A 57,671-nucleotide genomic window follows, 5' to 3' on the forward strand; every position below is an offset into this window, starting at 1 on the left:
CCGCCATTAATGACACTGTGCAGGGTAAACAGCCGATCACTCGGCATCGTCCCGGTCAGCGTCGCCTTCCCAGTGATGGTCGTCGAATCGCTCGGCGCCATGCTGACGGTCGCGCTCGAGGTCAGGTCAAGCGCCATGGTGCCGGTCGTTTGCACAATGCTAAAGCTAGGCAGGTCGGCCGTGGCAATTGCATTACTGCCCCGGAAGGTACTGGAGCTAGCATCAACGGCCGCATTCACGTTGTCGGCCTGACCATTCAACGTGATGGTCGCGGTTTTTCCGCCACCGCCATCGCTGGTGTCCTGGTTTAACGTCTTGGCCAACGTATAAGCCAACTCACGACCATTTAAGCCGTCAATGGGAATGATTGCCGAAGACCCATCTGCATAGGCAATATTTGCCGTGCGTAACGTTACGTTCGCGGGAACGTTCATCACGGCCTGAATGTTCTTCCAGGCGGCCCGTCCGTCATTATAAGTTAGCTTGTATGTCATCCTCAGCCGGTCGCCACCGGTGATTGCCGTACCCGTCGTCAACTGTTGACCAGCCGTCACGTCCGTCATCGTTGCTGAGGCGGTCGCATCGACCAATCCAGGAATTTGTTCAAAGACGACCAGATTATTTTCATATTTATCACCGGTGGACCCCGTAAAGCCCCACATCGCTGAGGTGGCCGTGGGGTCACCCGTGGGCGTCAACTTAGCCGGATCAACTTCATACGAATTGCTTTGCCCAGTTTGGGTGGCGCCGGTCAGCGGGTTCTTGTCGTTAATCGTATAGGTCATAAGGCCCTTGGCATCGCTGCCGGTTGGGGCCGTATAGGCTAAGGTCACATGGTGCCATGAGCCATTAGTCAGCGTGGGTAGATTGGGCACTAAGCCTTGGTGCTTGAGGACGGTAAAGTAGGCATCCGTGGTCCCATTATTCATCGAGGCGTACCGCTTGGCATAGGTCCCACTGACGGCCGGATAACCCGCAGCGATATGCTGCTTGGTCGTACCGGCGTCCAGCCCGGCATTGGCGGTGTAGTAATCAAAGTCGGTTGCGTTGGCTTGGTTCGTATTGATGCCTTGATTATTGATAAACGTATCAAATTCGAGCGCCCAACTGTCCTGAATGGCCAGCGCAGAAATCTTACTCGTGTTTCCTTGTGTCAGATAGTCGTACGGATAGCCCCAAGTTCCGAGCGTTTCGCCTCGGGCCGTCGCGCCGGTATCGGTGGTCGCCGTGGCCTTGGTCCCCCGCGGATCATTTTGCATGACAAAGGCCATCCCATCACCCATTTGATTATTCGCCGGGTTGTTGCCAAAATACATCCACATCGACGCCTTTTGGTTCTTAGTCAAATCAATGTCATAATCATCCTTCGCCCAAATGGTTCCCAGTTGGTTGTGATCATAGGTCAACCGCACCGCCTGAGTCGGGTCGGTCGGACTCTTGGGGGCCGTCACCGAGGCCGAGTTTGTGCCAGTAAAATTTCCCGGCGTGAAATACTGATCGATGTTCAGCCCTTCTGGCATCGTGGACAACGCACTGTCGTAGTCCGCATCCGTGGTATCAGCCCGAACCGTATCCGTTTGCCAGGCGACTAACCCCCAAGTCAGTAGTAACGTTAGCATACTAGCAATTCTAACTTTTAGCCGCATAAGCTTACTCCTTCCCCAACTTTATCCCCAAAGTTATGAAGTCCGTTTTACCGCTGTAACATGTTGTTACGTTTCTACAGTTTCGTGGCAATCAACGTATTGAAGACTGTCAGCCAAATTGATTACCGGTTTCAATATCTAATCCCATTATACGATGTTCCTGGTACACATTGCGGGTTCCACGTGTTTTCAGGGCAGGGGCGTCCGGATAATTTAACCTTGCTCAGTTAAGTAAACTTACCTACGCTTCGGTCATCAGGTTAGGAAATACCCTGTTTGACTATCACGCAAAAAAAACGCCATCGACCCAACAGCACAGGCTGTCAGTTCGATGGCGTTTCATCTGATTTATTTATTTTGTGGTATCCGTCTTGTCAGTAACGGCATCGTCGTCATCATGACGGCGGTTCTTCATTAACAAGTAGATGATGATGATCAACAACAACACGATTAAGACCCCGCCGGCCACGAACCACCAGAGGTAGCTCTTTTGTTGTGGCGTGTTGATCTTATTCTTTAATTGGTTGATCTGGGCCTGGGTGACTTTAAAGTTCTTCACGAAGTGCCAGTGGTAACCACCCTTAGCGTAAGCATCGAGGGTCAACGTGTATTCGCCGGCCTTTAACTGCGTGCTGCCCCAAGGAATGGAGTAGTTGAAGTTAGAGTTAGGCGCCATGGACATGTTGCTCTTCTCGTTGCTCAAAACCGTCTTGGTTTCATTAGCCTTGGTGACCTTGGACTTCACCTTTAACTCGCTCATCAGACCCGGACGCGGGTTTTGTAAGTTTGCTTGGATTTGGTTGTAGGAGTTGATTTGACCAGCCTTGACCGCGTTAAGCTTCATGTCGGGGGCAACGTCAACGCTGCTTTCCCGTAACCGAACCCCAATGACATAGGCGAAGGCGTTCTTGATGGTGACACCCTTCTTCGCGCTAGAACTGTCATCATTGTTCAGTTGCTTAACGTAAACGCCCCCTAAGATCATCCCGTCAATCGTCTTGGCAGGCATGGTGTAGGATACGGAGACCTTCTTGGTGCTCTTGGCAGGAACGTTGACCTTTTGGGTGCTGTCCTTGCTGAAGACGTCCTTGATACCGACCTTCAGTGAGCTATCCAGCGTTGGATTGGCCTTACTGTAGTCGATGACCCCGTTATCGTTGGTAATCGCTTGATTGACCCCAACTTGGAATCGTTTCATGGACTTACTCGTGTTGCGAATCACAATCGTCAACTTTTGCTGTTGCTTAGGCTTGACCCGCAAGGCAAAGTAAGTGACCTTCTTGTCATCCTGGTTCTTTGGCAAAATGGCGCTTACCGAATAGCCCACGCTTTCGGCCTGAGCAGTCTGTTGATACCAGCCAAACGCCATCAGTAACGCCCCTAATGTTACTAAAATCTTTAGCCAACGTTTCATGTTTCTCCCAACCTCCATAAAAACTCAACTTTATGTTCATTGTAACAAAGAATGCGGTAGCTGTCGCCACCGCATTCTTAATCTTTACCATTTTTAATGTAGTGAATCAGTCAGCGTCCACGTTAACTCACCTGTATAGGTCTGCGTCTCCGAGACGTGACTGCCGTTTACTAACAATTTTGTTGGTGCAGTGGTGTCGTAGTTCAAGCGATAAATCCAGGTTCCGAGCCCAGTACCGGCATCGGCCTGCCCGACCTTGGCCATCTCACCCAGGGGTAACCGGGTGGTGCTGGCCGTCGTGACGTGCGGATACTGACTGACTGTGGCACCGGAAGCCAAGAATCGGGTAACGCCCATCTCAATTGAGGCGCCGTCACCATAGATTTTTTGGTTGTCCGATTGCCCCGTCAATACACTCGGTGTCAGCATCAATTGCCAACCATCACCGGTGTACCGCCGATCACTGACCTGAACAAAGGCCCGATTATTGGTAGCCGTGGCGGTAATTAAACCGTCCGCATAACTATTTTCATCAAACACCAGGTTCGACGCATAATCAATGGTCAAATCTCCGGTCGACCCGGTCCCTTTATTGTCAGGATCAAGGTTATCGCCCGGAAACTCACCGCCAGACCCGTCTGGATCTTTGGGGCTAACCGGCTTGGAGGTATCGCCACCCACTAAAGTGACTTTAGCAGTTGTCGTTTGATCTCCGCCGCCGCTTTTAGCGTTAGCTTGAGCTGTCGCTGTTGCACTCATGGTGAACGTTGCGAGGGCTAACGAAGCCACTACAACCGATGTCCATCTAGTCACTGCGCAGCCCCCCTTTTCATTCTAGACTGCTGAGCGATTAAGCTTGAGGGGTGTTGTTCAAAGTCCAAGTTAAGGTTGACGTGTATGAACCCTTAACGTTACCAGCAGGTACAGTTAAGTTAGACTTGGAGAAAGTATCAGTCCAAGTACCAACACCACTACCCTTAGCCGCGTTGTAAACAGGAACATTGTCGGTACCTTCGGTGTTCAGGGAAACCGCGTTGGCATCGCCGTTACCTTGTAACGTAACACCAGCATCAGCCCCACTGTCCTCAGAAGCCAGTGCCGCATTAGAGAAGTTAATCTTCCCACCTTGGATTAAGGAAGCGATACCAGTTTGGGTTGAGTCTGTATTAGCCATCTTGGTGTTAGAAACTTGGACCGTCCAACCACTGGCAGTACCAGGATCAACAACGGTAACGGCACCGGCCTTAGCATCTTTATTATGTGACTCAGTACCATTAGTCAAGGTCCCATTCAAATCAAGTGCCGTCTTACCATCTAAAGTCCCACCATCAAAGGAAACATCGGGAGCAGAAGTGATTGCTAATGAACCAGCAACGTTACCGCCATCGCCATCACCATTGTCGCCAGCGCCCTTGCTATCCAAGGTAACCTTAGCAGTCGTTGAAACAGAACCAGTACCAGAAGTAGCATCGGCATTAGCCGTTACAGTAGTAAATCCAAGGCCCGCAACCAATGCGGCAGAAGCTAATAATTGTAAAGTTTTTTTAGTCATAATATATGATCTCCCTCAACTAATTTTGTTGTTTTCTTCTTTTAAGTAAAATTCCAATCCAAGCGATCAGTAACAGGATGATTCCTGCTAATGTGCTAAAGCCGAACCACACTTCAGATGTTTGTGGTAACCGACCCGCTAAAACATGATGTGATACCTGTGAAGCCTGCGTAACCTTACCATTCGTAGGACTAACGGTCGCCCCTTGACCACCGTTAGTATTCGTGGCGGGTGATGTTGATGAGCTCCCGGAATTGTCGTTTCCAGTCGCTGTATCGCCATCATTACCATCGATAGTGGCTCCCGCACCGCCGCCAGTCACATCAGATGTGCCTGTTGCCGGCGGCTTGGTTAACGCTACCGAATAGTGTGATTGCTGAACATCATCCGCACGAGCAGTTGTTGGTATTCCCCAACCGACGATCAGCAGGCTCAGTACCAGCAAACCTAAATCTCGTAATCGCATCGCTGTCCCATCCTCACGTCCTTGTTCCTTGTCACAACCGCAACACTTACCTAAATTATGAAACTTATATGAAGCTATCTGATGAATTCATCTGATTACATAAGTTATAATAGCACCGTTTTTGACTTTTGTCCACAATTAATCATCTGTGGTAACAAATGTTTTTATAACAAGTATTGTCAGGGGTGTATAAACGATTAGTTAGCTTACCAACAGCCTATTCTGTTCCTGCTTAATCGGCCCATATCGGGTTAGCTGGTTCGTTAATTAATTCGCAGTTTGTATCCCATTTTTTTGCAATTGGTTAATTTGTTTTAGCCAATTGTTATTGTTTTACACCCATCAACTAAAGGCATATGTAAAATGGCTGCAGTTTTCTCTATTTCAGCGATCTTTTACAGTCAATTTTCAGCAAAAACCTTTCGAATGATATAACTTCATTGATCCAAGTCCTCTTCTCAATCCGACTTCAGAGACAACGATTAACTATAATCCCAGAAATCACGCAACTTCATTTGAAAACAAGAGCAAACAAAAAAGACGGCTTCTCAGCCGTCTCCTAAAACAAATTCATTTAAATTAAGCAAGTGGTGTGTTGTTCAAAGTCCAAGTCAAGGTTGATTCGTACTTACCAGCAATTGCTGAAGCAGGGATGTTCAAAGCTGAATCCTTACCAAAGTTTGCACTGAAAGTCCCAATCCCTTGATTAGCAAGAGCATTCATAACAGGTTGTGCACTAGTATCAACACCAGTGTCAACGGCTACCCCATTGAAGGTGTCACCGGTAACCGAGTCAGTTGCAGAACTAACTGTCGCCGTCGTCTTGTTGCTGGTATCTTCCGTAGTGAAATCTGACTGAACTGGAAGCGCCTGATCTGAAGCACTCTTCAAGTCATAAGAACCACCACTAAGCTTGTTAGTACCAGCAGTCATTGCAGTTCCATTAACAGTAACGGACCAGCCAGTAGCGGCCCCGGCGTTCTTAACAACCAAGTTGTTAGCAACGCCCAGAGTAGTCGTATCCTTGGACCCAGTCAAAACCTTGTCAGCAAAGCTTAATGTTGGTACTTGAACCAAGCTAACACCACCGGCACCGTTAGGATCAGCAGTTAAATTAACATTAGCAGCGGTAGTCCCAGTAGTTGCGCCATCGGCAACATCCGCGTTGGCAGTCGTCGTTGAAGCTAAACCCAAACCAGTCAGTGCAGCAGCAACAGCAACGAAACCTAAAGTCTTCTTAAACATATTTATTATCCCCTTTAAGCCTTTTTGGCTAAATATAAATTTCTGTCAACATTGGCTGATCTTCGTTTAACTACCTCGCGGGATTACCCTAGTTAATCATGTACCCCCAACGTTTGGTGGTTTTCTCTGTATCAACCTTACAAGGATATAGTACATCATTTTCGATTCTTTGTCCACTCTTAATCATCTGTGGGGAGAACAACTAATTCGATAACCCATTCATGGACGATTAATTGATTTATAACGTGTTCGTTATTACAATTATAATGCCTACGTGTCAGCATTTGTAGGCACATCTATCAATGAAAACAGTTTACATTTTATGGCAATTTTTCCGATTTTACTGATTATTTTGATTTTGCTTTACAGTATGCGATACTTTCAACTAACATTGGGCACCCTATATACTATATGTCCTAAACCCTTGGTACAACTGGATTTCACGTTAATCACTCGTCTAACGCGATTCTTCTAAAAATATTTTTAAAAAATTTCAAAAAAAATAAAAAAAATCAGCGTTCCCTGCTTTTTGGACAGAAATCACTGATTTTTTAACCTTATTTGTTGTTAAAGCCACCATGGAAACCTTTTTGCACGGAACTTGGGGCATCCTTGTAGGCCATCTGCTTCACGTATTTCCCACGAATCATCAAACGGTTCGCGCCAGTCGCGTCACAGGTGATCAGAGTGACTAGCTTTTGTTTCGTCTGTGCAACCACGCCGACATCCGTAGCCGGAATGAACCTGCGGACGCTGACCTTGTAGACGAAGACGGTCTTGGCATTAGTTAGGTAGATCATCTGGCCAACCCGTGTCTTCCAATACAGCGGGCTAAATAGAATCGATTGCGAAGACATGTGGTGTCCCGCCAATGGGTAGTTCCCTTGACCCATCTTCTGGTCCGGCCGCATGGTCCCCGCCGTCAGCGCCAGGACCTCATTGCTAACGCCCTTGGCAATCGGCAAATGAATCTTCGACTGCGGCATCAGGATTTCCCCCACCACATGAATATTTGCCGTGTTCCAACGGGCATTGGCCACCGTTGAGAAGTCCAGCGACTTCACCTTGCTGAAATCATACGAGGCTTTCTTCTTCTCGTTGTTCTGAACGGCCTTACGCGTGATCTTAGGTTGATAGGAAGAAATCAACCAGTTTTTTATTTGTTCGTTAAAGATTAAGCCTAGCGAAATGACAATCAGGAGGACAAACAGCGTACTCCATAACCATCGCCAACGACGTTTTGGCTGCTGTTTCTTTTTGTCTGCCATAATTAGTTACTCCAATCCCCAAATAATTCGGTCTCTACGACTTTGAATTCTACCCTTTTTACTAACAAAAACAAAGTCTGAGGCTCGACGGTGTCATAAAATTAACAAATTTATTTGAAAAATGACGACAGTGCGCAGATCCACAGGCTGTTCTGAGCGTCACTACGCAGTTTTACTAGCACTTTATAAGATTATTCATGGGAGACCACAGAACGTTGTGCTGAGCTTGTGGGCGGGTTTCAACGCATTATTAAGGATGCTGGTCAGTTTGGCTAAGTTACTCAGCCATTTTCTTCCTATAGAGAACACCCGATTTTGACTAGTATTTGTTCCGTTTTGACACGCTGCCTGGTTCTGTGATGATACTTGTTCAACCCGCTAGTCTGGTTCTCCACGGAACTATCCTGGTCCTGGCGGCTTCCGAAACGTGCTCCACGAGCCAGGTCCCTGCGCTTAACCCCGACTAAGCAATGACCCAAGCCCGGGGTCATCACTTAGTCGACGTTAATGCTCAGGACCTAAGCGGCTCGCTCCGCACTCTTTTTTCTACAAAAAACCGGCCACGGGGATAACCCCGTAACCGGTAAGACAAATCATAAATTTTATAATTAGTCGTTGGATAAACCGTACTTCTTGTTGAAACGGTCCACAGCACCATCGGCTTGAGTAAACTTTTGCTTACCCGTGTAGAATGGGTGGGAATCAGAAGTAATTTCGACACGGATCAATGGGTAGGTGTTGCCGTCTTCCCATTCAACCGTTTCGTCAGAAGTTGCCGTTGAACCAGATAAGAACTGGAAACCAGTACTTGAGTCTTGGAACACAACTTCGTGGTAATCTGGGTGAATTCCTTGCTTCATAATGTAATACGCTCCTTTGCCCTGATCCATTGACTGAATCAGAGATTGATTTTAATCGTCAACCGTTGAATTATAACATGAAAACGACATAGCGGCAATGGCTAATCTTGGCCGTTTTCCACTAAACTGTCATCAACGATTTCTACATCGGCGTTTAATGCCGTTAATTTTTCAACAATTCGGTCATAGCCCCGCAAAATATTATCTGCCTGACTAATCTCCGTGTCACCATCGGCCATAAGCCCAGCAATCACCAGGGAGGCGCCGGCGCGGATTTCTCCGGCTTGAACGTCACTCCCAATCAGGTCATCACTTGGGTCAACCACGATGGTGCCCTCTTCAGAACGAATGTGGGCGCCCATCTTCCGCAGCTCAGCGATGTGCTTGATGCGTTTGGGATAAATGGTATCGATGACCACGCTACTGCCGTCCGCCTTAAAGAGTAACGGCGTAATCGGCTGTTGCAGGTCGGTCGCAAAACCTGGGAATGGCATCGTCTTGACCTGAATGGGCTTCAAGTCCTCAGACCGTGGCACGTAAATGCTGTCTTCGTTGATTTCCAATGGGACGCCCATTTCAATCATCTTGGCCGTGAAGGCTTCCAAATGTTCTGGAATCACGTTCTTGACCACGACACCGTCACCAACGGCCGCAGCCATCGACAGGTACGTCCCGGCTTCGATGCGGTCGGGAATAATTGTGTGCGTGTTCATGGCCCGCAACGTTGGGACCCCTTCGATCCGAATGACATCGGTCCCGGCCCCACGGACATGGGCGCCCATGTTGTTCAGGAAGGTCGCAATATCAATGATTTCTGGTTCCTTCGCCGCGTTTTCAATCACCGTCGTCCCCACAGCCTTGACCGCCGCGAGAATCGAGTTGATCGTTGCCCCAACTGAGACCATGTCCAAGAAAATCCGTGCGCCGTGTAGCCCCTCGGGACCGGTAGTGATACGCACCGTGCCATCATGCTCGTCAACCGCCGCACCCAGCGCCTTAAACGCTTTGATGTGTTGGTCGATTGGCCGTGGCCCAATGTTATCGCCGCCCGGGAAGCTCAGCGTGGCCCGTTGGAACCGCCCCAACAAGGACCCCATAAAATAATAAGACGCGCGCAAGCTCTTGATAGCCTTGCTCGGAAGTGGTGCTTCAACGATTTCCGTTGGGTCAATGGTGAGAACCCCATCTTCAAACGTGGAGTGTACGTTCATCGATTTCAAAATTAACATTAAGTTGTGCACATCAAGGATATCCGGTACCATGTCAAAACGGACCGGTGTATCAGCTAAAATCGCTGCCGGAATCAATGCCACTGTGCTATTTTTAGCGCCGCCGATCGTCACTTCTCCAGAGAGTGGTCGGCCGCCGTGAATAATCATTTTCTTCATTGTGATGTGTTCCTCACTTAATTTATCTTCCATTGTAATTCCATACAGTCAGATACCATGATAAATAATACCGGGCAAAAAGACAACTGTTTCCCGGTATTTCGGGCAAATTGTAATATTTGGCAGCTACAAAACTGCATCCCGAATCTCTGACAGGTTCTTGGCTAGTATGGTGTTGATAATAATTTGCGTTAATTGCTGTGGGGTCTCAGGCATGCCGTCCTTGACCCACTTTTTAAGGATACTTTGCAAACCAGCGCCAATATAGGCCCCCTGGTAGTCATCGATCAACGGTGGCTCCGGGCCCGTGCGCCGCATTAATTCCTGCATGCGTTCAAGCAACTTGGTTTTGCCCTCAACGAAGACGAGATTACTGAGTTTCTTGTCTTCGTAAAAGGCCGTTAACAGGTGCTCCAAAGCTGCGGTCGGTGTCGACTCTTCAAACGGCTGTAACCCCGTCACAAAGGCTTTTTCGATACTGGCCACGCAGTCATAGATGTCGGTGTAATACCGGTAGAACGTGGTTCGATTGACATCGGCCTCGGCGCAGACCTCCGTCACAGAAATGGCGTTGATCGGTTTATTTTCCAACAACCCCAGCACAGTTTCTTGAATGATCTGCTGGGTGTATTGGGCCCGCCGATTGTTTTTCACACCAGCCATGAATTCTCACTCCTATTGCACAACGCGTTACTGCCGCAACGACTCACCCCATCCCCAGTCACCACAATTTCAAGGAGACATTACGTGCCGAAAGTAGGCACTTTATGGTATGGTAAAAGCCAGCTAATTGCTGTCGTCATGTATACAACATTTCCATAGATTTTGTTGTGTTCACGACAAATCCGTCGACATTGACGGTTGTCACGACCACAATTTATTTTTATGATATTAGACACGGTGTTGCATTAATGTTTATTTTATCAGAAAAATAGCCTGAGCAACAGCCGAAAGCCAAAATATGGAAGGATTATTTTAAAATGCTGGAACTAAAACATATTAAGAAATATTACTACGTGGGTGATTCCGTCACGAAGGCCCTCGACGATGTTTCCGTGGCGTTCCGTTCACAGGAGTTTGTCGCCATCCTCGGTCCCAGTGGTTCCGGGAAGACGACCATGCTGAACGGCATTGGTGGCCTGGATATTTACGACTCCGGGGACCTTGCCATTGAAGGAAAATCCACCAAGGACTTCTCTGAAGCAGATTGGGACGCCTACCGGAACAATTCCGTCGGGTTCATTTTCCAAAGCTACAACATCATCAGTCACCTGAGCATCCTGGACAACGTGGAGATGGGGATGACGCTGAGTGGTGTCTCCAACGCCGAGAAAAAGGAAAAGGCGCTGAAGGCCCTCGACCGCGTCGGCCTGTCCGACCACATCAACAAGAAGCCTAACCAACTGTCTGGTGGGCAATTACAACGGGTCGCCATTGCGCGGGCCATTGCGAACGAGCCCGAAATTCTGTTGTGTGACGAACCAACCGGTGCCCTGGATACCGAGACCAGTGAAGAAATCATGCAGCTGATCAAGGAACTCTCTGCGGAACGGTTGGTCATCATGGTGACGCATAACCCTGACCTGGCCCGCCAATACGCCGACCGGATCATCGAATTTGCCGATGGGAAGATTCAACACGATTCCAACCCCTACGACGAGCACACTGACGCCCAACAATTTGAATTGAAGAAGACCCGGATGACATTCTGGACGGCCTTGAAGCTGTCATTTAACAACATTCGGACCAAGAAAGGCCGGACCGCGCTGACCGCCTTTGCATCTAGTATCGGGATCATCGGGATTGCCATCGTCTTGGCCCTCTCCAATGGATTCCAAGCGCAAATCAACAAGACCCAGGCGAACACGCTGGCCCAGTTCCCCGTCACCATTTCACAGACGGCCACGAGTGCCACGGGACAGTCCAACGATACGGTCAAGGCGAACAACAAAAAGGTCGTCACGGCTAAGGTCAGCCAGCAAGACAAGGCGACCCACACCAATAAGCTTACCAAGAGTTACTTAAATTATGTTAAAAATCTGGATACCAAGTTGAGTAAGAACGTCACATACACCTACTCGACCGGGATGAACCTCCTGCGCCAAGTCAACGGGAAGACGAAAACGGTCTCCTTCTCTAATGTTGACAACAGTGGCTCCAGCAGTGCCAGCGCCATGCAAACGGCGATGAGTGCCTCGACCGGAGTCGGCGGTTCCGTTTACCCTAGTGCAAACGATGGCGGGACCAACTTCCTGAAGAAGCACTACAAGCTGGTGTCCGGGACCTATCCGAAGAGCGCCAACGACGTCATCTTAATCGTTGACCGTGATGGCTCCACTAACATCAACGCGTTGAAGAACCTGGGGTACACCGTGAAGAACAACCAGACCTTCAACTACAACAAGATTGTTGGCACCAAGATGAAGATCGTGAACAACAACGATTACTACCAAAGCTTGCCAACCGGGAACTACCTGCCAAACAAGGCCACCAACTCCCTGTACAACAACAGCCATAACACGACCATCAAGATTGCGGGTATTGTGAAAGTTAAGGCGAAGTCTTCCGAAAACGTCTTGGCTTCCGGGATTGCTTACAGCGATAAGTTGACCCAAAACATCATTAAAGACAACAAGGATTCCAAAATCGTTAAGGCTCAAAAGAAGGCTAGCGATAACGTGATGACGGGCCAAACCGTGGATAGCACGACCAAGAAGTCCTTGATCAGCTACCTCGGGGGCTCCACCACCCCAGCCAGCATTCTGATCTACCCCAACACGTTCAAGAACAAGGATAAGGTGTTAACGTACTTGGACAAGTACAACAAGGGGAAGAGCAAGTCCGATAAGGTGATCTACACCGACATGGCTGGGACGGTTTCCAGCTTGACGGGTGGGCTGATGGATGCCATCACCTACGTACTGGTCGCCTTTGCCGGAATTTCGCTGGTAACCAGTATGATCATGATTGCCATCATCACCTACACCTCCGTATTGGAACGGACCAAGGAAATCGGGATTCTGAAGGCCTTAGGGGCCCGGAAGAAAGATATCACTCGTGTCTTTGATGCCGAAACGTTCATTCTCGGTGTCGGTTCCGGTGCTCTGGGTGTCGTCATCGCTTGGCTGTTGACGTTCCCAATCAATATTGTGTTGAAGAGCATCACCGACCTGAGCAACGTGGCACACCTCAATCCCGTTCACGGTATCGTGCTGATTATCATCAGTACCGTCCTGACAATGTTAGGTGGGCACATCCCAGCTCGAATGGCGGCTAAGAAAGATGCCGCTACGGCTTTACGTTCTGAATAAAAATAGTGATGAATTGAAAACTGCGTCACTCCCGGAATTGGGGGTGGCGCAGTTTTTTGTTGCGGTTATGTGCGTTTGTGGATAGGCTTGGGGATAAGTGTTTAAGCCAAGCTGCTTGAATTAAGTTATTCACAGGTGATTGTTTATAACTTGCTGGTGACACTGGCGTAAAACGTTAACTTTGCTCTCGCCACGTTATCCGGAAACTTGCGGCCTCTGAAACGCGTTACTATCGGGCAACTGGTTCCGCTTAACCCCTTTAAGCAAACGACCCAGACCCGGGGTCATTCACTTAAAGCCGTTAATGCTCGCCAGCTAACCGCCCTTCGTATCGCTCTTGTCTGAAACGTGCTACACAGGGCAGGTCCCTGCGCTTAGAAAAATAAGGTGCCCTGCTCGGCTCTGCTGTTATTGGTAATACTGGCGTAAACCGCTAACTTTTCTCTCGCCATTATTTCCGGAAACTTGCGGCCTCTGAAACGTGCTACGCGAGCCAGACTCCTGCGCTTAGAAAAATAAGGCGCCCTGCTCGGCTTTGCCGAACAGAACGCCTTATTCCTCTAATGCTCAGAGTCTAAACGGCTCGCTCCGCACTCTAATCCTTAACTTCCTTACTAGCTGCCGCGATGAAGTCCCGGAATAACCCTTCTGGACGTTCTGGTCGTGACAAGAATTCTGGGTGGTATTGAGCAGCCACGAAGAATTTCTTCTTTGGTAATTCAATGACTTCTACCAGGTGGTCGTCAGGTGAGGTTCCTGAGAAGACCAGGCCCTTGGCTGCCATTTCTTCACGGTATTGGTTGTTAAATTCGTACCGGTGACGGTGACGTTCCTCAACCATTGGCTGATTGTCGTAAGCTGCGGCAGCGACACTGCCTGGCTTCAGCTTGCAAGGGTACAGGCCCAACCGTTGGGTTCCACCCATTTCGTGGACGTCAGCTTGGTCGGCCATCAGATCAATGATCTTGTGCGTCGTGCTGGGGTCCATTTCAGTGGAGTTGGCATCCTTGTAGCCCAGAATATCGCGGGCAAATTCGATGCTGGCCACTTGCATCCCCAGGCAAATTCCCAAGAATGGCACGTCTTGTTCCCGAGCATACTTGATGGACGTGATCATGCCTTCGATTCCTCGGTCACCGAAACCACCAGGAACGATGATGCCGTCAGCGTCGCCCAACATGTCTTGAACGTTGTCGTCGGTAATTTCTTCAGCGTCAATCATCTTCAAGTCAATGTTGGCATCCACTGGGTAACCAGCGTGTTGTAAGGCTTCGTCAACGGAAATGTAGGCATCATGCAACGCCACATATTTCCCGACCAAAGCAATCTTGATAGTCCGCGTTAAGTTTTGCATGTGGTCCACCATTGCGGCCCACTGGGTCATATCTGCCTTAGGGGCCTTAACCTGGAAATGATCCAAGACAATCTGGTCTAACCCTTGGTCTTGTAACCGCAAAGGAATCGAGTAGATGGTTGACACATCCATGGATTCGATGACGGATGATGGCTTCACGTCACAGAATAACGCAATCTTCCGCCGCATCTCGTCGGTGATTGGGGCTTCGGTCCGGACAACCAAAATGTTTGGTTGAATCCCGATGCTCCGTAATTCCCGAACAGAATGTTGCGTTGGCTTGGTCTTCATTTCGTGAGCCGCGTGCAGCGTTGGGACCAGCGTCGTGTGAATGTAAACCACGTTCTCGTCGCCAACTTCTGCCTTCATTTGCCGAATGGCTTCCAGGAAGGGTTGTGATTCGATATCCCCAACGGTCCCACCGATTTCGGTAATGACAAAGTCTGCGCCTAGCGTCTTACCAGCGCGCATAATCTTTTCCTTGATCATCCCAGTGATGTGTGGAATGACTTGAACCGTCGCGCCTAAGTAATCGCCGCGCCGTTCTTTTTCCAAAACTTCCGAATAAATCTTACCAGTCGTGACGTTCGAATATTTGTTCAAGTTGTTATCGATGAACCGTTCGTAATGGCCTAAGTCCAAATCTGTTTCGGTCCCATCGTCGGTGACGAAGACTTCCCCGTGTTGGTAGGGGTTCATCGTGCCGGGATCCACGTTAATGTAAGGATCGAATTTTTGAATGGTCACGTTTAAACCACGGTTTTTTAACAACCGTCCTAGGGAAGCGGCCACAATCCCCTTACCTAGTGATGAAACCACGCCGCCAGTCACAAAAATATATTTGGTCATGTGCAAACTCCTCGTAAGATTATTTAGGGTCGGAAAACTATAAAAAAAGCTCCCTATCCATAGCGAATAGGGAGCTTACCGTCCAGTTGTCCTCGCTACAAGTAGCAAGGAGCCCAAAAAATATAATACCTGCTTTTGGGCAGGAGGTCAAGCGAAGTTCAGAAATTATTTCTGTTCTTCGTCGTCTTCATCATCATCGTCTTCATCGTCATCGGCGGAGAAGTCGAGATTCTCGTCATCGTCGTCCGGTGCTTCCATTTGGGAAAGCTGGTCTTCGATACCGTCCGGAATATCTTCCGTGTCATCTTCTTCATCATCGTCGTCGATGCCTAAGCCGGTCTGGAGCTTGCCCAGATCTGGCGCCGTTGAACCGGTGGTGTCATCGTCATCATCGTCACTGTAAGTGCTGGTGGTGTCGTCATCTTCCGGATCATCATCGTCGTAATCGATCACGTCATCGTCATCGGTCGTATCAGCCAAGAAGGCGTTAACCTTCTTCCGCTTCTTACGCTTAGGTTGATCTTCATCTTCCTCGGCGTGTACGGTGGCTTCATCGATGGATTCAAACGGATACCAAGTTCGCAGTCCCCAAAGGTTATCACCCAGAGAAATGAAACTACCATCGACATTTAAATCCGTATAGAATTGGGACAGCCGGTCACGAATTTCTTCGTCGCTGTCGCCCAAATATGATTGGACGGCGTTAGCCAAATCGGCAAACCCCATCACGTCGCCGTGCTGAGACAAAATGGCGTGAGCAACTTCGATCATTGATAATTCCTTTTTATTCTGGCCCTCAAAGACTTTTAATTCCAAACTGGTGCACGTCCTTTCCACAGTCTACGAAATATGATACTCGTTTATGCCGTAAATTGCAATCGAATCTTGTAGTTTCCGACCAGATCATCATTTGCGTAGAGTAAATAATCAATTTTAACGTTGCCACTAAACGGTTTCTCCTTGAAACTCGTTTCCAAGTAAGGGGTGACCGTTTCAATCGGCATCATGCCATAGGGCGTGTTATACCGGGCCGTGACCCGCTTGCCACTCACAAAGTGCAGGCGTAATTCTGCCTCGGCGTTCCGCGTCAAATGCACGTCACCTTCCGGGGTGAATTTCATGGTCACGGGTGTTTGTTCACCGGTCTCTTTGTTGGGCTCTAAGTACCGTAAATACAGGTTGTGCCCCATCTGGACTAACTGACCATCCACATCCAAGCGGTAGTCGGAAACGTCCTGGTCTTGCTTGATGTGCGTCTCCAAGTGAATCATGACGGGCACGCCCGTAGATAATTGATCCATTTGCACACTTCCTTTCCGCGAATTGTCTAGGTTAATTATAGTTCATTTTCAGCGGAAAGCCTACCAATTATCTTGATTTCCTGTTCCGGACAGTTTTCCGCCATCCGCCCCGAGATTAAGCCCCGGGTAAGAACTGGTCCGGACCATGACGGCGCAAGCGTTTTCTAGTATAATGAGAGGTTGAAGATACTGAACGAAAGAAGGCGGGCGCCATGTTTCCCTTTGACCTCCCCACAGATACGATTCAAACCGTGACCACACCGATCCCGGCTGATAATAAAAATCAAGCTTTTGGTTACACCAATGCGCTCCTAGACCTCGTTGTTGACCTTCAGGAGCCCATACTGCACTTCTGGACCATGCAACCGACCGTTATCATGGGACTGAAGGATAAACGGCTTCCCGACCTGACAGCGGCTGTCAGCGCCGTTCAGGCTCACGACTACGATTACGTTCTTCGTAATTCTGGCGGCTTGGCCGTCGTCAGCGATGCTGGGGTGTTAAACGTCTCACTGTTTGCCCCACTGACCACCCCACCGATTAGTGTGGAAGCCGCCTACGCGCAAATGACCACGTTGGTTGACGCCGCCTGGCCAGAACTGACCTTGAAGCACTATGAAATTACCCGGTCTTACTGCCCCGGTGACTACGACCTAAGCGTCGACGGTCATAAGATTGCGGGAATCGCCCAGCGGCGGAGTCCGCACGCGCTGGTCACCATGCTGTACCTGGGGGTGAACGGCGATCAGCCCGCCCGGGGTCAACTGATTCGAGACTTTTATCAGGCCGGTCTCGGGGATGCCGAGAATACATGGGGCTTCCCCGACGTCGACCCTGACGTCATGACCACGACTTCAGCATTACTGCACCAAGACTTAACAGTTGCCGACGCGGAACAACGCTTTATCACCGCGGCAGAATCGGCTGGCCTGCACGTCGGTCGTGAAAAGCTCGCTACCTTGATGGCCACGCCTAAATTCACGACAGCGCTCGACCACGCCACGGCCCAAATGGCCCGCCGCCAACCACGGCTCACTTCAAACTAGCAAGGAGGAATCAGTGTGACTTATGCCCAACAACGGCTCCCCCGGGAGAAAGTTTTCCGGGATCCCGTGCACAACTACATTTACGTGCAACACCAAATTATTCTTGACCTGATCAATACCCGCGAGTTCCAGCGGCTACGTCGTATCAAGCAATTGGGAACCGCCTCACTGATCTTCCACGGGGCGGAACATTCTCGCTTCACCCACTCGTTGGGGGTTTACGAAATCACCCGGCAGATCTGTGATAATTTTCAACGAAATTACCCGACCAAGACACCGGGAGATGGCGGCTGGGATGACAACGAGCGGCTGACCGCGCTATGTGCCGCGCTACTCCATGACATTGGCCATGGCCCGTACTCCCACACCTTTGAACATATTTTCCACACAAACCATGAAGCCATCACCGTTGAAATCCTGACCTCACCAGAAACCGAGGTCAATCAGGTACTCCGCCGGGTCAGTCCAACCTTCCCCGCCGAAGTGGCTAGCGTGATTCAAAAGACTTATCCGAATCCCCAGGTCGTCCAAATGATTTCCAGTCAGATTGATGCTGACCGAATGGACTACCTTCTGCGGGACGCCTACTACACGGGCACCCAATACGGAACGTTTGATTTGACCCGAATTCTGCGGGTGATGCGACCTTACAAGGATGGGATTGCCTTTGCCATGAACGGGATGCACGCGGTTGAGGACTACATCGTCAGTCGTTTCCAAATGTATCAACAAGTCTACTTCCACCCGGTCTCTCGGTCCATGGAAGTCATCTTAGACCACCTCTTAGGCCGGGCCAACGAACTGTACCAAGCAAACGAAACGGATGAGAGTTTCATCCCCCATTTGCTCCTACCGTTCTTCAATCATGAATTCGACCTCCAAGATTATTTAAACCTGGATGATGGTGTCTTGACGACCTACTTCATTCACTGGCGCCAATCCCCAGATGAGATTCTGGCTGACTTGGCCCATCGCTTCCTCGACCGCAAGCCACTAAAGAGTGCTGAATACTCAGAAGCCACCAAGGCCCTGTTACCACAGCTCCGCCAAATGATTCGTTCCGTGGGCTTTAACACGGACTACTATACGGCCACCGACAACAGTTACGACCTGCCTTACGATGACGCCTACGATCCGAAGATGACCTACCCGTTGACCCAGATTGAGCTGCAAGAACCCGATGGGACCCTCCTGGAATTGTCCACGGTTTCCGACTTAGTCAACGCCATTCGTGGCAAATTCTCGGGTGACCAACGGTTCTTCTTCCCTAAGGAAATGTTGAACCCTGGTAACGATGCCCCCGAGCTCTTCCAGCCCATCTACGATGAATTCGGCACTTACATTCAGAACAACCAATTGATTCAACCCAAGGAGTCCTAAGCATGACGGTTAAACTCATTTCACTCGATATTGACGGTACTTTACTCACACCCAATAACAAACTAGCACTCTCCACCATCGACGCCATTAAAGCAGCGACCGCTTCCGGTATCAAGGTCGTTCTCTGTAGCGGTCGCCCCCTCGCTGGGGTGCAACCCTACTTAGATATGCTCGATTTAACCGGTGACGACCAATACGTCATCACCCACGATGGTGCGTCGATTCAAACCACCAGTGGGCACCCGCTGATCACCCATTCACTTAGCTTAAATGACGCCGAACGTCTGGCCGACCTGGCTGACCACTCAGAGGTGCACTACCATTTGATTACCCCCCAAGCCATTTACACGCCCAATCGGCCGGCCAGTGCTTACTCGATTCGTGAGAGTCGGTTGGTCCATTTGCCATTAAACTATCAGCCGGCCGATAAGATTCCAGCCGGAGAGGACCTCCTGACCTTCGTCTACATTGACGAGAAGGACATCATTGACCACTTCGAGCAGACCCTACCACCCGCACTTCACCATCAGTTCTACGTGGTTCGGACGGACCCACATTTCATCGAGGTCCTTAACCACCACGTTAGCAAGGCCGCGGCCCTCACGGAACTCGCCGACCGGCTGCACATTACCGCTGACGAGACCATGGCTATCGGGGATGGCAAAAATGATTTGCCAATGCTCCAGGCCGCCGGCTTAGGCGTCGCCATGGGTAACGCCACGGCAACGGTGCAAGCCGCGGCCGATGCCGTTACCAGCAGTAATGCTGAAGACGGTGTGGCAAACGCCATTTTGAAATACGCACTATCACTTTAATCATCTGAAGGAGACGCATCCATGACCATCAAATTAATTGCGATTGACATCGACGGCACACTACTCAACGAAAAGAACGAGTTAGCCCAAGAAACGATTGACGCCGTACAAGCAGCCAAAGCCCAAGGCATCAAGGTCGTTCTGTGTACCGGTCGGCCTCTGACCGGGGTCCAACCTTACCTCGACGCCATGGGAATCAGCGGTGATGACCAATACGCCATCACCTTTAATGGTTCTGTCGCCCAAACGATTTCGGGTAAGGTCCTCACCAATCATTCATTGACCTATGACGACTATATTGACTTGGAAAGTTTGTCCCGCAAACTCCAATCACATTTTCAAATCGAAACGCCCGACTACATTTACACGGCCAATAAAAACATCAGTGCCTACACCATCGCGGAAAGTTACCTGGTCCGGATGTTGATTCGGTACCGTGAAGTTAGCGAAACCCCTCGCGACCTGACGATTTCTAAGGCCATGTTTGTTGACGACCCTGCTGTGATTGACCGGGTTAAGGCCAACATGCCACAGAGTTTTAAGGAGCGCTTCAGCGTGGTCCAAAGTGCGCCCTACTTTATCGAAGTCATGAACAATCATGCCAGCAAGGGGGGCACCCTGGGCGAATTGGTTACCCAGTTGGGGCTGACCGCTGATGACGTGATGACCTTAGGTGACCAAGGCAACGACCTGACCATGATCAAGTACGCCGGTTTAGGGGTCGCCATGGGCAATGCCATCGACGAGGTCAAGGAAGCGGCCCAAGCGGTCACCCTGACGAACGCCGAAAATGGGGTTGCTGCCGCCATTCGGAAGTATGCCCTACAGTAAAACTAATCTGACCCGTTATCGACTTACCCGCTAAGCGGATAAGTCGATTTTTTAATTAACTCACCGAACCTCGGTTAAAATTCCAACCTGGATAGCATTTCTTAACCCTATCATTGGCTCACGTGGTAATCTTGTCGCAATCAGAGGAGATGAATGGCTTATGAATATAAAAGAATTCGCTGAAAAGGTGGACTGTCATCCAGACACCCTGCGTTTCTACGAGAAAATGGGCATTCTTGTGCCAGGTCGTACCGACGGCAATTACCGCCAATACACGGTCGAAGACCTCACCACCTACCGCATCATCCATAGTCTCAAACGCGCGGGCCTGCCTTTGGATGAAATCCAAGACATCCTCCACCTACGCTCGGCCAATGTCTGTGCCACCTGCTGTGCCGATACTCTCCGGTTCATCACGGGAAAACACGCGCAGTTCATTGATAACCAACATTTTTACGCCGAACTTGCCGTTTTGACCGATCAAATGGCCGAGGCCCTCACAACCTCCACCCTATCCAAGAGTGAACTAGATACCATGATTGAGGAAATTGGTGAGTTGGACGATCAAGTCGTTTAACCGGAGACCGTGGCCCGTGCCGCGCGGAGATAGCCGCTATGCTGCAACCCTGATATCGGAGTGTCCATCGGGAAGCTCCGATTTTTTGTTGGCCTATTTTTTCAAATGGGGTGGCATTTCACGGCCATGCTGCCTGAAATACTGGTAATTCTTATCCAGTCGCAGCCAAAATGCGGGCTTCATCTCTATGATGCCCGCCAGATTTTCTGCAAACGCCACCGTTATCTGTGCATCCCCGCGCAGAACCGCCGCAACGTAATCGGGCGATGTGGCGGTTCGATGGGCCAATTCGCCTGGTGAAATTCCTAAAGCCGCTAATGATTCCGCCAATATCTCTCCCGGTTTTGACACATAATCCCGATTCAAGGGAAAACCTTTTCTGACCAATGTAACAACCTCCTTCAACCTACCTATAAACCCTGTAATATCGCCAGTTTGTTCTGGTGTATGGCCTACTATATCAGAACAAACGTTCGCTGAATAGGGGAATCGTATTGGCTATCAGGCTAGTTAATCCCCTAGACGACCACGCAAAAAGGACACCCCTAACTGGAAGTGTCCCATATAGCTGATCTATTTAACTCGCCTATTCGGCTGGAACTAACCGGTGTGCTTGAATAAACTGCTGGAACGTTTCAAAACACGTCGTCAAAAATTTCAGTGTCCGGTCATCGGTTAACTGACCGGCTTCGTTGAATTGTTGTTTTGCGAAGCCCATCATAAATTGATTTCCTGACAGAACGTGCGCATTCAACCCAGGGGAGTTTAAGATTTCTCGTAACTGCGTTTGGGCGAATGACGTCCCCTGTTGACCGAGTGATGCACCGACCACCATCACGGGCTTATCCGCAAAGGGGTGTGCCGCGTAGGACAGCCATTCCAAACAATTCTTGAGGCTGGCTGGAATCGAGTGGTCATATTCTGGTGTCGCAATGACCACGCCGTCTGCCGCCGCAATCTTATCTGCCATGGCAACGACACACGCCGGCGTTGGTTGGGCCGTTGATTCGTTGAATAAAGGCAGCTCTTTAATTTCCTGTACCTCAATCGTCACGTCCGTCGTAAAATGCTGGGCCATGAACTGTAGCAATAAGCGATTGTAAGAGAAGTCGGCGTTATTGCCAACTAAACCAATAATTTTCATTAGGCCGTCTCCTCTGCCACTTTTAAATAGCTGGCAATGCTTTGGCCGGCATTCCGCCCTGAATAGAAGGCGTAACCCACACACGTCCCTGGCATGTTCGGACCATAGGTGTCCCCAACCAAACCAGAAGAATCATTTCCGGCCGCGTACAGCCCAGGAATCACTTGGCCATCGTTATCCAGAACTTCATTTTCTGGCGTCACTTGTAGACCACCCATCGTACAGAAGGCCCCCGTGTTCAGCTTGAAGCCGTAGTAAGGTCCTTGGTTGACCGGCACCATGTAGGCCGCATCCTTCCCAAACAAGTCATCTTCACCTTTTTCGGCTGATTGATTGTATTGGTGAATTGTCTGGCTAAGTTGGGCGACAGGCAGTTCCATCTTCTCAGCCAACTCTTCTAACGTGTCCGCCTTGAAAATAAATGGCTTGTCAGCAGCAACGGCGGCATCAATTTCGTCTTGGAGCTTCGTCATCTTTTCACCACGCTTAACGTAAACGCCTAAGCCCATGAAGTTTCCTTCAGTGGCCATCCGGTCGATGACGCCTTGATCCAGAATACTGTAGACGGCGTTTTGGGTGTACATAGCGTTACCCGCGTAGGAGAAGTTGTAAACGACACTTTCATCAACGAAACGTTCACCCTTTTCGTTGACCCACAGCAAAGGTTGTTGGCCGGCTGCTGCGTTCATTTGTGATCCCATGAACTTGAATGAAGGTTCGTCTGGATCTTTCAAGTAACCGCCAAAAAGCATTGCAGTCCCCGTACCAGAAGGCTTAGCGCCCGCATCCCAGGCCATTTGTAACCCATCGCCAGTCCCTTTACCAGAACTAACGGGAATCAACCGGTCCGTGTCGTAGGCCGTTAACTCTGACATCATCTTAGGGTTGTTGAGGTAACCACCCGTGGCCATGACAACTGCAGGTGTTTGAATCTCAACGACTTTACCAGAATCTTCATCCTTCACATCAACGGCCACGATTTCACCGTTGTCATTGCGATGCAGACCTTGGGCTGAGGTTGACGTTAAAATTTCGACACCAGCTTCTTCGGCTTTAGGCTGCAGGGCACCGTGAATGACTTGGTTCCCCATCCCCTTGTAAATGTGCCAGGTGGCTTCACCGTCGCCCATTGCTTGAACGCCTTCGTACTCAACGCCTTGGTCGGCTAACCATTGCACGTTATCGGCACTAGCATCGACATACTTCCGCCAAATTCTGGAATCAGCCTTGTACTTGGAGTAGGCGACTTCTTCCTTTAAGACTTCCGTCCCAGAAACGTGAATGCCAGCGTCCTTTTGTAAGTAAGAATCAACGGCGAACAAGCCTTCCGTATAGTTACTGCTTCCACCAGTCGTGTGACCCTTTTCCAGCAATAAAACCTTTAGGCCTTGTTGTGCAGCGGTCAAAGCGGCTGACATACCGGCAGCACCAGTCCCAGCAACGACAACATCGTAACTTTTTTCATTTGGGATAGACATCATTATTCCTCCATTTTGTTAGTGAATTTATACACAATAGGTTATAAAAAAATATCGGTTGAACTAATTGATTAACGAATGACTTCATTCTAACCTGTTAATATATGTTAATATAGTCACAAAAGAATTCGTCAGGCGAACCAAATAAGACCCCTAGGAGGAAGCATCGTGGATTTAGAACATCTTCATTTATTTCTCGAAGTCGCGCAATACGGCAGTTTCAAGCAGGTTGCCGACCGGCATTTCATCTCGCAACGTGCTGTCTCCAAACAGATTCGGCAACTTGAGTCCGAGCTAGGCGTCACCCTCTTTCAACGTAAAGCCAACGCCATCACGCTCAATACGCAAGGCCAATTCTTCTGGGCAGAGGCCCAAGACATTGTGAATCATTACAACAATGCCGTTCACGAGCTTCACGGACTGGACCGACTCACCAGTCAAACGCTTCAGATTGGTTACTTCTCCATTTTTGAGAGTCATTTGCTAAAGAACGATGTCCATGCCCTGAGCCAAAACTATCCCGACGTTCACGTCACCGTTCGTGAGGAAAGCAATGAGCATCTAATCAAGAGTATTCACCGGGGCTCCTTGGACATTGCTTACTCGATTGTCTATGGGAAGGCTGCCCTTCCAGAAACAACCGGTCTCACCGTACTCCCCGTCTTCACCGGCGAAATGGTCTTGGGCCTCAGCCGGGATAATCCCCTCGCCCAACAGGCCAAAATCAACGTGGCTGACCTACAGGAAATGCCAATTTTATACTACACCCCTGAAAGCTCAACTTTTCTACTGGAAAGCTTTCTCGCCAGCCTGCCTCAGGGTCAACAGGCTGACCACGTGCAACGCGTGTCCAGCATCGAACACATGCAATTGCTGGTAGCCCTCAATCAAGCCGTGGCATTCTATCCAGCTGGCCTCTTAGAAAATGGTCCCGCCGACACCCCGGACATCGTTTACCGGCCCTTTGCCCTGGACTCGCAACACTATCAAATTGTCATGGTCTATGACCCCCAAAACAAAAATCCAGCTTTGCACGATCTCTTACACCTCAAGCAAACCAACTAAACTGACTTTGCCAAAATCGCCAACTATTTGGGCGATTTTTTATTTTGCCAACAATCTTCGTCAAAAAAAAGAGCCCGCAGTCATCACGACCAAGGACTCTTCGAAACAAATTAAATTGTAAAAACGACCCCTAAGATCAGGTAACAGGCACCACTAACTAGTCCGAAGCGGGCCAACGTGTTGACCACGATGGGCGCGTTCTTCGTACTAGCCACTTGCCGCACCGGCACCTTTTCCCCTGGCAGTGGCTCTACCTTTTCCTTGCGATGCCAGAGGTGCCGCCATCCGGTAAACAAATGACCTTTAGCCAAAACGCAAATGCCACCGAACATGATGAGTACCAAGCCCACCATGAACAAGAGGTTCCCAATGACCATAAACGATTGGCCTAAAATTTTCATGACTAACGCAACTAACAGCCCCGCCGCTACGGTTCCGGTCGCCGCTCTTTTCCAGTTTTTCATTCGCTTCATCCTTTGTTTTGACTTGGTTATTTGGTGATTTTCGGTTGGTGGTGCTGGTTTGTGGTTAATATTATACTCGTTTAGTGCGTTAAATTGGTTCTCCACGGAACTATCCCGATACTGGCGGCCTCTGAAACGTGCTACGCGAGCCAGGTCCCTGCGCTTAACCCGACTAAGAAAATATCCCAGACAACAATATTGCTTTAGTGATCTGGACTTGTTCTCCACGGAACTATCCCGATACTGGCAGCCTCCGAAACGTGCTCCACGAGCCAGGTCCCTGCGCTTAACCCCGACTAAGCAATGATCCCAAGCATTCCATCTAAATTGCTTTAGACCATTTGTCTGGTTCTCCATGGCACTATTCTGGTCCTGGCGGCCTCTGAAACGTGCTACGCGAGCCAGGTCCCTGCGCTTAACCCCGGTTCAGCAATGACCCAAGTTCGGGGTCATCACTGAACCGACGTTAATGCTCAGGACCTAAACGGCTCGCTCCGCACTCTAAAAAAGACCCAAGCCACGCACCACCGCGCCACTTGAGTCTCTCCGTATCTTTTTTATTGTTTGTGACTCCGGAAACGGTTCTTGAACAATGGGCTGACTGGCCGGTTTTCGTTGATTCGCTTGATGGCTTGACCAATCAGCGGACCGACTGAAATTTGTTCGATCTTATCAATTTGCTTGTCGGCGGTCAATTGAATGGAATCCGTCACAACCAATTTCTTGATTGGTGATTTCTCGATTCGTTCAATGGCTGGGCCAGACAAGACTGGGTGGGTACAGCTAGCGTAGACTTCCTTGGCGCCCGCATCCATTAAGGCTTGCGAACCCAAAGTAATCGTTCCGGCCGTATCAATCATATCATCGATCATGATGCAACGTTTGCCTTTGACATCACCGATGATGTTCATGATTTCAGCTACGTTCGCCTTTGGCCGCCGCTTGTCGATGATGGCAATTGGGGCCTTCAAGAATTCAGCCAACGCCCGTGCCCGCGTCACGCCACCATGGTCAGGTGAGACAACAACGGCATTTTCAGCCAAACCACTGTTGATGAAGTAGTCCGCTAAGAGCGGCGCGCCCATCAAATGGTCGACTGGGACGTCGAAGAATCCTTGAATTTGGGCAGCATGCAGGTCTAATGCTAAGACCCGGGTCACGCCAGCCGTTTGTAACATGTTAGCGACTAATTTCGCCGTGATTGGTTCGCGGGAACGCGCTTTACGATCTTGCCGCGCGTAGCCGTAGTACGGAATGACCACGTTGATGGTAGCCGCACTTGCCCGTCGTAACGCATCGATCATGATCAACAGTTCCATCAAATTATCGTTGACGGGTGCTGACGTGGACTGAATCACGTAAACGTGACTGCCCCGCACACTCTGTTCGATGTTAATTCGAATTTCGCCGTCGCTGAATCGGTCCACCGAGGTTTTCCCTAATTCGACACCAACTTCGTTAGCAATTTTTTCTGCCAACGGTTTGTTGGAGTTCAACGCAAAAATCTTTAGTTTAGGGTCAAAATATTGCGTAGCCATAATTTCCTCCAATAGCCTATAGTCTGCCTGAATTTCCTACAACAATTTTATGCTATCGGGTCGGGAAACACAAGACCTTCGGCTTAATCTTCGCCACGATATGGCAGTTTTTGATAATAATTAGGCTTATTTGTCTGACGTTCCCGGGCAATTGCCATGTCGTATTTATTTACGGCGTCGGTAATCGTTGAACCGGCAGCGATGAAACTGTGATCCGCCACATCCAATGGCGCAACCAAGTTCGAGTTAGAACCGATGAAGGCGTCATCGCCCACGACCGTCTCGTGCTTGTTCTTGCCGTCGTAGTTGACGAAGACCACCCCACAACCGACGTTGATGTTCTTGCCCAGCTCGGCGTTCCCAACGTAAGTCAGGTGACCCACCTTGGTGCCCTCACCAATCGTGGCCTTCTTCACTTCGACAAAATTGCCAAGGTGAACCTTTGGCCCGATGTGTGATTCTGGCCGCAAATGACTGTTAGGACCAATGTTTGAGCCCGTCGCCATGTCGGAGTCTTCCAACAGAGAAGACGTGACCGTCACGTGATCGGCCAATTTGGCATTCCGTAATTCAGAGTGCGCACCGATGTAGCAGTCGTCACCAATCACCGTGTCTCCCTTTAACAGCACGCCAGGTTCAATGATGGTGTCGGCACCAATCTTCACGCCGGCATCGATGTAGGTCGTTTCTGGGTCGATCAGGGTAACCCCGTTGCGCATGTGGGCTTCGTTGATCCGCTTGCGCATGATCTTCGTGGCCGCAGACAAGGCAACTCGGTCGTTAACCCCCATGGATTCATCGAAGTCAGTCATTTGGTAGGCTGCGACAATGTCACCTTGGCGCTTTAAGATTTCAATAACATCGGTCAGGTAGTATTCCCCCTGCGCGTTATTGTTAGAGGTTTCGTGAAGGGCCTTGAACAACTTTTGGTTGTCGAAAACGTAAACCCCAGTATTGATTTCGTGAATTTCTTGTTCTTCGGAACTGGCATCCTTTTGTTCCACAATCTTCTCGACAATGCCGATGTTGTTGCGGACAATCCGGCCGTAACCGGTAGGATCTGGCGCAACGGAGGTCAAAATAGTGGCCGCCGCGTGCTTAGCTTCGTGGTAAGCAAAGAGGTCATCGAAGGTCTCTGCCCGGAATAAAGGCGTGTCCCCACTGACAATCAGCGTGGTCCCCTCTTCATCCTTGAGCATCGGTTCCGTCTGTAGGACCGCGTGCCCGGTTCCCATTTGCTTGGCTTGCAACGCGTATTGCGTCCGCTTGCCCAGCGTGGCTTCCACGTCGTCGGCACCGTAGCCCACGACCGTCACGATTTTATCCATCTTGGTCTGTTCGACCTGGGTCAACACGTGGTCGACCATGGCCTTCCCACACACCTGATGCAACACTTTGTACAGTTTCGACTTCATCCGGGTGCCCTTGCCGGCAGCGAGGATAATGGTATTTCTGGTAGTCATTCCAAATATCTCCTAGCTAATTTAATTGGGAATTTTCGTCGCCAAAGATTTGGGTCAAGTAGTTCCCTTGTGAAACGCGAATCTGTTCGTCCGCCGTCTGAATCTTCAGTAACGACGTGTACTTGCTAACGGTCCGTTGCCCGGCGAAATCGCCTTCGGCAAAGACGGCCACGCCAGCCAATTGTGAATCAAATTCATCGACCAAGGAGCGCAGACCACCAACGGTCCCGCCACCCTTCATGTAATCGTCGACGATCAACACGCGTGAGTTTGGCTTCACACTGCGCTTAGACAGTGCCATCCGCTCGATACGCTTGGTTGAGCCGGACACGTAGTTCACACTAACGGTCGAGCCTTCCGTGATTTGTGAATCATGGCGCACGATGACAAATGGTACGTTCAGGTAGTTGGCAACACTCTGAGCCAACGGAATTCCCTTCGTCGCAACCGTCACAACGACGTCCACGTTCTGATTCAAGTACTGGGTCGCTAAGATTCGCCCAATTTGACGCAAAGCTGAAGGCCGCCCCAGGATATCGGACATGTAAACGTAGCCCCCTGGCAGGTAGCGGTCAGCTTCGGACAGTTCGGTCCGCATTTCATCAACAAATTGTTCGGCTTCTTCCCGCAAAATGTAGGGAATGAACCGTGCCCCACCAGCAGCGCCGGGAACCGTCTCCAGGAGACCCGTCCCCCGTGCTTGGAAGGTGCGTTTCAAAATGGTCAGGTCTTCACTGATGGAAGACTTAGCCGACTCATAACGCGCTGCAAAAAATGTCAATGAGACTAATTGATGCGGCCGTTCCAACAAATACCGGGTCATATCAACCAACCGGTCACTTCTTCTGACTTTCAACTTCTTCACCTCAACTATTTCTTTAGAGTTAATTGTAAAGCCAATTTTAGCATAAATGTTCGGGTTTTTCGTTACATTTTCGTGAGAATTCACATTACTTGCGGAAATTTAAGAAATCGGCTGGATATTTTCCATGTTTTTGACGATTTCGTTGGGCGATTGGTCTACGCCACCCACAAATTACTGGACTGACTGTTAAGTTCGTTCCCGGCGGTGCGCTCAAGGCGCCCTGCTGTGGGGCCGGTTCCAGCCTGTGAAACGGGCTTCCAACTCAACTTTGAGCCAAAAGGCGGTCTCAAAGGTTGTCCCGCGGACTAAGCTGAGTGAGAAACCTCAGCTAAGACCGCCGACACAGCTGGGCTGCTTGACCCGCCTCTGGTCACTGACAGTTGTCTTTGTGATTCTTGGTGGCGTTGACTTTCTGGCTGTGGGTTTGTTCTTTGCACACTTAATTTGCCGTCAATATTGATTAACTGCTTTGTGACTACCGCTGGGTATGGAAAAAGAGCTGACCAGTTTGGCCAGCTCTTTGGTTTTTAGCTTAATTTATTTGAGTGTTGTTTGGTGCGGGCAACGATTGGATTGCTTAGGTCGTCAATCTTGTTCTTCACGGAACCCTTTTCGGTCCTGGCGTCCTCTGAAACGTGCTACACGAGCCAGGTCCCTGCGCTTAACCCCGACTAAGCAATGACCCAAACCCGGGGTCATCACTTAGTCGACGTTAATGCTCAGGACCTAAACGGCTCGCTCCGCACTCTATTCCGCTGTCTGCAGCTTCTGCCAGCCCAGCGCCAAAAAGTAAAAAACGGCTTCAATGGCGGCGATAAAGAAGGACACGGGGTAGTTAGTCACGTAACTCAGGGTGAGGCCCGCCCAGACGCCGATTAGGGCTAAACCGACCGCCAAGATCATCATGCCGCCGACCGTGTGGGCGAAGTATTTCGCCGTTGCGGCTGGTAAGGTCAACAGGATGAAGATCAACAGGGAACCCACGATTTGGGCGGCGACACTGACACTCAGCGCGACCAGCACCAAGAACGTGATGGACAGCGTGTTGGTCCACAGTCCCTTGACCCGGGCACCGGTGTGGTCGAACGAATCAAATTTCAGGAACCGGTAGATCACGAACACGATAATCAGGACCAGAATCGACAGCCACAACATTTGCCGGACGTCGCTGGCACTGATGCCGATGACACTCCCGAACAGGATGCTAGTGGCGTAGCTGGCGTTTTTATTAGCGAGCGACAGGAACAGAATTCCCAGCCCAATAAACAACGCGGAGATGGCACTGGTGGCCGCCTCACGCCGTTCACTGCGGGCACTCAGCTGACCCACGATGACCGAACTGATGACCGTGAACAGGAGCATCCCATTCAGTGGTGCCCAGCCAGCGAAGACCCCAAAGGCTGCGCCGGAGAAGCCGATTTCAGACAACGTATGCGTCAAAAATGACATGTTCCGGGCAATTACGAAGACGCCCATGATCCCGCAGATGATGGCGATAATGGTGCCGGCCGCGAAGGCGTTGCGCATAAATTCATAACTAAACATTCTTCTCGCCCTCCCAGACCTTTTCCTGCGTCAAGCCACTGATGGGTCCCTGTTCGGCGCCGGCTGGCGTTAGCATCAGGTATTGTGAACTATATTTACGGGCCATCGGAATATCGTGCGTCACGAAGAGCACGGTCAGATGAAGCCGCTGATTCAACTCGATGACCAGGTCCAGCAACTCGGTCTTGGTGACCGGATCCAGACTGGCCGTCGACTCGTCCAAAATTAACAGGTTCGGCGATTCCACCAACGCCTGTGCGAGGTAGGCCTTCTGCCGCTCCCCACCGGACGCCTGGCCAATTGGCCGCTTCGCCAATTTCGTCAGTCCCGTTTCCGCTAAAATGTGTTCGATTTCCACATGCTCCTTTCGCGACAACCATGGCCACTTCCAGCCGGTCAGGTTGAGGCCCACGAAGTCCTTGATGGTCAACGGATAATCGCTGTCGATGTTGCGAAATTGCGGGACATAACCGATCTTCACCCCCGCGGCGTTGGGCAGGTAGGAAACCTTCCCCGTCGTCGGCCGTAATTGGTGTAGGATGGCGCGCATCAGCGTGGTCTTCCCGACCCCATTTTTCCCAACGATGCTCCAGAACTCCCCCTGATGAATCGTCAGGTTAAGGTTGGTAAACACCGGGTGGTTGGGGAAAGTCACGCCTAAATTTTCAAGTTTTAAAATGGCTGGTTCCGTCATTAGCGATTCTCCTCCTGAATCCGTTGGACCTGGCGATACTGTTGTAGCATCCAGGTCCGGTACGTTTGGTGGGTCGGCATGGTCTCGGTCACCTGAACCACAGGCACGTGGTACTTATGGGCGAGCTGGACCATGGCGGTCACGTTCTTACTGGAGTTTTGGGTATTCTCCACGAAAAAGGCAATTTGGTGGTGCTTGATCTGCTTTTGTAATTGGGTGATGTCGGCCGGTGTCGGGTCACTGTCCTCCTCGATGGATTGGGCAAAATGACCGTCGCTGACCTGGTAGCCCATCGCGGTCAACGCCAGATCAAAGACTGGTTCACTCACAGCGACCTTCTGCCCGTGGGCGTGACGCTTGATCTGCTTAGCCGTTTTCGTTAACACGGCCAGTTGCTTCTCGTAAGCGGCCCCACGGCGTTTGAAATCAGCTGCGTGCTTGGGTGAGATGCGGCTAAACTGAGTGACCAACCGCTGTGTGACCTGCGTCATCACGGTTGGGTCCGACCACAGATGGGGATTATCCCCCGTGGTCTTGCCCATGAGTTTGCCAATCGACAAGGTCTGCGTCCCAGAGCCCTCATTTGCGGCCACCACGCGGTCCATCCAACTATCGTAGCCTAGACCATTCTCGACCACCACGTTGGCCTTAGCGACCAGCTTAGCCGTCTTCACGTCCGGCTCATAACTCTCGGCGTCGATACTGGGGCTGTTGATAATCGTGTGGACGTTGCCTTGGTCGCCTAAAATCGCTTCCGCCGCTTCGCCGTAAAATCCCAGCGTCGCCACCACGTTGATTTTGCCGGACTGCTTGGGCTGGGTCGTCGCTTGGCACCCTGCCAAGGTGAAAACCGCCACCAAACTGGCCACCAGTGCTAGCCACCGGAGGCCTTTCAGTCGTCCTATTTGTTTTCGCAAGTCCGTCATCCCCATCTTTACTTCATTTTTATATCCATTACTTTGTTGCTAACATTGATCACCACTGGAAACCGGATATAACTTGGTCGCCTCCGGCCTCCAGGGATTCCGCCTGCTGTGGGGCCCGGTTCCAGCCAAAGAACGGGCTTCCACCTCGCTTGAAAGCCTGCCAAAGTTCAGCAGTCTCTCAAGTCGTCCCATGCTGTAAACGGCCAAAGGACGGCCGTTAACACCATCGACACAGCTGACTCCATCCCTGGCTGCCTGCGGCTACGGTAGTGCACCAATCGAAGATTAGTGTTAGGTATCACTTAAGTTCTGGCACTATTCTTCACCGTTAGATTGGAAACGCTAGGCAACGCGTACGCTGACTAACCATTCGCACAATTATTATGACACGAATAGGCACACTAACCAGAACTTTGAACAAACATATCTTTATGTAAACAGTAATGATTACCGTTTAGTAGTTTACCAGAAATTGAAAACTTGTCAACAGCTTTCGGGCGACGGGATGGAAACTTTGCACAAATGTAAAAAGCCAGCCCGACTGGTGGACTGACTCGTTCATTACTTTATGGAAGAACCCTACTAATCCGACCACTCCAAACCAAGCACACCTACTACAGATTCGTTGAACTGAGAGTGCCTAAACAGTCTCTGCCGGCTTGGTTGATTTACCCGTCAGTAAAATCACCGTACCCAGCACCAAAATCACAATCGACACCCAGTACGCGGCGGCTGGCGAAACCGCATTGTAAATCAACACGATGCCGACACTCCCGACCGGTGCGGCTACCGTGACCAGCGAACTGACCGTGCCGAAAATAGTTCCCACCAAGTTCTGGTCGGCAATACTAATCACCTGCGCATACAGTTTAGGATTCATATTGCCCAAGCCAAACGCAATAGCGAACATCAAAATGGCCAGCAGCGCATAATTTTGAATCCATAAGAAGTTTAGGTAAAGGACAACCATCACCCCAATCGTTTCCACCATCACTACCTTGAACGACTGGCGGTCAAGAAACTTCAACCGCAGCGTACTGCCCAACACGGTGCCAATGACAAACAAAATATTCACAATCAAAATGGCAACGCCAAACGGTAGCCCAGTTGCTTTACCCTGATCCAACAAGTAGAGGTTAATCACCGCATCCACACTAGCCCCCACTGCATTGACGATCACCACTGCCACCAACAAACGAACGATGCTGACTCCCGAAGACTGGCCTAAAATCGTACTCATTTTTTGCCACAGGCTGGGGCCCTTCTCCGTCTCAGTCTGCGGTTGCGGGAGAACAGCCGGTGCGATGTGAATGGCCCGCCGTCCAATGAAGAGAATCAGTGCTGCAATGAGAAATGTCCCGGCATTAATCAAAGCAGCCAGCGCGTAATCATGCGTCGCTGCGAGCACGAAAACCCCAATCGACTGGCCGACCGGCTGTAAGAGGGAGGCAATACTTTGGTTTAAGCCTAGGACCTGCTGGCGGTCGTCCCGGGCTACCCGTTCGCGAATGACTGGCAAACGTAGACTGCTACTCAGAAATCCCAAACAATCCGAGACTAAGTTAATGGCCACGACAACCGTAAAGACAACCAGTGTGCGTGCATCAATCACCAGGGCCAATACCAGATACAACACGGCTTGAATCACCTTGGTCAAAACTAGCATACGATCTTTGTGGATGACGTGATCCGCTAAAAAGCCAATCACAAATCCCAGAGTCCCTGGCACCACGGTTGCAATTGAAACGACCGACACCATAATCGCTGGATTAGCGTAGGTCTTCGCATACGTCAGCAAAACAATATTGAAGATACTAACCCCTAAGGTTTCAAATATGTTCGCCAAGGATAGTACCTCGACCGATTTGTTCTTCAAGACATTAATCATACGCACCATCCTCAGGTTCTGATATTCTCATTTTTATTTGTCTTCGACTTGTATCTTAAAACCATAATTCATAGTTTTAACGCACAACCACAGCTTTTACTAAGACAATATTTTGTAAACTTTAGCTCAGTGTAAACCTTTTGTTTATTAAAAAACAATGAGACACATTCTAATATTTGTAATTGTTACATAAATAACCAATTCGCAATGCCACGCAAATCCTATTTTTTCTCGCAAATTAAAAAGTGATCTCAGAAATCCTGAAGAAATTTCTGAGACCACTGCCTTATTTTTATCTAAATCTTACCTTCGCTGCGCCTGTTCCCGCGTCAACGTCATCAAATCTGGCAAGTGGTATTTCGCTAGCGTTGCCGGTAATGCCCGGGCAATGTCGCGACAGGCACAGGGGTTGCCGTACGTGGCCGCCCCGACCTGCACGGCGTTGGCACCCGCCAAGAAGAATTCGATGGCATCTTCCGGTCGCATAACACCGCCGACCCCGATGATGGGCACGTCCGTCACGGCACGCACCTGGTGAATCATGCGAACGGCTAAGGGGTGAATCGCCGCGCCAGACAAGCCACCCGTGCCGTTACTCAGGGTCGGGTGCCGGGTGGTTAAATCCAGTTGGAGTCCGGTCAACGTGTTGATCATCGTCAGGCCACTGGCCCCACCCGCGATTGCTGCCTGGGCAATCACCGTGATGTCCGTCACGTTCGGCGTTAATTTCACGTAGACCGGCTTCGTCGTTACTGCCACCACTTGGGCGACCAGGTCTTGCACCAACTCGGGGTCCGTGCCAAAGGCCAAGCCCCCGGCCGCCACGTTGGGACAGGAAATGTTGATTTCTAAGGCGTGCACGTTGGGCGCCTGGGTCAGCCGCTGGGCCACCGCCACGTACTCGGCAAACGTGCTGCCGGCCACGCTGCCGATGATCGGCAGGTCTGGGTAGTGCGTGGCCAACCACGGTAAACGGTCCGCCATCACGGCTTCGATACCCGGATTGGTCAGCCCAATGGCGTTCATCCATCCCGCCGACGTTTCCGTCACGTTGGGCTTGGGGTTACCAAGGCGCGGCTCCAGCGTCGTGGACTTAATCACCAGCGCCCCTAGTTCATTCAAGTCAAAATGTTGGGCCAGGCCTTGACCATAAGCCGCCGTCCCACTCGCTGGGATGATGGGGTTCTTCAAATCAAGCCCGGGTAACTGCACATTAATTGTCGACATAATATCCTCCCGTGATACGTTAATGTCTTGCTGAAAACGTTTGGCCGGTCTCACTGGACCTCTGGCCAAACTGAAATTAAATTAATCGTAGAATACCGCCGAAATGCGTGGCCGTCAACCCAAAATTTGGCGGCAAAAAAAGACGTGCTCCCCTAACCACGGGCAGACACGTCCAACACCAATTTTTTCTATTTAATATACGGCGCTAAGAAATCCGCGACCAACTGGTCATAGGCTACCGGATCATCCTCTCGCGTCGCAATGTGAGCGGCATCCGGATCACGATATTTCTGCTTGGGACCGGCCGCTGCTTGGTAGAGCAAGTCCAAGTTTTCAATCGGCACCGTCTCATCCTTGGCGCCCTGAATCAGGAGTAGTGGAATCTGACTCTTCTTCAGCTGCCCGGCAATGTCGCCGTCCGCCAAGCGGTAATCGCCCAACCGGGAATACTGGTCGGCAATCGCCAGCGTTGGCTGGGTCGGCACGTGAAATTCGTGCCGCATCCGGAAACGGGCCTCGCCCAAGACGGACGCGTAACCCGAGTCAGCGATGATGGCCTTCACGTTACTTGGCAGGTTTTCTCCAGCCGTGGCCATGACCGTCGCTGCGCCCATGGAAATACCCAGCATGACAATTTGACTGTCGTTCCCATTCTGTGCGATCACCTGGTTGATCCAGCCTTGATAATCTTGCCGGTCCGTCCAACCGTAGCCAATCGTATGACCGTCGCTTTCACCATGTGCCCGAGCGTCCGGCATCAAAACTGCGTAACCCCAGTCATGAAAGGCGCGCGCCCAGGGAATCATTTGTTCCCGAGCGTGACCGAGACCGTGGGCCAGGATAGCGACCTTGGTCGCCGGCTGGTCCGCCGCAATCCAGCTCGCGCGTAAACACAGGCCATCTTGACTGGTCTGCGTCCACTCGACGGGATTGTGCCGCAAGTACCACACATTGTCAGCCGCCGTATTCTCACCGATGGCTCGTTCCTTTGACTGTTGCCGGCTGCGGGCATAGGACCGCGTGGCCGATAAATACAGGCCGGCTGCGGCACCTAACACGCTCACGGCCCCCACCGCAGACAGTGCGGCCACGCCACCAACGACCTTTTGCCAAGTCTTCATCATCACTACCCCATTTCTACTTAATCTGCTTGATCCGGGCTAAACCGGGATTGTCTCCGAAATCGTGAAAATGGGCCAAATCAGTCGTTCCCGACGGTAGGCTCAAGGTGCCCTGCTGTGGGGAACGGTTCCGGCCTGAGGTGCGGTCCTGCACTTCGCCTGAAAGCCTGGAAAACCACCAGTCTCTCAGGTCGTCCCGTGCTCTAGACTGAGAAAATCACTCAGTCAAGACCACCGACACAGCTGGTCACCTTGACCTACCTCTGGTCACTAACATTGATTATGTATTTCCACGATTCCTACGATCAACGCCTGTTTCTCCCGTCGTCGCTCATTCAGGTCATTGGTTCAGGATTTGTTACTTTTAATGGTTAATCACCTGTCTGTAATTGCCACAATCCCTGGCCAATGTTCTACCCTTACTGTACCGAAAATTTATCGCTGGTGCCACTAATTCACTTGAAAAAATAGGGTGAGTTGTCTCCTTAACTATTTCGTTTCAGTTCTCGCTAATTGGCTTTTGACGAAGGCAGTTAGGTCAGGAACGGCTTTTTCCGTGCCAATTTGCGCGTACAGGGTCTTAACCAGTTCTTCTGCCGTCAGATTGTTGGTCTCGAGAATACCATCTACTTTGTCGGCTAACTGCTTATCTATCAATAGGTTCAGGCTATCTACAGCCATAATACTCACCTCCACCGAGACTATGCGCGACTTCGGCGGCCAATACAATCTTTTAATCTTGTTAACTTATTCACCCATTTCCAAATAGAACTGCCGGACGGCCCCAATCAAATTGGCGTCGTTTAAAAATAAACAAGGCCGAACATCGGCGGTTAGTGCAGCGCGTTGTTGGTGCATCAGATGCTGGATTCGGCGTTGTAGGTCAGCCACGAATCCCGGCCGAGCCGAAATGCCGCCGCCAATCAACAGGCGTTGCGGGTTCAGCCCCACGTAGAGGTTGTAGGCCCCCAGGCTCAACCAATTCAACAAATCGCCGACACACTGTTGCGCTAGCGTATCACCGTTGTTGGCTAGATCAAAGACGTCCTCCGCGGTCATGGCCGTGGGCAACTCCCGTAGCCGTTGATAGCGCTGGGCCATCCGCACGGGACTGCCTAGCTGGCTCAACGTTTCGTTGGCCGGCGTCATCACCATGTAGCCGAACTCCCCGGCAAAGTGGTCCTGGCCCGCGATTAACTCGCCGTTACGCGTCACGGCCCCACCGACTCCGGTACCGACGATTAGAAACAGGGTATCGGTCACATCCTTAGCATTGCCCCGCCAGGACTCGGCCAGAGCGGCACAGTTGGCATCATTTTGAATCGTCACCGGCACGCCAAAGGCCGTCCGCAACGTCGCCTTGATGGGAAAATCATTCAGGTAGTCCACGGCACTGGTCCCGGAGATTTTCCCGACCACGGTATCGACACCCCCGGGCAAGCTCACCGCCACGCCGGCAAACGGCAACGCAAAACCAGTTTTGACGGCCGTCAATTTGGCCAAAAGTTCCGGCCAACTGGCGGGCGTGTCAAAGCGGTCTTTCTGCCGTAACTGGTCGTCCGCCCACACGCCATATTTGACGGTCGTGCCGCCGATATCAATGACCAGTAGCGGTTCAGCTTGGTTGGTCATCTGCGTCACCCACCGTCATCTCAAGGTCCGCGCCATTGGTCGCAATCACGCGTTGGTACCAGTAGAAGGAATCTTTGCGATACCGCGCCAAACTCCCGCTGCCATCGTCGTTACGGTCCACGTAAATGAAGCCGTAGCGTTTGGACAGCTGTCCGGTGCTAGCCGACACGATGTCGATGGCACTCCAAGGTGTGTAGCCCATGACGTCCACGCCATCCTCGTTGATGGCCAGCGCCATTTGGGCAATGTGGTCATGCAGATAATCAATGCGATACTGGTCGTGCACTTGGTGGTCGGCGGTCAGCTCGTCGATGGCGCCAATCCCATTTTCCACGACAAAGAGTGGTAGGTGGTAGCGGTCGTTCATCCAGTTCAGGGCGTAGCGCAGACCTTGTGGATCCACTTGCCAGCCCCAGTCCGATTGCGGCACAAATTGATTCGTCACCAAATCAGTGGCTTCATTATAGGAAAATTGGTCATCCTCATGGTCACTGGCCTGCGTGGCAAACGACATGTAGTAGCTGAAGCCCAGGTAGTCGACCGTCCCCTTCTTCAGGTTAGCCAGGTCGGCCGCCGTGATGTCGAGATCAAACTGCTTGCTCTGGAAATACTGCGTCAACCAGGTTGGATACTGCCCCTCGACCTGCACGTCCGAGAACCAGAACCGCGCCTGCATCGCGCGTTGAGCCTTGAAGACGTCGCGTGGCTTGTCGCTGGCCGGATAGACGGGCGAGAAGGCCACCATCGCCCCAATTTGAAAATCAGGGTTGATGCTGTGGCCAATCTGCACGGCCAAAGAACTGGCGACGACCTCATAGTGGGCGGCCTGATACATCACGGCCTCGGCATCTTCACCGGGTTGGGCTTGAATCCCCGAGTTGGTGAACAACGTAAAGGCCCGGTCATAGTTCGTTTGGTTATTGATTTCGTTAAACGTCAGCCAGTAGGTCACCTTGTCTTGGTAACGCGTGAAAACGGCGCGAGCAAAACGGGTGAAAAATGCAATGGTCTTGCGGCTCCGGAAACCACCATATTCGGTTACCAAATGGTAAGGCATTTCAAAATGAGACAGGGTCACGACGGGTTCAATCCCGTATTTGTGGCATTCATCAAAGAGCCGGTCGTAAAAGGCCAGGCCCTCCTCGTTGGGTTCCAGTTCATCCCCCTGGGGAAAGATCCGCGACCAGGCAATCGACGTCCGAAAACTCTTAAAGCCCATTTCGGCAAACAGCTTCACGTCCTCGGGATAACGGTGGTAGAAATCCACGGCCTCGTGGTTGGGGTAAAACTCCCCCGCCTGGACGCCAGCCGTGATACGCCGTTCGTCGCGGTTCCCTGCCGCGGTCATGACATCGGCCACGCTGAGTCCCTTGCCACCAACATCGTAAGCGCCTTCAACTTGGTGCGCCGCAACGGCACCGCCCCATAGGAATCCAGCTGGAAAACTCTTCTTCGTCAAAATAATTTCCTCCTTGTTCATACTTTTTCAATAGTTATATTGTCGGTTACTGCCGCCTTACCGGGCGGAAAAAATGAGACCGGTTCGCGGTGGGCAGGACGCCCGAAGCCAAAGAGCGGTCTTCGCGCTTGCTTTGAACCTCTGAGAACCGAGTTTCAAAGGCACCATTTCACTCACGCCAGGAGCTGGCGTGAGTGAAATCCCACGGCTGGGCTCATTTTTCCCGCCCTCACGGCTACGATAGTGCTTATAGGTTAAAACGGCTGGCGGAAATTATTTTCACGCCTATCTTTGCTCAGCACCCTTCCGGCTTGCAAATACTTACACAAGTGTGGTGAAACTAAGCGTGGCCAACCGTTCCCGGCGGCGGGCTCAAAACGCCCTGCTATGGGGCCGGTTTCAGCCTGAAAAGCGGTCTGGAACCTCGACTTGAAACCTCGCTAGGAATCGCGAGTTTCCAAGGTCGTCCCGTGCTCTAAACTGAGCAACCCACTCAGTTAAGACCACCGACACAGCTGGGCATTTTGGACCGCCTCTGGTCACTCACATGGACGCCTGATTTTCACCACAGCTTTGATTTCTGTTCATCACATGTCACACTAATTTTCTAATCTGATTTAACGGTTCACAAAACCATCCACGACGCAGCCATCAGCCGACCTCAGTTTCACCAACAAAACCAGCACATCCAGGAACCAACCAAACTGTTTTGTTGGCCCCGAACCAACGAGACTGGTCGGGCCACAATCAAGAGCCGGAGGCAGCTGGGTACGTAGTCTTCTGTGTCGATGGTGTTAGTCCGGGCGAACTTTCCCGGGCTTACAGCATGGGACGTGTTTGAAGACGGGGGCCCTCCCCGGCTTCAAACCGAGCTGAAGGACCGCTCCTCAGGCCGTAAGCGTTCCCCACAGAAGGCGGAGTACCCAGAGGCCGCAGGCGGCACGTCATCCACAACCCCATCCTCAAACTAGTGAAGCCAAAGCCCAGCAAACCAGACTGGTTTGCTGGGCCCCGAACCAACGAGACTGGTCGGGCCACAATCAAGAGCCGGAGGCAGCTGGGTACGCAGGCTTCTGTGTCGATGGTGTTAGTCCGGGCGAACTTTCCCGGGCTTACAGCATGGGACGCGTTTGAAGACGGGTGCCCTCCCCGGCTTCAAACCGAGCTGGAGGACCGTCCCACAGGCCGCAAGCGTGCCCCACAGAAGGCGGAGTACCCAGAGGCCGCAGGCGGCAAGTCATCCACAACCCCATCCTCAAACTATTGAAGCCAAAGCCACCCAACCAGACTGGTTTGCTGGGCCCCGAACCAACGAGACTGGTCGGGCCACAATCAAGAGCCGGAGGCAGCTGGGTACGCAGTCTTCTGTGTCGATGGTGTTAGTCCGGGCGAACTTTCCCGGGCTTACAGCATGGGACGCGTTTGAAGACGGGTGTCCTCCCCGGCTTCAAACCGAGCTGGAGGACCGCTCCTCAGGCCGCAAGCGTGCCCCACAGAAGGCGGAGTACCCAGAGGCCGCAGGCGTCAAAGTTTCCACAACCCCATCCTCAAACCAAACCAGTCTAAAAAAGAAAAGCGGCCCAGCAAACCCAAGAATGAGCTTGCGGACCACTTTGCTGGTGCTAATGGTGAAAAATCAGCCGCGTGCCGGGCATCGCCAGCACCTCATGAATCGCCAAGGAAGCCCCACCCAGTAAGGTGGCATACTTCACATCCTTGGACATCACCAGTGGCGGGACCAATGGCATAAAGCTCAATTTCATCTGAATGTTTTTTAAAATTTCTGGCAATTGTTCAACCAACGGTGAGTTGAAGAAAATCATCTGCGGATCGTAGGCGACAATCAAATCGCTGGTTACGATGGCCAGGTGGTAGCACAACTCTTCAATCAGCCCGGAAATCTCCGGATCATCTTGATTGGCCGCTGTGACCAGCTCCGCCAGGGTAAACTGATCAACGCCCTTGATCTGGGCCGCCTTCTTGAGCAGGGCCGTTTCCGACCACTCCTCATCAAAACTTGGTAGCTGGGCTAAGCGCTGGCGTTTCCGCCCCGTGTCCTGAATCATGATGTGCCCGACCTCACCGGCTCGGCCGTAATTTCCGCGGTAGAGCTGCTTGTTGACCAGGATGCCGGCACCGATACCCTCATGAATACTGATGGCAACGATGCTTTGCAATTCCTGCTTACTGAAGTCTTGTTCGAAAATGGCGGCCAGATTGGCCTCGTTTTCCAAAATGATGGGCACGTGGTAGCGGCGCTTAAAGTAGCCGACCAGGTCGAAATCAGCGAAGTCCACGAAGGGCGACGTCACGATTTCATTTTCATAAACGACCCCGAAGATGGCGATGGAGATGGCTTGGAGGCCGTTCTCCGCCTTAAAACTCGGCAATTGACCGATCATATCGACCATCTTGGCGACAATTTCCTTCACGGCAAGATGACTAATGGGACTTTCGTTGTATTCCAGGGCCCGCCCATCCAGCTGGGTCACCAGCATTTCCAGCTTTTCACCGGAGATACTGAAGTTGATGATGTAGCCGTAAGTGGCGTTAAAGGCCACCAGTTCGGCGCGCCGGCCACTCCCCTGATTGGAGGTGGCTTCACCCTGACTCAGAACTAATTTGCGGTCGTTAAACGTGCCCACGATGTCTGACACCGAAACCTTGTTTAGCCCCAACAATTTAGAAATTTCTGACCGCGAAATCGGTCCGTGATTCACGATGGTCTGCAGGACAGACCGTTCGTTGTGATCACGCATCACGTCCTTGTTAATAATCATGCCGTTCACTCACTTTATCTAGTTATTCGCCGTCCTCTGCATTTTCACGGGCGTGCTTTTCTGCTAACTCACTTTGCATTTGTTTTTCAATGCCGTCAACGTGGTAGAACATCAAAGCAATTCCGGAAAGTGCGAAGCCCAACAGGGGAACCCAAATGTAGTTCAATTCGATTCCGTGTAAGGCCGCAGCCGATTGCGTATGGTTGGCAACGTAGCCACTCCCGGTCAGAATCCAACCGGTGATGACCCCACCAATCCCCATACCTAATTTAGCACTAAAACTAGAGAAAGAGGTAACAATTCCTTCGGCGCGGACGCCGTTCTTCCATTCCCCGTAGTCCACAGCATCGGCTAACATCACGGCAATCAGACCGGAAACGTACCCAGTTCCCAAGTAACCGACGATGGTCGCGAAGATAATCATTGGGACACTCAGATGCGTGGCACCCAGGCTCAAAAGTAACTGACCGACCACGGCAAGAATCATCCCACCGAGCATCGTGTTCCGCTTACCGATCAGCTTGGACGTCCATGGCGTTAAGACCACGGCGACCAGCGCAACCATTTGTAAACTCAGGACAAATGAAGCCAATTTGGCATCGTGCATGTTGTACTTAAAGAAGTAAACCGTCACTTGTGACCGCGTCTGCATCCCCATCCAGTAGATGAAGTTAATGAAGATGATGATGGCCCAAGGCCAGTTGCGCTTCAAGGCTTTCAGAGATTCCTTAATTGGAATGGATTGCCGAGAACTCTTGGTTTGGACCCGTTCCGTCGTGTTCTTGAAGACGAACCCAAAGATGATGACCACAATGATGCCGACAATCAAAGCCCAGATGAACCAGCCGCGAGCACTCGTGGTTGAGCCGTGGCCGAAGAAGGCAACCATGGTCAACGTGATCCCGGTAATAATGGTGGCACCGGCCGTTCCCATGAATTGACGAATCGTGGATAGCGTGACCCGTTCTTGGGGATTGCTGGTTAATGATGGCAAAATCGAAGTAATGGGAATGTTAACGGCTGAGTACAGCACGTCGACCCCAATGTAAGTCACGTAGGCCCAGACCAATTTGCCGGTCAGACTCATATTTGGCGTGGTGAAGACTAACACACAGAAGACCGCAAACGGAATCGAGAACCATAACCAGTACGGTCGGCTCTTCCCCCACTTGGTATGCGTGTGGTCGATCATGATTCCCCAGAATGGCCCATCAAAGGCATCCACGATCCGGGCAACCAGGAACAACGTCCCCACGGCAGCGGCACTGATACCAAACGTATCCGTGTAGAAAATCATTAAGTACGTCCCGACCATTTGGAAGGACAGGTTGCAGGCAAAGTCACTAAAGCTATAGGCAATTCGTTCGTTCCACGGCACCATGTTCTTCTCGGCAACCGCGACTTTAGGAGCATTTTCACTCATAAGTACACACCTCATTATTTGGTTGAATCAATTGTCTTGCGTTTGAACCGTCGACGTTCAAGGAAATTCAATTTTCAAATCACAGTTTACTGTAACCGCTTTCAGCTGTCAACGACAAATTTAGGGGTTGAACGACTTTGCGGGTGCTTGTCATGGGACAAAGCCTGGCGGGGTCTAGTTCAGTGGCCAATTTTTAAATTTTACGGCTAATTGGTCTAGGGCTATTATCGCGGAATATTAGTACACGATAACTGTTTACTTGTAATTGGTAGTGCAACCGGTTGTCGTTTCAGCAGCCATTTTTTCTTACCTCTATAGGCGTCCCACCGCTCCCAGACTAACCAAATTCTTCTCATGAAAGCGTTGACATTTAAATCAAATCCACGTACACTGTTGGTGTCGATTAAGAAATTCAATTTTCTAAAAAATCTAAGAGGTGTTTATCCATGAAGTTTACGAATGGCTATTGGTTAGACCGGCCACAATATCAGATTGACTCACCACGAGAAGTTTTCGATTACAAGCAGACGGACCGGCAGTTAACGCTGTACGCCCCCTTCAAATTCATCAACGAACGTGGCGATGAACTGAACTTGGGGATGAGTACGATTGACCTGACCTCCCCGATTGAAGGCGTGATCGGCGTGAAGCTGACCCACTTCGATCAGGATACGCAGGGGCCTTCCTACCACATTACCGATCAGAATCCGGACGTGGCCATCACTACGGGTGACGACGAGCTGACCTTTACCACGGGTGGGCTGACCGCCCGCATCCCCTTTAAGCAAGCCTTCCAATTAGACTTCTTACATGGCGATCACCTATTGACCCAGTCGTTGGACAAGGCCCAAGGCGTGATTCACGACAAGGACACCAACGTCGACTACATGCGTGAACAGCTGAACGTTGGCGTGGACGACAAGGTTTATGGCCTGGGCGAACGCTTCGGTAACTTCATCAAGAACGGCCAAGAAGTCCGCATCGATAACCAAGATGGTGGGACGGCCTCAGAACAATCTTACAAGAACATCCCCTTCTACTTAACGGATGCCGGCTACGGAGTCTTCGTGGACCAACCACAACCCGTCGACTTTGAAATCACTTCCGAAAACGTTGACCGCGTTCAATTTAGTACCGAGGGCCAATCCCTGCAGTACTACGTGATCTACGGCCCAACGCCGCAAGAGATTCTTCACCGCTACACGGAACTGACTGGTAAGACCCAGTTGCCACCAGCCTGGTCATTTGGCCTCTGGCTGACGACCTCCTTCACCACTGATTACAGTGAAGAAACTGTCATGAAGTTCATCGACGGCATGAAGGACCACGAGATTCCACTGGACGTCTTCCACTTTGACTGCTTCTGGCAAAAGGGCTTTGAATGGTCCAACATGGAATGGGACCGCGACGAGTTCCCCGACCCTGAAGGCTTGATCAAGAAGATTCATGACCGTGGCATCAAGGTCTGTGTCTGGATCAACCCGTACATCGCCCAAAAGGGGAAGATGTTCGAAGAGGGTAAGAAGAACGGTTACTTCGTGAAACGCGAAAATGGTAATATCTGGCAATGGGACCTCTGGCAAGCCGGCAACGCCTTCGTCGACTTCACCAACCCCGCCGCCGTTAAATGGTACCAAGGCAAGCTCCAAGCACTGATCGATATGGGCGTGGACTGCTTCAAGACCGACTTCGGTGAACGGATTCCAGTGGACGATGCGGTCTTCTTCGACGGTTCCGATCCCAAGCGCGAACACAACTACTACACCCTGCAATACAACCAGGCCGTTTACGACACGATTGTCGCTGCCAAGGGTGAAGATGAAGCGGTCGTCTTTGCCCGTTCCGCCACGGTTGGTTCACAAAAGTTCCCCGTTCACTGGGGTGGCGATGCCCTGTCGACCTTCAAGAACATGGCCGACACCTTACATGGTGGGCTGTCCTTCCTGAGTTCCGGTTTCGCCTTCTGGAGCCACGATATCGGTGGGTTCGAAGACGGTCCCGACACGCCAACCGCCGACCTGTACAAGCGGTGGACCCAATTTGGCCTGCTGTCTTCTCACAGTCGTTACCACGGTAGCAACGTTTACCGGGTGCCTTGGAACTTCGATGATGAAGCCGTTGAAAACACGCGGAAGTTCGTTAACCTGAAATTATCCCTGATGCCTTACCTGTACACCCAAGCCGCTCACAACACGGCTTACGGCAATCCGCTGATGCGGCCAATGTGGTTCGACTTTACCGAAGACCTCACCGCCCACACCCTGGATAACCAGTACATGCTGGGGAGCCAAATCCTGGTTGCCCCCGTCTTCAACCATGAAGGCCACGTCAACCTCTACCTGCCAGCCGGCAAGTGGACCAGCATCATTGACGACAGTGAAGTTTACGACGTCGCCGATGGCAAATGGTTCAGCAAGGACTACAGTGAGTTAGCCCTCCCTGTTCTGGCCCGCGACAACACGATTCTGTTGCGGAATCCTCAGGCCGTTCACGCCGACTATGACTTCACCAAGGATCTCGACATCCACCTCTACGACATGCACGAAGGCACCACGACCGTTGCTGTTGTGGATCAAAAAGGCCAGGATGCGGGTCAGGTCACCGTTGACCGTCATGGCAACGAATTGGCTGTAACCACGACCGGCTTGACTGGTTCAGCTACGGTACTCGTTCACGAAAATGGTCACGTGACCCAATCTGCCTTAACCGGCAACTCGGTCACTGTGACGCTCTAACTTAAATTTCAACCGAAAATCCCCGCACTACCAGGACCCGAGAGTCGTTAGTGGTACGGGGATTTTTTAGTTGCGCGGGGGTCCTTTACTGACCGTTGCCCCCACTGGCCATTCGCTGGTCTTCGGCGGCATAATAGGCATCGTTAACAACCGCTTTAGTCGATACACGCAAAGAAAGGGACGTGATTACAATGCGTCTATTACATCAATACCATCATAGTCTGGTTCTCATCAGTCTCCTCGCTGGTGTGTTTCTTCTGAGCAAGCTGATGATTCTCCAGTTCGCCCTGCCAAATACGTTTACAACGACCGTCGTTATGATTTTTGATTTTGTCCTGCTTGTCGGTGTTTACCTGGTCGACCGCCTGCGCCGCCAAATTTCTTTGACGAAACGCGACCGACTCCTGTACGGTGCCATCCTGGTTTGGATTGTTTTGGCTAGCGTGACTTTCTAACGCCTCATTTAAAAAAGAGGTATCCGGGAAACTCCCAGACACCTCTTTTGCCATTTTACAAAATAATCTCGCCAACGCGGGCCTGCAGTTCCGGTACTACCGACGCCTCGAACCACGGGTGCTGATGCATCCAGCCGTAATTCAACGGTGACGGATGGACCAGTGGGAAGAACTCTGGCAAATAGTCCGCGTAGTGCTCGACCGTTGCCGTTAGCGTCTTTTCGTGCTTGGGGAGGTAATACTTTTGGGCGTACTGCCCAATCAACAGGGTCAGCTTGACGTTGGGCATCAACGCCAGGAGCGGTGCGTGCCACTTGTCCGCGAAACCCTTGCGTGGCGGCAGGTCACCCCCGTGCGCGTGCTTGCCCGGATAGTAAAAGTCCAGGGGCAACACGCCCAATTTACCGGAATTGTAAAATTGGTCCTTGGTGACCCCCATCCAATCACGTAAGCGGTCCCCACTGGCATCATCCCAGAAGGTCATGGACGCCTGGCCCTGTCGGCTAGGCGCCTGACTGATCAAGAGAATCTCCGCCTGCGGCTCAACGTGGTAGAGGGGTAAAATCCCCTGCTGGGTAAAGTGTTGGTTGGCCGGATCATCCTGAATAGCTTGAAAAATCTCCTCTGCATCGATGGCTCTTCGCTCCTAACGATTTAATCTTTCTGTTGGTTCAATATTTCGCTGTTGCAAATACGAAATGTACTTATCGAAATCGGGAAAAAGATTCTTTTCCAAATAAAAATACTCACGTAACTTATGACTGATATCTCGACTCAGCAAATAACTCAATCTATCTTTAATCAATTCTGGACTTTTCTCACGAATTTCCGTAATCATCTTAATATTTTCAGCTAGTTGATTTTGCATTCCAACAGTTGAAGCCTCAGCTGTCTTCTCAGATTCCTTTAAAAATCCTACCAAACCTGTGAACTCTGTCTGCTGCTTCTGTAACGCATCACTTATGGCACTCATGTCGTAATCTAGTCTAATCTTTAGTCGCGGTATCTTTTGAATATTGGTTACTCGAATGTCATTCAAGTAATCATAATCAAAAAAGGCTCCCTTCTGAGCTTTAATGCGTTTATTACGGTCATTTTTGACGACGGCAACGAAAATATTAGACTCAGCATGCTTCTCTTCATCAATACAATACATGTCAAACGAACTGTAATGCCAGTGCTTAGCTGTCTCAAATCCCAAAACCATAAACTGCAAGGCAATAAATGGATTCTGCGTAATATCCAACAGACTTGTTCGCATACCGTAATGCTGGAGCATCGCTAATTGTTCAGCACGCACCTCTGCCTGATCTTCGTCGTAAGGAATATAACTCAAGCTATCAGGGTACTCCTTAGCAATGTCATTATAAATTCTGTCATATGAACTAATGAAGGACTTTTTAGTATTTCCCCGAAATAAGCTGGGAATCAACGGCCAATCATCAAATTGGCCTCTGAAATAATTAAAATATCCTTCACTCCTATCCCGAACCAACTTTTGAATTAGTTCCTTGTACAAGTAAAAGATATGCCAATTATCAATTTTTCCATGCACTAGGTCCCGATTGATCATCTCAACAGTTTGAGCAACTTGGTCAAATGCAACATCTGAATCAGTATTCGGGTAATAAACTAGTTTCTCAATATGATAATGGTCAAAATCACCATATTGCGCTAAATTAGTTAACGCAATTTGACTGTCGCCTGTTTCTCGTAAATCCGGTTTCACAACAATTTTAATTTCAGCCTCAGTGAAGAGCGGAATATCCTTTAATCGCGTCTGAACCTCATCATATATTTCTCTAGTCATCCATCTTTACAAACATGCTGACGTTCTGAAGACGATAAGTCATTGTCTCCTCAGATACCGCCAATTCTTGAGAAATAATTTTAGTCACTTCAGCAATTTGCTGTTTTGTTAACCCAGCATCGTCTAACCCCAACTGGGTAATTGCTTCCTTCACTAATTTCACCAATAACCTTCTTGGCATTAATAAAGTCGCTGCGAAGTTATTCGCCGCCATCTCATTGCTCTTCTCTAAGACACTTTCATAAGAGCCGAGAGCAGTTGAACGTAGTGAAATCCCATGATGACCTAAAACATCATGACCAATTTCATGGGCGATTGTAAACCGCTTGCGTGTGGCAGGATGATTTTGATTAATCCTAATTGTCTGATTAGTTTCGTCAAATTCCCCAGAATGGTTATCTGGTAAGTGAACATAATTGAGTTTAATACCCAGTAATTCCGCAATTTTTTTTAAATCAATGTACGGAGAAGAGGGAAGCAATAATAATTGACCAAAGCCATCAGCATTTTCACCAAACTGATTGATAAAATCAGATGAATATATTTCTTTAAGTTTCATGACCAGCTTCGACTCCTTAGCATTCAATATAGCACACGCAAGTTACCAGGCCTAAACAAAATATCCCGTACTAAACGACCATCAATTCACTTAAAAAAGAAACAACTAATCCCTAAAGCAACTAAGGTAACGGCCGCACCAAATACACTTCACGACAGAACCCTTTCATGCCGTTAAAGACCCGTTGGGCGCGGGACTGCTTGCTGCACAGGCCAAAGACCGTGGGCCCCGTGCCACTCATTTGCGCGGCATCGGCGCCGAACTTCATCATCTGTTGCTTCAACTGCGTGATTTCGGGGTAACGGTGCGCTGTGAGCGGTTCCAATGCATTGCCCATAACGGCACACATCCCATCAATGTCCTGGTCCCGGACGGCTCGCAGTAGCGCTTCAATGTCTGGGTGTTCCAGGTTGTCGTAGCGAATCTGCTGCAGAATCGTCGGCGTGGAAACACTCACCTTGGGCTTGGCCAAAACGACCCAGGCTGCCGGTAACTTCGACAGCGGTGTGATGCGCTCGCCCCGCCCGCGAACGTGGGCCGTCCGTCCGTAAACGCAGTACGGCACGTCCGAGTCAATCTGGAGGCCCAGCTCGGCCAGTTCCTGCCAGCTCAGGCCCAACGACCAGGCCTGATTCAGTCCCCGTAGGACCGCGGCGGCATCCGATGATCCACCACCTAAACCGGCCGCTACTGGAATATTTTTCTTGATGCGGATATTGACCCCCTCATCAATGTGGTAGTTTGTTTGCAGCAAATGAGCGGCCTGAAAGGCTAGGTTCCGCTGATCATTTGGCAAAAAGCCGCTGTCCGAGGCGACCCGGATGCGTTTGTGTTTGGTTAACGTTTGAATTTCGACATAGTCGGCCAAGTCCACGGACGTCATGACCATGTTCCACTCCTCCGCCCCATCCTGATGGTGGTACGGGGTGTCGAGCCCGAGGTTTATCTTAGCTGGCGCCTTTTCAATCAGTTGCATGTGCTCACCTGAATTCTACTAGGTAGGTTGCCTACCGTTCTCGTAATTCTAATTAAGCCTATTATACTATGGTTTTAGCCAAAATAAAAAGAGTGTGTCAAAAGCCAAGTAGTTAGCGGGATTAAGCGCCACTACCGGCCTTGACACACCCTTTTCGGTCAGATCAGTCTGAAAAATTTAGACAAAATAAAAAGGCCTAATTGGCCCAATTATTGTTCATCAAAGTCAACTTCGATGTTTTTAGTTAAAATATCGGTATAGCTGTATGAAACCCGTTCGAACGAATTTTCGTTTTGGTCTAAATCCACCACGAAAACGGCTGGATAGGTTTCCCGAAGAATTCCATGCCGCTCTGTCGTTTTCTTACGACCGGCCTGGGCAATCACCATCAACTTTTCGCCGATACGATCGTCCAGTTTGTTCTTAATGTTCGCTAAACTTGTTGGCATGCACTTCACCTCTGTGAAACAATTATAGCACCGTTTCACAGAAATTGCAAATTATACCACAACAGCCGTCAAACCGCAAGAATCCACAGTTGGTAAGGGTTACATAAGCCCTTCATTGTGGAAAGCGTTCGTCAATTCAATGAAATTCACTAGCGTTAAGCGTTCTGGCCGTAGCTGACGCGAAATTCCGGTTTGATTTAAGACAACTTCAATTCGTTCGCGCACTTCCGGTTGCTTGCCGAAGATACCTTGCAAATTGTTCCACAAAGATTTCCGCCGGTGCGCGAAGCATCCCTTAACAAAACTAAACAGGGCTTTGTCTTCGTACGGATTAACTGGTAACGACTCCCGCGGCGTTAAGCGAATGATGGCGGAGTCAACGTTCGGTTGCGGAATGAAGGCCGTGCGCGGCACGCTGAAGGCAACCTCGACGTGGGCCCGGTACTGCATGACCACGGACAAGGACCCGTAAGCCTTCGTCCCTGGTTCTGCCACCAGACGGTCGGCCACTTCGGCCTGCATCATGACCACGATGGCATCGAAATCAACCGTGCTTTGGAGCACCCCCATCAGGATGGGCGTCGTGATGTAGTACGGCAGGTTGGCAACCAGCTTCAGGGGATGACCCGGTTCAAATTCAGACGCCACGACCTCGGGCAGGTTGGCCTTCAGGATATCCTGGTTGATGACCTTGACGTTGTCGTAATCCATCAGTGTTTCGTCCAGGACTGGTAACAGGTTTTCGTCGATTTCAAAGGCCACGACTTTGTGAGCCCGCTTGGCGATCTGTTCCGTCAAGGCACCGATCCCGGGACCAATTTCAATGACGTTGTCTTGCTCAGTCACATCCCCAGCGGCCACAATGTTCCGCAAGATGTTGAGGTCGGACAGGAAGTTCTGCCCCAGACTCTTCTTCGCAACCAGATGATACCGGTTCAGAATCGCCTTTGTCCGTGCTGGTGAACCAATTTCGGGTACTTCATTCATCATTATTTATCCTCCTTTGCGCGCACCTGCTTGAGGGCGGCCGCAAAATCAGCCGGCTGAATCCCAAACATCCGCAGTCGTTTCTCAAGCTGCTTCCCGTTCACGTAGCCAATTTGTAAAAGATCGCCCAGCTGCTCCCGGCGTTCCTTGGCGCCCGCGCCACCAATCAGGCCAGCGGCCATCAAGTCTTCGTGAGTGATCAGAGTTGGCGCAGCGGTCGTTTCCGTATAAACGTGGTCCAGAGCCGCCCGAATGGCTTCGGGACTGGCGTGCTCCACCCCTAACGAGCCACCGGCCTTGTCCGGACGCCCTTCCTTCTTGGGTAAGAAAGCATGCTTAGCATTGGGTACCGCCTCGGCCACAATCTTGCGAATCTTTTCCCCAGAAAAGTCTGGGTCGGTGAAAATAATAATGCCGCGTTGATCCGCTAATTTCTGAATCAAGGCTAACGTGTCCTCATCAATCGCGGAGCCGCGGGTCTCAATGGTATCGGCGTTGACGGCGCGGTTGATTTGTTTGGTATCATCTTTGCCCTCAACGACGAGGACCTCTTTAATCTTTTTCATTAATTTTGTAAAACTCCTCTGCGTTCTTAAACGTGGCGGCCGCAATTTCTTCCGGCGTGGTCTCGCGTTCCTTAGCAATGGCTTCCACCGTGTAGCGGGTGAAACCAGGCTCGTTCTGCTCGCCACGGTGAGGCTCCGGCGTCAGGTAAGGCGCGTCGGTCTCGACCATCATGACGTCCAGTGGCGTCGCGCGAACAGCGTCGTGGACCTCGTGGGCATTCTTGAAACTAGCAACGCCAGAATACGAGATGTGCATGCCCAAGTCAAGGAACTTCTTCAGCCATTCGGGGTCACCGTTAAAACTGTGCATGACGCCCCCAATTTCACTGATGTCGGCATCCTTGATGATTTGGTAGGTGTCTTCAAAAGCATCCCGGTTGTGCACGGCAATCGGCTTGCCCACTTCCTTGGCAATCGCAATCTGCCGAGCAAAGACCTTCCGCTGCACATCACGTGGCGACGTGTCCCAGTGATAGTCCAAGCCAATTTCACCCAGCGCGACGACCCGGTCATCGGCAAGCTGTTCTTCCAGCAACTTCTCAGCCGCGGCATCGTAGTTCTTGGAATCTTCAGGGTGCCAACCAACGGCGGCGTATAGCTGCGGATACTGATGGGCCAACTTGATGGCATCGGCGTTCAACTGCGTATTCGACCCGATATTGGTCATCTTGACCACACCCAAATCGGCGGCCCGCTTCAAGAAGCCAGGCACATCGTCGAGGAACTCTTCGCTGTTCAAATGTGTATGCGAATCAAAGATTTTCATCGTCATTCTCCTTTACTCTAATTTGATTGATTAAACGAACAAAACGCAGCCGGCGTCTCATCGATCCGCCGCCCACGTTTTGGTTATGGTTTTATTTTGTTCGTGTGACTTATTGTATGCCCTAGCTACTGGTGCCATACCGCTAACAAACTATCTGTAACATGCTGACAATACCATGTACCATTGTCAACACTGCATCAGCAGGCTGAGCCACAGTAAAGAATTAATCCATAACATCTAACGCCCACAAGTTATATGTGGTGTGCTGACCACACCATCTACCATTGCCAACATCTACGTCAGTGTGCTACGGGTCAACACCAGGTCAGCCGCAGGGCTGGTGAAAATGGGCCACGCGGTCAATGTTAGTGACCAGAGGCGGGCCAAAGTGACCAGCTGTGTCGATGGCCTTAGCTGAGTGATCTGCTCAGCTTAGCCCATCGGACCCGCTTCTCAGACTGAGCCACAGTAAAGAATTAATCCATAACATCTAGCGCCCACAAATTATATGTGGTGTGCTGACAATACCATCTGCCATTGCCAACATCTACGTCAGTGCGCTACGAGTTAACACCATGTCAGCCGCAGGGCTGGTGAGAATTGGCCACACGGTCAATGTTAGTGACCAGAGGCGGGCCAAAGTGACCAGCTGTGTCGATGGCCTTAGCTGAGCGATTTTCTCAGCTTAGCCCATGGGACAACCTTTGTGACCGCTTCTCAGGCACAAAGTTGAGGTGGAAGCCCGCCCTTTGGCTGGAACCGGCCCCACAGCAGGGCGCTTTGAGCCCGCCGTCGGGAACGGACACGACAGCGTCACGGCCCATTTTCACCAGCCCGGAGGCGCGGCAGAGAATTAACACAAGTCTAGCTGACGTCGGAACCGTTGACCATGGTGCTTGGCAGGGTCAATAACTCGACTTGCCCGTCATGCTCAGCGGACAACAACATCCCCTGACTGACTTCCCCACGCATCTTCCGCGGCTTCAAGTTGGCCACAATCACGACCTTCTTACCCACTAATTCTTGCGGTTCTGGATACCATTCGGCAATCCCAGATAAGATCTGGCGGTTACCTTGGTCCCCAGCATCCAGTTGGAACTTCAGTAGCTTGTCGGCCCCTTTAATGTGGTCGACAGCTTTGATTTCAGCGACCCGCAGTTCAATCTTTTCAAATTTATCGAAGCGAATCTCAGGCTTGTTCAGCGTCAGGTCTTCCGCAACGTCGGCCTTAGCGGCTTCTTGTTGGGCTTGGGCCTTCGCTGCCATGGCGGCCCGACCCTTGGTCTTTTCAGACTTAGTCATTTGGCCTTGGATGAAGTCAACTTCTTCTTGCACGTCGATCCGAGGGAAAATAGGGGTCCCCTTGGCAACGACCTGCTTACCAGCTGGTAAGTCGGCCAACTTGAGGTCGGTCATGGTCAGCGTGGCTGGGTCTAAGCCTAATTGGGCAAAGATTTCCTTTGGCGCATGGGTCATGACTGGGCTGATCAGCGTGGCAATGACCCGTAAGCTGGCAGCTAAGTGGGCCATAACAGCGGCTAAGTCATCAGCCTTGCTGTCGTCCTTGGCTAAGTTCCAAGGTTCCGTTTCGTCAATGTACTTGTTGGTCCGGGAAACCAGTTTCCAGATTTCAGCCAGGGCATCGGCGAAGTGCATCTTGTCCATTAAGTCATGGTAGTTGGTGATAACCGTTTCGGCCGTGGCTTCGAGGTCGTTATCAAAGGCCGTCACGCCTGCCTTGAATTCAGGCAGCTTGCCGTCTTCGTACTTGTTGATCATGGCAACGGTCCGGTTCAACAGGTTCCCCAGGTCATTGGCCAAGTCATAGTTCAAACGATCCACAAAGTCTTCGGGCGTAAAGGTCCCGTCGTTTCCGTAAGGCATGGCGCGCATCAGATAGTACCGCAGCGCATCCAAGCCGTACCGGTCAACCAAAGTTTCGGGGTAAATGACGTTCCCCTTAGACTTGGACATCTTGCCGTCCTTCATCAATAACCAGCCGTGCGCAAACAATTCGTCTGGGGTTTCGATGCCCAAGGCGTGCAGCACGATTGGCCAGTAAATGGAATGGAACCGAACAATTTCCTTACCCACCATTTGGACGTTGGCAGGCCAGAACTTCTTGAAGAGGCCTTCGTCATCGCTGGCGTAGCCTAAAGCGGTGATATAGTTGAGCAAGGCATCGATCCACACGTAAACCACGTGCTTGGGATTGCTCTTGACCGGCACACCCCAGGTGAAGGTCGTCCGGGAAACGGCGAGGTCTTCCAGGCCTGGCTTGATGAAGTTGTTGATCATTTCGGTCATCCGGGATTCTGGTTGGATGAAGTGCGGATGGCTGTGGTAGAAGTCTAACAGCCAGTCGGCGTACTTGCTCATCTTGAAGAAGTACGATTGTTCCTTAACCAGGGAAACTTCGTGGCCAGAAGGCGCCTTCCCACCGATAACCTTACCATTATCATCATGGTAGACTTCAGCGAGTTGCGTTTCGGTAAAGTATTCTTCGTCATCCTCGGAGTACCAGCCTTCGTATTCACCCAGGTAAATGTCGCCCTGCTTCAACAGGCGTTCGAAAACTTCCTGAACGGCGGCAACGTGTTCCTTGTCGGTCGTCCGGATAAATTTATCGTTAGAAATTTCCAACGTCTTCCAGAGTTCCTTGATGCCCTTAGCCATGCCATCCACGTATTCTTGTGGCGTTTGGCCTTGTGATTGGGCCTTGTCTTCGATCTTCAGACCATGTTCGTCGGTCCCCGTCAAGAAGAAAACGTCATAACCGTTGCTACGCTTGTAACGCGCAACCGTGTCACACGCAATCGTGGTGTAAGAGTTTCCGATATGTAACCGCCCAGATGGGTAGTAGATCGGTGTTGTAATGTAAAAACTTGGTTTGTCTGCCATAAAATAAAAGCCTTCCCTCGCTCTAAATTATTCCGTTATTATCGGGTTAAAATTCATGATAAATTCTAATCAAGTATAGCATAAACCCCGGTTTAGCCATAGCGCTAACCCAGGATTTTGTGGTGAAACTGGCCATTGAAAAAACAAAAGTACCCAACTGATTCACTCAGTTGCGTACCCGCTCGTTTCATTCGTCAATTTAAAATAGATCCAATTGTTGTGGCGCCAAATTTTGCCAGTGCAGGTCCAAGATTTCTTGGAGTCGCTGGGCATTGGGCGCGGCGTCACGGCCCGCGTTGTTGTTAAAGATCACACAGACGTTTTTGGCCTGCTGGTCTAGGCGCTTGACCATGGCCGCAAAGTCCTGTAGCTCCTCTTCCGAATAGTGATAGAGGGTGCGGGTCTTCCGCCAATTCTGGCCCTGATTGAACCAGCCCTCGGCGTTGCGACCGTGGAGCCGAACCATTGCCAGGTCAGGCGTCGTCACGGTCTCGTCTAGGGGAATGCCATCATTTAAGTTGTGGGGCTCATCGGTTGTCACATTGGTGAACCGCAGCGACTGTAGGTAGGCCAATACGTCTGCACGCATCTCGGGCGTCGCAAACCAACTGGGGCTCCGAAACTCCACGGCAACGGGCAAATTGCCCATCAACACGCGGACCTGCCGCAAGTACTCGATGTTCGCCGTCGTCCGGTTAAAGAACGGCGGAAACTGAAAGAGCACCGTTAATAATTTCTGATTTGTGACCAGTGGCTGAATCGCCGTGCGAAACTGATCAAAGGCCAGGTTCCGCTCGGTCTCAGGCAACGTTTCGTCCCGGTCGTGCCGGGTCATCACCTGATTGGCCTTCAAAATATATTGAAACCCATCCGGTACGGCCGCTTGCCATTTCTCAATCGTGCTCTGGCGAGGAATCCCGTAGAACGGCGTATCCAGCTCAACGACTGGAAAATGCCCCGCATACTCCGGTAACGTGACAGGCCGCGTATCGCCGCCAATTAACGCCGGATGCTCCGTCCAGGTGGTCAACCCAATGGTAATCATGCCAAACCACTCCTTACTTAAAACGTTCAAACTTCTTAATCAATTCGGCTTCAGGGGTAGTCAGGCGCCCGCTCAGCTGACTGATCAGGCGCTTCCCCGCAACCCGATCGTTGTAGCGAATCCCGGTCACACAAAGGTCGATCAGCGCAAAGAGCACCGTCACGAGAACCGCTTGGTTACGGGAAAAACTCGCCTCAAACAGCGTGACGATTTGCCCGCTAAAGGCCAACTGGAGAATCCCATAGATGACCAGCGTATCTGGAATCAGCTGGAGCACGTTTAACCAACGCAAACGCCTCACCAGCCCGTGTAGTTGATGGATTACTTCTTGATGCGTCATCGGCTTACCCCCGAACTTGGAGTTCATTGAAGAACTCAGTAGCGTCCGCCTGAACCATCGTGTAGTC

52 protein-coding genes (2 of these 52 only partly in view) are annotated in these 57,671 nt (G+C 50.8%); 9 read left to right on the plus strand and 43 right to left on the minus strand.

Annotated elements, in window-relative coordinates:
- From ACEPST_RS02530 to ACEPST_RS02575, 10 genes are all read right to left on the minus strand, one after another.
- A protein-coding gene (locus tag ACEPST_RS02530; RefSeq protein ID WP_204121527.1) for a hypothetical protein crosses the window boundary here: on the minus strand, positions 1 to 1,646 show its 5' portion. The gene continues 574 nt to the left of window position 1, outside the view; the window shows 1,646 of its 2,220 coding nt (coding positions 1–1,646); its start codon is at positions 1,644 to 1,646; the stop codon falls past the left edge of the window.
- Positions 1,647 to 1,998: 352 nt separating this feature from the next.
- Entirely contained in the window at positions 1,999 to 3,060 is a 1,062-nt protein-coding gene (locus ACEPST_RS02535) for a DUF916 and DUF3324 domain-containing protein (protein WP_239064525.1), read from the minus strand.
- A gap of 93 nt (positions 3,061 to 3,153) precedes the next feature.
- On the minus strand, positions 3,154 to 3,873 hold the full coding sequence (locus ACEPST_RS02540; RefSeq protein ID WP_204121529.1) for a WxL domain-containing protein: 720 nt from the start codon (positions 3,871 to 3,873) through the stop codon (positions 3,154 to 3,156).
- Positions 3,874 to 3,910: 37 nt separating this feature from the next.
- Entirely contained in the window at positions 3,911 to 4,612 is a 702-nt protein-coding gene (locus ACEPST_RS02545) for a WxL domain-containing protein (protein WP_204121530.1), read from the minus strand.
- Positions 4,613 to 4,631: 19 nt separating this feature from the next.
- Positions 4,632 to 5,078 (minus strand): LPXTG cell wall anchor domain-containing protein, encoded by a 447-nt coding sequence (locus tag ACEPST_RS02550; RefSeq protein ID WP_204121531.1) that lies wholly within the window; start codon positions 5,076 to 5,078, stop codon positions 4,632 to 4,634.
- A gap of 579 nt (positions 5,079 to 5,657) precedes the next feature.
- The gene (locus tag ACEPST_RS02555; RefSeq protein WP_204121532.1) at positions 5,658 to 6,323 is read right to left on the minus strand and encodes a WxL domain-containing protein; all 666 of its coding nucleotides are present in this window, start codon (positions 6,321 to 6,323) and stop codon (positions 5,658 to 5,660) included.
- Between the two features lie 557 nt (positions 6,324 to 6,880).
- The gene (locus ACEPST_RS02560; protein ID WP_204121533.1) at positions 6,881 to 7,591 is read right to left on the minus strand and encodes a class A sortase; all 711 of its coding nucleotides are present in this window, start codon (positions 7,589 to 7,591) and stop codon (positions 6,881 to 6,883) included.
- Between the two features lie 608 nt (positions 7,592 to 8,199).
- Complete coding sequence (locus ACEPST_RS02565; protein ID WP_125765486.1) at positions 8,200 to 8,451, minus strand: type B 50S ribosomal protein L31; 252 nt, start codon at positions 8,449 to 8,451, stop codon at positions 8,200 to 8,202.
- 101 nt (positions 8,452 to 8,552) lie between these two features.
- Positions 8,553 to 9,839, minus strand: a complete 1,287-nt coding sequence (locus ACEPST_RS02570) for a UDP-N-acetylglucosamine 1-carboxyvinyltransferase (protein WP_203639484.1) — start codon at positions 9,837 to 9,839, stop codon at positions 8,553 to 8,555.
- A 126-nt stretch (positions 9,840 to 9,965) separates the two neighbouring features.
- Positions 9,966 to 10,502: a TetR/AcrR family transcriptional regulator gene (locus ACEPST_RS02575; protein ID WP_395390485.1), complete on the minus strand. Its 537-nt coding sequence runs from the start codon at positions 10,500 to 10,502 to the stop codon at positions 9,966 to 9,968.
- Positions 10,503 to 10,819: 317 nt separating this feature from the next.
- Between ACEPST_RS02575 and ACEPST_RS02580 the strand changes: the two genes are divergently transcribed.
- The gene (locus ACEPST_RS02580) at positions 10,820 to 13,150 is read left to right on the plus strand and encodes an ATP-binding cassette domain-containing protein (RefSeq protein WP_204121534.1); all 2,331 of its coding nucleotides are present in this window, start codon (positions 10,820 to 10,822) and stop codon (positions 13,148 to 13,150) included.
- A 595-nt stretch (positions 13,151 to 13,745) separates the two neighbouring features.
- On the opposite strand, the gene ACEPST_RS02585 is transcribed toward ACEPST_RS02580, so the two are convergent.
- From ACEPST_RS02585 to ACEPST_RS02595, 3 genes are all read right to left on the minus strand, one after another.
- Positions 13,746 to 15,353 carry a CTP synthase gene (locus ACEPST_RS02585; RefSeq protein WP_203646800.1) on the minus strand — a complete coding sequence of 536 codons (1,608 nt, stop codon included), beginning with the start codon at positions 15,351 to 15,353 and terminating at the stop codon, positions 13,746 to 13,748.
- Positions 15,354 to 15,518: 165 nt separating this feature from the next.
- Positions 15,519 to 16,169 carry a DNA-directed RNA polymerase subunit delta gene (rpoE, locus tag ACEPST_RS02590; protein WP_125765481.1) on the minus strand — a complete coding sequence of 217 codons (651 nt, stop codon included), beginning with the start codon at positions 16,167 to 16,169 and terminating at the stop codon, positions 15,519 to 15,521.
- Positions 16,170 to 16,213: 44 nt separating this feature from the next.
- Positions 16,214 to 16,654, minus strand: a complete 441-nt coding sequence (locus ACEPST_RS02595) for a DUF1934 domain-containing protein (protein ID WP_125765480.1) — start codon at positions 16,652 to 16,654, stop codon at positions 16,214 to 16,216.
- A gap of 212 nt (positions 16,655 to 16,866) precedes the next feature.
- Between ACEPST_RS02595 and ACEPST_RS02600 the strand changes: the two genes are divergently transcribed.
- From ACEPST_RS02600 to ACEPST_RS02620, 5 genes are all read left to right on the plus strand, one after another.
- Positions 16,867 to 17,700 carry a lipoate--protein ligase family protein gene (locus ACEPST_RS02600; protein WP_204121535.1) on the plus strand — a complete coding sequence of 278 codons (834 nt, stop codon included), beginning with the start codon at positions 16,867 to 16,869 and terminating at the stop codon, positions 17,698 to 17,700.
- Between the two features lie 15 nt (positions 17,701 to 17,715).
- Complete coding sequence (locus ACEPST_RS02605; RefSeq protein ID WP_275404335.1) at positions 17,716 to 19,080, plus strand: HD domain-containing protein; 1,365 nt, start codon at positions 17,716 to 17,718, stop codon at positions 19,078 to 19,080.
- Positions 19,081 to 19,082: 2 nt separating this feature from the next.
- Positions 19,083 to 19,895 carry a Cof-type HAD-IIB family hydrolase gene (locus tag ACEPST_RS02610; protein ID WP_204121536.1) on the plus strand — a complete coding sequence of 271 codons (813 nt, stop codon included), beginning with the start codon at positions 19,083 to 19,085 and terminating at the stop codon, positions 19,893 to 19,895.
- A 21-nt stretch (positions 19,896 to 19,916) separates the two neighbouring features.
- On the plus strand, positions 19,917 to 20,726 hold the full coding sequence (gene yidA / locus ACEPST_RS02615) for a sugar-phosphatase (protein ID WP_204121537.1): 810 nt from the start codon (positions 19,917 to 19,919) through the stop codon (positions 20,724 to 20,726).
- Positions 20,727 to 20,886: 160 nt separating this feature from the next.
- On the plus strand, positions 20,887 to 21,303 hold the full coding sequence (locus tag ACEPST_RS02620) for a MerR family transcriptional regulator (RefSeq protein WP_203646788.1): 417 nt from the start codon (positions 20,887 to 20,889) through the stop codon (positions 21,301 to 21,303).
- 93 nt (positions 21,304 to 21,396) lie between these two features.
- Here the strand turns inward: ACEPST_RS02620 and ACEPST_RS02625 are convergent, their stop codons facing one another.
- The 3 genes from ACEPST_RS02625 to ACEPST_RS02635 all read right to left on the minus strand — a co-directional run bounded on the left by ACEPST_RS02625 (position 21,397) and on the right by ACEPST_RS02635 (position 23,925).
- The gene (locus tag ACEPST_RS02625) at positions 21,397 to 21,690 is read right to left on the minus strand and encodes a helix-turn-helix transcriptional regulator (protein ID WP_204121538.1); all 294 of its coding nucleotides are present in this window, start codon (positions 21,688 to 21,690) and stop codon (positions 21,397 to 21,399) included.
- 199 nt (positions 21,691 to 21,889) lie between these two features.
- Entirely contained in the window at positions 21,890 to 22,447 is a 558-nt protein-coding gene (locus tag ACEPST_RS02630; protein WP_203639466.1) for an NADPH-dependent FMN reductase, read from the minus strand.
- Complete coding sequence (locus ACEPST_RS02635) at positions 22,447 to 23,925, minus strand: FAD-dependent oxidoreductase (protein ID WP_204121539.1); 1,479 nt, start codon at positions 23,923 to 23,925, stop codon at positions 22,447 to 22,449. Before ACEPST_RS02635 ends, ACEPST_RS02630 begins: the two co-directional genes overlap by 1 nt.
- Positions 23,926 to 24,093: 168 nt before the next feature.
- On the opposite strand from ACEPST_RS02635, the gene ACEPST_RS02640 reads away from it, so the two are divergent.
- Positions 24,094 to 24,990: a LysR family transcriptional regulator gene (locus ACEPST_RS02640; RefSeq protein ID WP_204121540.1), complete on the plus strand. Its 897-nt coding sequence runs from the start codon at positions 24,094 to 24,096 to the stop codon at positions 24,988 to 24,990.
- Between the two features lie 110 nt (positions 24,991 to 25,100).
- On the opposite strand, the gene ACEPST_RS02645 is transcribed toward ACEPST_RS02640, so the two are convergent.
- From ACEPST_RS02645 to ACEPST_RS02715, 15 genes are all read right to left on the minus strand, one after another.
- The gene (locus ACEPST_RS02645; protein ID WP_203646771.1) at positions 25,101 to 25,454 is read right to left on the minus strand and encodes a DUF3899 domain-containing protein; all 354 of its coding nucleotides are present in this window, start codon (positions 25,452 to 25,454) and stop codon (positions 25,101 to 25,103) included.
- A 557-nt stretch (positions 25,455 to 26,011) separates the two neighbouring features.
- Complete coding sequence (locus tag ACEPST_RS02650; protein WP_395390486.1) at positions 26,012 to 26,992, minus strand: ribose-phosphate diphosphokinase; 981 nt, start codon at positions 26,990 to 26,992, stop codon at positions 26,012 to 26,014.
- Between the two features lie 83 nt (positions 26,993 to 27,075).
- On the minus strand, positions 27,076 to 28,455 hold the full coding sequence (gene glmU / locus ACEPST_RS02655) for a bifunctional UDP-N-acetylglucosamine diphosphorylase/glucosamine-1-phosphate N-acetyltransferase GlmU (RefSeq protein WP_204121541.1): 1,380 nt from the start codon (positions 28,453 to 28,455) through the stop codon (positions 27,076 to 27,078).
- A 16-nt stretch (positions 28,456 to 28,471) separates the two neighbouring features.
- On the minus strand, positions 28,472 to 29,311 hold the full coding sequence (gene purR, locus ACEPST_RS02660) for a pur operon repressor (protein WP_125765471.1): 840 nt from the start codon (positions 29,309 to 29,311) through the stop codon (positions 28,472 to 28,474).
- A 756-nt stretch (positions 29,312 to 30,067) separates the two neighbouring features.
- Positions 30,068 to 30,865: a metal ABC transporter permease gene (locus ACEPST_RS02665; RefSeq protein WP_204121542.1), complete on the minus strand. Its 798-nt coding sequence runs from the start codon at positions 30,863 to 30,865 to the stop codon at positions 30,068 to 30,070.
- The gene (locus tag ACEPST_RS02670; RefSeq protein WP_204121543.1) at positions 30,858 to 31,559 is read right to left on the minus strand and encodes a metal ABC transporter ATP-binding protein; all 702 of its coding nucleotides are present in this window, start codon (positions 31,557 to 31,559) and stop codon (positions 30,858 to 30,860) included. Before ACEPST_RS02670 ends, ACEPST_RS02665 begins: the two co-directional genes overlap by 8 nt.
- Positions 31,559 to 32,485, minus strand: a complete 927-nt coding sequence (locus ACEPST_RS02675) for a metal ABC transporter solute-binding protein, Zn/Mn family (RefSeq protein WP_203646765.1) — start codon at positions 32,483 to 32,485, stop codon at positions 31,559 to 31,561. Before ACEPST_RS02675 ends, ACEPST_RS02670 begins: the two co-directional genes overlap by 1 nt.
- A 640-nt stretch (positions 32,486 to 33,125) precedes the next feature.
- Entirely contained in the window at positions 33,126 to 34,373 is a 1,248-nt protein-coding gene (locus ACEPST_RS02680) for an MFS transporter (RefSeq protein ID WP_204121544.1), read from the minus strand.
- Positions 34,374 to 34,676: 303 nt separating this feature from the next.
- Complete coding sequence (locus ACEPST_RS02685; protein ID WP_204121545.1) at positions 34,677 to 35,600, minus strand: dihydroorotate dehydrogenase; 924 nt, start codon at positions 35,598 to 35,600, stop codon at positions 34,677 to 34,679.
- 188 nt (positions 35,601 to 35,788) lie between these two features.
- Complete coding sequence (locus ACEPST_RS02690) at positions 35,789 to 36,721, minus strand: alpha/beta hydrolase (protein WP_395409162.1); 933 nt, start codon at positions 36,719 to 36,721, stop codon at positions 35,789 to 35,791.
- Positions 36,722 to 37,210: 489 nt separating this feature from the next.
- The gene (locus tag ACEPST_RS02695) at positions 37,211 to 37,402 is read right to left on the minus strand and encodes a hypothetical protein (RefSeq protein ID WP_204121547.1); all 192 of its coding nucleotides are present in this window, start codon (positions 37,400 to 37,402) and stop codon (positions 37,211 to 37,213) included.
- 66 nt (positions 37,403 to 37,468) lie between these two features.
- Positions 37,469 to 38,353: an ROK family protein gene (locus tag ACEPST_RS02700; protein ID WP_204121548.1), complete on the minus strand. Its 885-nt coding sequence runs from the start codon at positions 38,351 to 38,353 to the stop codon at positions 37,469 to 37,471.
- A complete protein-coding gene (locus ACEPST_RS02705) occupies positions 38,337 to 39,812 on the minus strand; it encodes a 6-phospho-beta-glucosidase (RefSeq protein WP_275404336.1) in 1,476 nt (491 codons plus the stop codon). The genes ACEPST_RS02700 and ACEPST_RS02705 overlap by 17 nt, the downstream gene beginning before the upstream one ends.
- Positions 39,813 to 41,434: 1,622 nt before the next feature.
- Complete coding sequence (locus ACEPST_RS02710; protein ID WP_204121550.1) at positions 41,435 to 42,592, minus strand: ROK family transcriptional regulator; 1,158 nt, start codon at positions 42,590 to 42,592, stop codon at positions 41,435 to 41,437.
- A 22-nt stretch (positions 42,593 to 42,614) separates the two neighbouring features.
- Complete coding sequence (locus tag ACEPST_RS02715; protein WP_203639446.1) at positions 42,615 to 44,015, minus strand: MFS transporter; 1,401 nt, start codon at positions 44,013 to 44,015, stop codon at positions 42,615 to 42,617.
- A gap of 446 nt (positions 44,016 to 44,461) precedes the next feature.
- Between ACEPST_RS02715 and yicI the strand changes: the two genes are divergently transcribed.
- Both yicI and ACEPST_RS02725 read left to right on the plus strand, forming a co-directional pair.
- Positions 44,462 to 46,750: an alpha-xylosidase gene (gene yicI / locus ACEPST_RS02720; RefSeq protein ID WP_395390488.1), complete on the plus strand. Its 2,289-nt coding sequence runs from the start codon at positions 44,462 to 44,464 to the stop codon at positions 46,748 to 46,750.
- 191 nt (positions 46,751 to 46,941) lie between these two features.
- A complete protein-coding gene (locus tag ACEPST_RS02725; RefSeq protein ID WP_204121552.1) occupies positions 46,942 to 47,205 on the plus strand; it encodes a hypothetical protein in 264 nt (87 codons plus the stop codon).
- A 55-nt stretch (positions 47,206 to 47,260) separates the two neighbouring features.
- Here ACEPST_RS02725 and ACEPST_RS02730 read toward each other — a convergent pair whose 3' ends face one another.
- The 12 genes from ACEPST_RS02730 to ACEPST_RS02785 all read right to left on the minus strand — a co-directional run.
- Positions 47,261 to 47,839 carry a uracil-DNA glycosylase family protein gene (locus tag ACEPST_RS02730; RefSeq protein ID WP_204121577.1) on the minus strand — a complete coding sequence of 193 codons (579 nt, stop codon included), beginning with the start codon at positions 47,837 to 47,839 and terminating at the stop codon, positions 47,261 to 47,263.
- Positions 47,840 to 47,851: 12 nt separating this feature from the next.
- Entirely contained in the window at positions 47,852 to 49,015 is a 1,164-nt protein-coding gene (locus tag ACEPST_RS02735) for an FRG domain-containing protein (protein WP_204121553.1), read from the minus strand.
- Positions 49,008 to 49,574 carry an ImmA/IrrE family metallo-endopeptidase gene (locus tag ACEPST_RS02740; RefSeq protein ID WP_204121554.1) on the minus strand — a complete coding sequence of 189 codons (567 nt, stop codon included), beginning with the start codon at positions 49,572 to 49,574 and terminating at the stop codon, positions 49,008 to 49,010. Before ACEPST_RS02740 ends, ACEPST_RS02735 begins: the two co-directional genes overlap by 8 nt.
- A gap of 121 nt (positions 49,575 to 49,695) precedes the next feature.
- Positions 49,696 to 50,550: a 4-(cytidine 5'-diphospho)-2-C-methyl-D-erythritol kinase gene (ispE, locus tag ACEPST_RS02745; RefSeq protein ID WP_125765456.1), complete on the minus strand. Its 855-nt coding sequence runs from the start codon at positions 50,548 to 50,550 to the stop codon at positions 49,696 to 49,698.
- Positions 50,551 to 50,759: 209 nt separating this feature from the next.
- Positions 50,760 to 50,999, minus strand: a complete 240-nt coding sequence (locus ACEPST_RS02750) for a Veg family protein (RefSeq protein ID WP_125765455.1) — start codon at positions 50,997 to 50,999, stop codon at positions 50,760 to 50,762.
- Positions 51,000 to 51,098: 99 nt separating this feature from the next.
- Entirely contained in the window at positions 51,099 to 51,989 is an 891-nt protein-coding gene (gene rsmA, locus ACEPST_RS02755) for a 16S rRNA (adenine(1518)-N(6)/adenine(1519)-N(6))-dimethyltransferase RsmA (RefSeq protein WP_204121555.1), read from the minus strand.
- The gene (gene rnmV, locus ACEPST_RS02760; protein ID WP_204121556.1) at positions 51,989 to 52,552 is read right to left on the minus strand and encodes a ribonuclease M5; all 564 of its coding nucleotides are present in this window, start codon (positions 52,550 to 52,552) and stop codon (positions 51,989 to 51,991) included. Before rnmV ends, rsmA begins: the two co-directional genes overlap by 1 nt.
- The gene (locus tag ACEPST_RS02765; RefSeq protein WP_203646722.1) at positions 52,539 to 53,318 is read right to left on the minus strand and encodes a TatD family hydrolase; all 780 of its coding nucleotides are present in this window, start codon (positions 53,316 to 53,318) and stop codon (positions 52,539 to 52,541) included. The genes rnmV and ACEPST_RS02765 overlap by 14 nt, the downstream gene beginning before the upstream one ends.
- 864 nt (positions 53,319 to 54,182) lie before the next feature.
- The gene (gene metG / locus ACEPST_RS02770; protein WP_204121557.1) at positions 54,183 to 56,219 is read right to left on the minus strand and encodes a methionine--tRNA ligase; all 2,037 of its coding nucleotides are present in this window, start codon (positions 56,217 to 56,219) and stop codon (positions 54,183 to 54,185) included.
- 199 nt (positions 56,220 to 56,418) lie between these two features.
- Positions 56,419 to 57,264 carry a DUF72 domain-containing protein gene (locus tag ACEPST_RS02775; RefSeq protein WP_204121558.1) on the minus strand — a complete coding sequence of 282 codons (846 nt, stop codon included), beginning with the start codon at positions 57,262 to 57,264 and terminating at the stop codon, positions 56,419 to 56,421.
- A gap of 13 nt (positions 57,265 to 57,277) precedes the next feature.
- Positions 57,278 to 57,604: a hypothetical protein gene (locus ACEPST_RS02780; protein ID WP_125765450.1), complete on the minus strand. Its 327-nt coding sequence runs from the start codon at positions 57,602 to 57,604 to the stop codon at positions 57,278 to 57,280.
- Between the two features lie 4 nt (positions 57,605 to 57,608).
- Positions 57,609 to 57,671, minus strand: the final stretch of a protein-coding gene (locus ACEPST_RS02785) for an NAD-dependent protein deacylase (protein WP_203646715.1). 642 nt of this gene lie beyond the right edge of the window; the window shows 63 of its 705 coding nt (coding positions 643–705); the start codon falls outside the window, past its right edge; its stop codon occupies positions 57,609 to 57,611.

The sequence above is a fragment of the Levilactobacillus sp. FUA 3915 genome (assembly GCF_044053135.1).
In the GTDB taxonomy this organism is placed as follows: domain Bacteria; phylum Bacillota; class Bacilli; order Lactobacillales; family Lactobacillaceae; genus Levilactobacillus; species Levilactobacillus lanxiensis.

Excerpts from the sequence above, each read along its gene's own strand:
- ACEPST_RS02780 (WP_125765450.1), bottom strand. The coding sequence starts at position 57,604 with ATGACGCATCAAGAAGTAATCCATCAACTACACGGGCTGGTGAGGCGT.
- ACEPST_RS02620 (WP_203646788.1), top strand. The coding sequence starts at position 20,887 with ATGAATATAAAAGAATTCGCTGAAAAGGTGGACTGTCATCCAGACACC.
- ACEPST_RS02575 (WP_395390485.1), bottom strand. The coding sequence starts at position 10,502 with ATGGCTGGTGTGAAAAACAATCGGCGGGCCCAATACACCCAGCAGATC.
- ACEPST_RS02580 (WP_204121534.1), top strand. The coding sequence starts at position 10,820 with ATGCTGGAACTAAAACATATTAAGAAATATTACTACGTGGGTGATTCC.
- ACEPST_RS02545 (WP_204121530.1), bottom strand. The coding sequence starts at position 4,612 with ATGACTAAAAAAACTTTACAATTATTAGCTTCTGCCGCATTGGTTGCG.
- ACEPST_RS02680 (WP_204121544.1), bottom strand. The coding sequence starts at position 34,373 with ATGATTAATGTCTTGAAGAACAAATCGGTCGAGGTACTATCCTTGGCG.
- ACEPST_RS02610 (WP_204121536.1), top strand. The coding sequence starts at position 19,083 with ATGACGGTTAAACTCATTTCACTCGATATTGACGGTACTTTACTCACA.
- ACEPST_RS02555 (WP_204121532.1), bottom strand. The coding sequence starts at position 6,323 with ATGTTTAAGAAGACTTTAGGTTTCGTTGCTGTTGCTGCTGCACTGACT.
- ACEPST_RS02735 (WP_204121553.1), bottom strand. The coding sequence starts at position 49,015 with ATGACTAGAGAAATATATGATGAGGTTCAGACGCGATTAAAGGATATT.
- ACEPST_RS02685 (WP_204121545.1), bottom strand. The coding sequence starts at position 35,600 with ATGTCGACAATTAATGTGCAGTTACCCGGGCTTGATTTGAAGAACCCC.
- ACEPST_RS02565 (WP_125765486.1), bottom strand. The coding sequence starts at position 8,451 with ATGAAGCAAGGAATTCACCCAGATTACCACGAAGTTGTGTTCCAAGAC.
- ACEPST_RS02710 (WP_204121550.1), bottom strand. The coding sequence starts at position 42,592 with ATGATTATTAACAAGGACGTGATGCGTGATCACAACGAACGGTCTGTC.
- ACEPST_RS02765 (WP_203646722.1), bottom strand. The coding sequence starts at position 53,318 with ATGAAAATCTTTGATTCGCATACACATTTGAACAGCGAAGAGTTCCTC.
- ACEPST_RS02635 (WP_204121539.1), bottom strand. The coding sequence starts at position 23,925 with ATGTCTATCCCAAATGAAAAAAGTTACGATGTTGTCGTTGCTGGGACT.
- ACEPST_RS02650 (WP_395390486.1), bottom strand. The coding sequence starts at position 26,992 with ATGGCTACGCAATATTTTGACCCTAAACTAAAGATTTTTGCGTTGAAC.
- glmU (WP_204121541.1), bottom strand. The coding sequence starts at position 28,455 with ATGACTACCAGAAATACCATTATCCTCGCTGCCGGCAAGGGCACCCGG.
- ACEPST_RS02595 (WP_125765480.1), bottom strand. The coding sequence starts at position 16,654 with ATGGATCAATTATCTACGGGCGTGCCCGTCATGATTCACTTGGAGACG.
- yicI (WP_395390488.1), top strand. The coding sequence starts at position 44,462 with ATGAAGTTTACGAATGGCTATTGGTTAGACCGGCCACAATATCAGATT.
- ACEPST_RS02600 (WP_204121535.1), top strand. The coding sequence starts at position 16,867 with ATGTTTCCCTTTGACCTCCCCACAGATACGATTCAAACCGTGACCACA.
- rsmA (WP_204121555.1), bottom strand. The coding sequence starts at position 51,989 with ATGATGAATGAAGTACCCGAAATTGGTTCACCAGCACGGACAAAGGCG.
- ACEPST_RS02695 (WP_204121547.1), bottom strand. The coding sequence starts at position 37,402 with ATGGCTGTAGATAGCCTGAACCTATTGATAGATAAGCAGTTAGCCGAC.
- ACEPST_RS02740 (WP_204121554.1), bottom strand. The coding sequence starts at position 49,574 with ATGAAACTTAAAGAAATATATTCATCTGATTTTATCAATCAGTTTGGT.
- rnmV (WP_204121556.1), bottom strand. The coding sequence starts at position 52,552 with ATGAAAAAGATTAAAGAGGTCCTCGTCGTTGAGGGCAAAGATGATACC.
- ACEPST_RS02585 (WP_203646800.1), bottom strand. The coding sequence starts at position 15,353 with ATGACCAAATATATTTTTGTGACTGGCGGCGTGGTTTCATCACTAGGT.
- ACEPST_RS02670 (WP_204121543.1), bottom strand. The coding sequence starts at position 31,559 with ATGACGGAACCAGCCATTTTAAAACTTGAAAATTTAGGCGTGACTTTC.
- ACEPST_RS02715 (WP_203639446.1), bottom strand. The coding sequence starts at position 44,015 with ATGAGTGAAAATGCTCCTAAAGTCGCGGTTGCCGAGAAGAACATGGTG.
- ACEPST_RS02690 (WP_395409162.1), bottom strand. The coding sequence starts at position 36,721 with ATGAAGACTTGGCAAAAGGTCGTTGGTGGCGTGGCCGCACTGTCTGCG.
- ACEPST_RS02665 (WP_204121542.1), bottom strand. The coding sequence starts at position 30,865 with ATGTTTAGTTATGAATTTATGCGCAACGCCTTCGCGGCCGGCACCATT.
- ACEPST_RS02550 (WP_204121531.1), bottom strand. The coding sequence starts at position 5,078 with ATGCGATTACGAGATTTAGGTTTGCTGGTACTGAGCCTGCTGATCGTC.
- ACEPST_RS02560 (WP_204121533.1), bottom strand. The coding sequence starts at position 7,591 with ATGGCAGACAAAAAGAAACAGCAGCCAAAACGTCGTTGGCGATGGTTA.
- ispE (WP_125765456.1), bottom strand. The coding sequence starts at position 50,550 with ATGCAACTGATTGAAAAGGCGCCAGCTAAGATAAACCTCGGGCTCGAC.
- metG (WP_204121557.1), bottom strand. The coding sequence starts at position 56,219 with ATGGCAGACAAACCAAGTTTTTACATTACAACACCGATCTACTACCCA.
- ACEPST_RS02570 (WP_203639484.1), bottom strand. The coding sequence starts at position 9,839 with ATGAAGAAAATGATTATTCACGGCGGCCGACCACTCTCTGGAGAAGTG.
- yidA (WP_204121537.1), top strand. The coding sequence starts at position 19,917 with ATGACCATCAAATTAATTGCGATTGACATCGACGGCACACTACTCAAC.
- ACEPST_RS02675 (WP_203646765.1), bottom strand. The coding sequence starts at position 32,485 with ATGACGGACTTGCGAAAACAAATAGGACGACTGAAAGGCCTCCGGTGG.
- ACEPST_RS02535 (WP_239064525.1), bottom strand. The coding sequence starts at position 3,060 with ATGAAACGTTGGCTAAAGATTTTAGTAACATTAGGGGCGTTACTGATG.
- ACEPST_RS02725 (WP_204121552.1), top strand. The coding sequence starts at position 46,942 with ATGCGTCTATTACATCAATACCATCATAGTCTGGTTCTCATCAGTCTC.
- ACEPST_RS02630 (WP_203639466.1), bottom strand. The coding sequence starts at position 22,447 with ATGAAAATTATTGGTTTAGTTGGCAATAACGCCGACTTCTCTTACAAT.
- ACEPST_RS02700 (WP_204121548.1), bottom strand. The coding sequence starts at position 38,353 with ATGACCAACCAAGCTGAACCGCTACTGGTCATTGATATCGGCGGCACG.
- ACEPST_RS02645 (WP_203646771.1), bottom strand. The coding sequence starts at position 25,454 with ATGAAAAACTGGAAAAGAGCGGCGACCGGAACCGTAGCGGCGGGGCTG.
- ACEPST_RS02775 (WP_204121558.1), bottom strand. The coding sequence starts at position 57,264 with ATGATTACCATTGGGTTGACCACCTGGACGGAGCATCCGGCGTTAATT.
- ACEPST_RS02750 (WP_125765455.1), bottom strand. The coding sequence starts at position 50,999 with ATGCCAACAAGTTTAGCGAACATTAAGAACAAACTGGACGATCGTATC.